General features: G+C 60.1%; 56 protein-coding genes, 2 tRNA genes, 2 pseudogenes and 1 riboswitch (2 of these 61 only partly in view). Of the genes and pseudogenes, 39 read left to right on the top strand and 21 right to left on the bottom strand.

All coding sequences use genetic code 11. From position 1 onward, the window contains the following. Positions 1-1,600 carry the 5' portion of a fatty acid--CoA ligase gene (locus AB4O36_RS01405; RefSeq protein WP_460120990.1) on the bottom strand. Its footprint begins 83 nt before the window's first position, so 1,600 of the gene's 1,683 nt are visible here — the first part of the coding sequence; the start codon lies at positions 1,598-1,600; its stop codon lies off the left edge, out of view. A gap of 192 nt (positions 1,601-1,792) precedes the next feature. Further along, the gene (locus tag AB4O36_RS01400; protein WP_460120988.1) at positions 1,793-2,422 is read right to left on the bottom strand and encodes a LysE family translocator; all 630 of its coding nucleotides are present in this window, start codon (positions 2,420-2,422) and stop codon (positions 1,793-1,795) included. 219 nt (positions 2,423-2,641) lie between these two features. Between AB4O36_RS01400 and AB4O36_RS01395 the strand changes: the two genes are divergently transcribed. The 3 genes from AB4O36_RS01395 to AB4O36_RS01385 all read left to right on the top strand — a co-directional run bounded on the left by AB4O36_RS01395 (position 2,642) and on the right by AB4O36_RS01385 (position 5,486). Next, positions 2,642-3,607, top strand: a complete 966-nt coding sequence (locus AB4O36_RS01395; protein ID WP_460140919.1) for a 2-hydroxyacid dehydrogenase — start codon at positions 2,642-2,644, stop codon at positions 3,605-3,607. A gap of 32 nt (positions 3,608-3,639) precedes the next feature. Further along, the gene (locus AB4O36_RS01390; RefSeq protein WP_460140918.1) at positions 3,640-4,638 is read left to right on the top strand and encodes a methyltransferase; all 999 of its coding nucleotides are present in this window, start codon (positions 3,640-3,642) and stop codon (positions 4,636-4,638) included. Between the two features lie 50 nt (positions 4,639-4,688). Next, positions 4,689-4,813: riboswitch (yybP-ykoY riboswitch) on the top strand. An 88-nt stretch (positions 4,814-4,901) separates the two neighbouring features. Next, positions 4,902-5,486 (top strand): TMEM165/GDT1 family protein, encoded by a 585-nt coding sequence (locus AB4O36_RS01385; RefSeq protein ID WP_460120981.1) that lies wholly within the window; start codon positions 4,902-4,904, stop codon positions 5,484-5,486. 205 nt (positions 5,487-5,691) lie between these two features. Here the strand turns inward: AB4O36_RS01385 and AB4O36_RS01380 are convergent, their stop codons facing one another. Beyond that, a complete protein-coding gene (locus AB4O36_RS01380; protein ID WP_460120980.1) occupies positions 5,692-6,510 on the bottom strand; it encodes a M48 family metallopeptidase in 819 nt (272 codons plus the stop codon). Positions 6,511-6,770: 260 nt separating this feature from the next. Between AB4O36_RS01380 and AB4O36_RS01375 the strand changes: the two are divergent. Further along, positions 6,771-8,057 (top strand): annotated as a pseudogene (locus AB4O36_RS01375) (methyl-accepting chemotaxis protein); the annotation flags it as partial. Between the two features lie 12 nt (positions 8,058-8,069). Continuing rightward, positions 8,070-8,912 carry a methyl-accepting chemotaxis protein gene (locus AB4O36_RS01370; protein WP_460126552.1) on the top strand — a complete coding sequence of 281 codons (843 nt, stop codon included), beginning with the start codon at positions 8,070-8,072 and terminating at the stop codon, positions 8,910-8,912. A 125-nt stretch (positions 8,913-9,037) separates the two neighbouring features. Here the strand turns inward: AB4O36_RS01370 and AB4O36_RS01365 are convergent, their stop codons facing one another. From AB4O36_RS01365 to AB4O36_RS01355, 3 genes are read right to left on the bottom strand one after another with little or no spacing between them, the layout of a single operon-like run. Continuing rightward, positions 9,038-9,661 carry an SOS response-associated peptidase gene (locus AB4O36_RS01365; protein ID WP_460120978.1) on the bottom strand — a complete coding sequence of 208 codons (624 nt, stop codon included), beginning with the start codon at positions 9,659-9,661 and terminating at the stop codon, positions 9,038-9,040. 35 nt (positions 9,662-9,696) lie between these two features. Further along, a complete protein-coding gene (locus AB4O36_RS01360; protein ID WP_460120976.1) occupies positions 9,697-9,957 on the bottom strand; it encodes a putative signal transducing protein in 261 nt (86 codons plus the stop codon). Positions 9,958-9,968: 11 nt separating this feature from the next. Then, entirely contained in the window at positions 9,969-10,151 is a 183-nt protein-coding gene (locus AB4O36_RS01355; RefSeq protein WP_460120974.1) for a CPXCG motif-containing cysteine-rich protein, read from the bottom strand. A 142-nt stretch (positions 10,152-10,293) separates the two neighbouring features. Between AB4O36_RS01355 and AB4O36_RS01350 the strand changes: the two genes are divergently transcribed. Further along, positions 10,294-11,457, top strand: coding sequence for a 1-acyl-sn-glycerol-3-phosphate acyltransferase (locus AB4O36_RS01350; protein WP_460120972.1), 1,164 nt, complete (start codon positions 10,294-10,296; stop codon positions 11,455-11,457). Between the two features lie 66 nt (positions 11,458-11,523). On the opposite strand, the gene AB4O36_RS01345 is transcribed toward AB4O36_RS01350, so the two are convergent. Then, the gene (locus AB4O36_RS01345) at positions 11,524-11,802 is read right to left on the bottom strand and encodes a hypothetical protein (protein WP_460140917.1); all 279 of its coding nucleotides are present in this window, start codon (positions 11,800-11,802) and stop codon (positions 11,524-11,526) included. Between the two features lie 194 nt (positions 11,803-11,996). Here AB4O36_RS01345 and AB4O36_RS01340 point away from each other — a divergent pair, with 194 nt between their 5' ends. Further along, the gene (locus tag AB4O36_RS01340) at positions 11,997-12,203 is read left to right on the top strand and encodes a hypothetical protein (protein ID WP_460120968.1); all 207 of its coding nucleotides are present in this window, start codon (positions 11,997-11,999) and stop codon (positions 12,201-12,203) included. A 98-nt stretch (positions 12,204-12,301) separates the two neighbouring features. Here the strand turns inward: AB4O36_RS01340 and AB4O36_RS01335 are convergent, their stop codons facing one another. Further along, positions 12,302-12,886: a YajG family lipoprotein gene (locus AB4O36_RS01335; protein WP_460120966.1), complete on the bottom strand. Its 585-nt coding sequence runs from the start codon at positions 12,884-12,886 to the stop codon at positions 12,302-12,304. Positions 12,887-13,084: 198 nt separating this feature from the next. On the opposite strand from AB4O36_RS01335, the gene AB4O36_RS01330 reads away from it, so the two are divergent. Both AB4O36_RS01330 and mqo read left to right on the top strand, forming a co-directional pair. Then, a complete protein-coding gene (locus AB4O36_RS01330; protein ID WP_460120964.1) occupies positions 13,085-13,318 on the top strand; it encodes a hypothetical protein in 234 nt (77 codons plus the stop codon). A gap of 737 nt (positions 13,319-14,055) precedes the next feature. Beyond that, positions 14,056-15,564 carry a malate dehydrogenase (quinone) gene (gene mqo, locus AB4O36_RS01325; protein WP_460120962.1) on the top strand — a complete coding sequence of 503 codons (1,509 nt, stop codon included), beginning with the start codon at positions 14,056-14,058 and terminating at the stop codon, positions 15,562-15,564. 109 nt (positions 15,565-15,673) lie between these two features. Here the strand turns inward: mqo and AB4O36_RS01320 are convergent, their stop codons facing one another. The 4 genes from AB4O36_RS01320 to AB4O36_RS01305 form a co-directional block, all read right to left on the bottom strand. Further along, complete coding sequence (locus tag AB4O36_RS01320; protein WP_460120960.1) at positions 15,674-15,961, bottom strand: PA4642 family protein; 288 nt, start codon at positions 15,959-15,961, stop codon at positions 15,674-15,676. 63 nt (positions 15,962-16,024) lie between these two features. Next, positions 16,025-16,510, bottom strand: coding sequence for a hypothetical protein (locus AB4O36_RS01315; RefSeq protein WP_460140916.1), 486 nt, complete (start codon positions 16,508-16,510; stop codon positions 16,025-16,027). A gap of 143 nt (positions 16,511-16,653) precedes the next feature. Beyond that, positions 16,654-17,127, bottom strand: coding sequence for a WbuC family cupin fold metalloprotein (locus AB4O36_RS01310; protein ID WP_460120957.1), 474 nt, complete (start codon positions 17,125-17,127; stop codon positions 16,654-16,656). Between the two features lie 3 nt (positions 17,128-17,130). After that, a complete protein-coding gene (locus AB4O36_RS01305) occupies positions 17,131-17,688 on the bottom strand; it encodes a hypoxanthine-guanine phosphoribosyltransferase (RefSeq protein WP_046030190.1) in 558 nt (185 codons plus the stop codon). 162 nt (positions 17,689-17,850) lie between these two features. Here AB4O36_RS01305 and upp point away from each other — a divergent pair, with 162 nt between their 5' ends. Then, positions 17,851-18,489, top strand: a complete 639-nt coding sequence (gene upp / locus AB4O36_RS01300) for a uracil phosphoribosyltransferase (RefSeq protein ID WP_460120956.1) — start codon at positions 17,851-17,853, stop codon at positions 18,487-18,489. Positions 18,490-18,491: 2 nt separating this feature from the next. Next, a complete protein-coding gene (locus AB4O36_RS01295) occupies positions 18,492-19,766 on the top strand; it encodes a uracil-xanthine permease family protein (RefSeq protein WP_460120954.1) in 1,275 nt (424 codons plus the stop codon). Positions 19,767-19,855: 89 nt separating this feature from the next. On the opposite strand, the gene hemH is transcribed toward AB4O36_RS01295, so the two are convergent. Both hemH and AB4O36_RS01285 read right to left on the bottom strand, forming a co-directional pair. Beyond that, the gene (gene hemH / locus AB4O36_RS01290) at positions 19,856-20,875 is read right to left on the bottom strand and encodes a ferrochelatase (protein ID WP_460140915.1); all 1,020 of its coding nucleotides are present in this window, start codon (positions 20,873-20,875) and stop codon (positions 19,856-19,858) included. Positions 20,876-20,888: 13 nt separating this feature from the next. Next, complete coding sequence (locus AB4O36_RS01285) at positions 20,889-21,791, bottom strand: TIGR01777 family oxidoreductase (protein ID WP_460120950.1); 903 nt, start codon at positions 21,789-21,791, stop codon at positions 20,889-20,891. Positions 21,792-21,988: 197 nt separating this feature from the next. Here AB4O36_RS01285 and AB4O36_RS01280 point away from each other — a divergent pair, with 197 nt between their 5' ends. From AB4O36_RS01280 to AB4O36_RS01225, 12 genes are all read left to right on the top strand, one after another. Continuing rightward, complete coding sequence (locus AB4O36_RS01280) at positions 21,989-22,975, top strand: NAD(P)/FAD-dependent oxidoreductase (RefSeq protein WP_460120947.1); 987 nt, start codon at positions 21,989-21,991, stop codon at positions 22,973-22,975. Beyond that, on the top strand, positions 22,972-23,187 hold the full coding sequence (locus AB4O36_RS01275; RefSeq protein WP_460120945.1) for a TIGR02450 family Trp-rich protein: 216 nt from the start codon (positions 22,972-22,974) through the stop codon (positions 23,185-23,187). The genes AB4O36_RS01280 and AB4O36_RS01275 overlap by 4 nt, the downstream gene beginning before the upstream one ends. Before the next feature lie 121 nt (positions 23,188-23,308). Next, positions 23,309-24,268, top strand: coding sequence for a YbgA family protein (locus AB4O36_RS01270; RefSeq protein WP_460120943.1), 960 nt, complete (start codon positions 23,309-23,311; stop codon positions 24,266-24,268). Continuing rightward, positions 24,268-25,209 carry a MerR family transcriptional regulator gene (locus AB4O36_RS01265; protein ID WP_460120940.1) on the top strand — a complete coding sequence of 314 codons (942 nt, stop codon included), beginning with the start codon at positions 24,268-24,270 and terminating at the stop codon, positions 25,207-25,209. Before AB4O36_RS01270 ends, AB4O36_RS01265 begins: the two co-directional genes overlap by 1 nt. Before the next feature lie 19 nt (positions 25,210-25,228). Next, entirely contained in the window at positions 25,229-26,674 is a 1,446-nt protein-coding gene (gene phrB / locus AB4O36_RS01260; protein WP_460126550.1) for a deoxyribodipyrimidine photo-lyase, read from the top strand. Continuing rightward, entirely contained in the window at positions 26,667-27,089 is a 423-nt protein-coding gene (locus AB4O36_RS01255; protein WP_460120937.1) for a nuclear transport factor 2 family protein, read from the top strand. Before phrB ends, AB4O36_RS01255 begins: the two co-directional genes overlap by 8 nt. Then, positions 27,086-27,868, top strand: coding sequence for an SDR family NAD(P)-dependent oxidoreductase (locus tag AB4O36_RS01250; protein WP_460120934.1), 783 nt, complete (start codon positions 27,086-27,088; stop codon positions 27,866-27,868). Before AB4O36_RS01255 ends, AB4O36_RS01250 begins: the two co-directional genes overlap by 4 nt. Further along, on the top strand, positions 27,865-29,112 hold the full coding sequence (locus AB4O36_RS01245) for an NAD(P)/FAD-dependent oxidoreductase (protein WP_460120933.1): 1,248 nt from the start codon (positions 27,865-27,867) through the stop codon (positions 29,110-29,112). The genes AB4O36_RS01250 and AB4O36_RS01245 overlap by 4 nt, the downstream gene beginning before the upstream one ends. Next, on the top strand, positions 29,109-29,924 hold the full coding sequence (locus AB4O36_RS01240) for a DUF1365 domain-containing protein (RefSeq protein ID WP_460120932.1): 816 nt from the start codon (positions 29,109-29,111) through the stop codon (positions 29,922-29,924). The genes AB4O36_RS01245 and AB4O36_RS01240 overlap by 4 nt, the downstream gene beginning before the upstream one ends. After that, complete coding sequence (locus tag AB4O36_RS01235) at positions 29,911-31,182, top strand: class I SAM-dependent methyltransferase (RefSeq protein ID WP_460120930.1); 1,272 nt, start codon at positions 29,911-29,913, stop codon at positions 31,180-31,182. Before AB4O36_RS01240 ends, AB4O36_RS01235 begins: the two co-directional genes overlap by 14 nt. Further along, the gene (locus AB4O36_RS01230; RefSeq protein WP_460120928.1) at positions 31,175-31,681 is read left to right on the top strand and encodes a DUF2878 domain-containing protein; all 507 of its coding nucleotides are present in this window, start codon (positions 31,175-31,177) and stop codon (positions 31,679-31,681) included. Before AB4O36_RS01235 ends, AB4O36_RS01230 begins: the two co-directional genes overlap by 8 nt. A gap of 53 nt (positions 31,682-31,734) precedes the next feature. Continuing rightward, the gene (locus tag AB4O36_RS01225; protein WP_460120927.1) at positions 31,735-32,040 is read left to right on the top strand and encodes a YkgJ family cysteine cluster protein; all 306 of its coding nucleotides are present in this window, start codon (positions 31,735-31,737) and stop codon (positions 32,038-32,040) included. A gap of 150 nt (positions 32,041-32,190) precedes the next feature. Here AB4O36_RS01225 and AB4O36_RS01220 read toward each other — a convergent pair whose 3' ends face one another. The 6 genes from AB4O36_RS01220 to hemA all read right to left on the bottom strand — a co-directional run bounded on the left by AB4O36_RS01220 (position 32,191) and on the right by hemA (position 37,554). Further along, a complete protein-coding gene (locus tag AB4O36_RS01220) occupies positions 32,191-32,709 on the bottom strand; it encodes an acyloxyacyl hydrolase (RefSeq protein WP_460120925.1) in 519 nt (172 codons plus the stop codon). 119 nt (positions 32,710-32,828) lie between these two features. Continuing rightward, positions 32,829-33,620 (bottom strand): glutamate racemase, encoded by a 792-nt coding sequence (gene murI / locus AB4O36_RS01215; RefSeq protein WP_460140914.1) that lies wholly within the window; start codon positions 33,618-33,620, stop codon positions 32,829-32,831. Next, positions 33,613-34,368, bottom strand: coding sequence for a molybdopterin-synthase adenylyltransferase MoeB (locus tag AB4O36_RS01210; protein WP_460120921.1), 756 nt, complete (start codon positions 34,366-34,368; stop codon positions 33,613-33,615). Before AB4O36_RS01210 ends, murI begins: the two co-directional genes overlap by 8 nt. Further along, positions 34,362-35,192: a peptide chain release factor N(5)-glutamine methyltransferase gene (prmC, locus tag AB4O36_RS01205; protein ID WP_460140913.1), complete on the bottom strand. Its 831-nt coding sequence runs from the start codon at positions 35,190-35,192 to the stop codon at positions 34,362-34,364. Before prmC ends, AB4O36_RS01210 begins: the two co-directional genes overlap by 7 nt. Beyond that, positions 35,189-36,268: a peptide chain release factor 1 gene (prfA, locus tag AB4O36_RS01200; RefSeq protein WP_460120918.1), complete on the bottom strand. Its 1,080-nt coding sequence runs from the start codon at positions 36,266-36,268 to the stop codon at positions 35,189-35,191. The genes prmC and prfA overlap by 4 nt, the downstream gene beginning before the upstream one ends. Next, a complete protein-coding gene (gene hemA, locus AB4O36_RS01195; RefSeq protein ID WP_460120916.1) occupies positions 36,265-37,554 on the bottom strand; it encodes a glutamyl-tRNA reductase in 1,290 nt (429 codons plus the stop codon). The genes prfA and hemA overlap by 4 nt, the downstream gene beginning before the upstream one ends. A 235-nt stretch (positions 37,555-37,789) precedes the next feature. Between hemA and AB4O36_RS01190 the strand changes: the two genes are divergently transcribed. The 12 genes from AB4O36_RS01190 to AB4O36_RS01135 all read left to right on the top strand — a co-directional run bounded on the left by AB4O36_RS01190 (position 37,790) and on the right by AB4O36_RS01135 (position 49,504). Continuing rightward, complete coding sequence (locus AB4O36_RS01190; protein WP_460120914.1) at positions 37,790-39,514, top strand: tetratricopeptide repeat protein; 1,725 nt, start codon at positions 37,790-37,792, stop codon at positions 39,512-39,514. A 4-nt stretch (positions 39,515-39,518) separates the two neighbouring features. Beyond that, positions 39,519-40,136, top strand: a complete 618-nt coding sequence (gene lolB / locus AB4O36_RS01185; RefSeq protein WP_460140912.1) for a lipoprotein insertase outer membrane protein LolB — start codon at positions 39,519-39,521, stop codon at positions 40,134-40,136. A 4-nt stretch (positions 40,137-40,140) separates the two neighbouring features. Continuing rightward, positions 40,141-40,992 (top strand): 4-(cytidine 5'-diphospho)-2-C-methyl-D-erythritol kinase, encoded by an 852-nt coding sequence (gene ispE, locus AB4O36_RS01180; RefSeq protein WP_460120910.1) that lies wholly within the window; start codon positions 40,141-40,143, stop codon positions 40,990-40,992. 36 nt (positions 40,993-41,028) lie between these two features. Continuing rightward, positions 41,029-41,103: transfer RNA gene (locus AB4O36_RS01175), tRNA-Gln, on the top strand. A gap of 47 nt (positions 41,104-41,150) precedes the next feature. After that, on the top strand, positions 41,151-42,092 hold the full coding sequence (locus AB4O36_RS01170) for a ribose-phosphate pyrophosphokinase (RefSeq protein ID WP_003171603.1): 942 nt from the start codon (positions 41,151-41,153) through the stop codon (positions 42,090-42,092). 141 nt (positions 42,093-42,233) lie between these two features. Next, entirely contained in the window at positions 42,234-42,833 is a 600-nt protein-coding gene (locus tag AB4O36_RS01165) for a 50S ribosomal protein L25/general stress protein Ctc (RefSeq protein WP_460120907.1), read from the top strand. A gap of 160 nt (positions 42,834-42,993) precedes the next feature. Further along, positions 42,994-43,578 (top strand): aminoacyl-tRNA hydrolase, encoded by a 585-nt coding sequence (gene pth / locus AB4O36_RS01160; protein ID WP_008037207.1) that lies wholly within the window; start codon positions 42,994-42,996, stop codon positions 43,576-43,578. Positions 43,579-43,600: 22 nt separating this feature from the next. Then, positions 43,601-44,701 (top strand): redox-regulated ATPase YchF, encoded by a 1,101-nt coding sequence (gene ychF / locus AB4O36_RS01155; protein WP_460120904.1) that lies wholly within the window; start codon positions 43,601-43,603, stop codon positions 44,699-44,701. A 549-nt stretch (positions 44,702-45,250) separates the two neighbouring features. Next, a complete protein-coding gene (locus AB4O36_RS01150) occupies positions 45,251-46,048 on the top strand; it encodes a DUF4123 domain-containing protein (protein ID WP_460120902.1) in 798 nt (265 codons plus the stop codon). Further along, positions 46,045-46,575 (top strand): DUF3304 domain-containing protein, encoded by a 531-nt coding sequence (locus tag AB4O36_RS01145; protein ID WP_460120900.1) that lies wholly within the window; start codon positions 46,045-46,047, stop codon positions 46,573-46,575. Before AB4O36_RS01150 ends, AB4O36_RS01145 begins: the two co-directional genes overlap by 4 nt. Before the next feature lie 98 nt (positions 46,576-46,673). Next, positions 46,674-47,204: a DUF3304 domain-containing protein gene (locus tag AB4O36_RS01140; protein ID WP_460126548.1), complete on the top strand. Its 531-nt coding sequence runs from the start codon at positions 46,674-46,676 to the stop codon at positions 47,202-47,204. Next, positions 47,192-49,504: a T6SS phospholipase effector Tle1-like catalytic domain-containing protein gene (locus AB4O36_RS01135; protein ID WP_460140911.1), complete on the top strand. Its 2,313-nt coding sequence runs from the start codon at positions 47,192-47,194 to the stop codon at positions 49,502-49,504. Before AB4O36_RS01140 ends, AB4O36_RS01135 begins: the two co-directional genes overlap by 13 nt. A gap of 294 nt (positions 49,505-49,798) precedes the next feature. On the opposite strand, the gene AB4O36_RS01130 is transcribed toward AB4O36_RS01135, so the two are convergent. Then, positions 49,799-51,016, bottom strand: a complete 1,218-nt coding sequence (locus AB4O36_RS01130; RefSeq protein WP_460140910.1) for an MFS transporter — start codon at positions 51,014-51,016, stop codon at positions 49,799-49,801. 416 nt (positions 51,017-51,432) lie between these two features. On the opposite strand from AB4O36_RS01130, the gene AB4O36_RS01125 reads away from it, so the two are divergent. The 4 genes and pseudogenes from AB4O36_RS01125 to AB4O36_RS01110 all read left to right on the top strand — a co-directional run. Then, the gene (locus AB4O36_RS01125) at positions 51,433-53,490 is read left to right on the top strand and encodes a methyl-accepting chemotaxis protein (RefSeq protein WP_460140909.1); all 2,058 of its coding nucleotides are present in this window, start codon (positions 51,433-51,435) and stop codon (positions 53,488-53,490) included. Between the two features lie 114 nt (positions 53,491-53,604). Further along, positions 53,605-53,681, top strand: a tRNA-Met gene (locus tag AB4O36_RS01120). Between the two features lie 128 nt (positions 53,682-53,809). Next, positions 53,810-55,636: a gamma-glutamyltransferase gene (ggt, locus tag AB4O36_RS01115; RefSeq protein WP_460140908.1), complete on the top strand. Its 1,827-nt coding sequence runs from the start codon at positions 53,810-53,812 to the stop codon at positions 55,634-55,636. A gap of 7 nt (positions 55,637-55,643) precedes the next feature. Next, positions 55,644-55,826: pseudogene (locus AB4O36_RS01110) on the top strand (type II toxin-antitoxin system HigB family toxin); its annotated part runs 3 nt beyond the window's last position; the annotation flags it as partial.

Raw genomic sequence — 55,826 nt, 5'->3', positions numbered from 1 at the left:
CACTGGTCTTGGGAATTTCAGTAACAAGGGCGATCTGGCTCGGGATGGCCCACTTGCTCAGGTGCCCCAGCTCGACGAAGGGCTTGAGGTGTTCCTTGAGCTCTTTGGCCCCGATGGCATGGCCGTCGCGGATCACCAGCAAGGCAAACGGACGCTCACCCCACTGCGGGTCGGCGATGCCCACCACTGCTACTTCGCGTACCGCTGCGTGGCGACTGATCAAGTCTTCGAGGTCCAGGGAGGAGATCCACTCGCCACCAGTCTTGATCACGTCCTTGATCCGGTCGCGGATGTCGATCACGCCCATGCTGTCCAGCGTCGCCACGTCTCCGGTATGCAACCAGCCCCCGGACCAGAGCTCGGCGCCCTTCTGTGGCTCGTTGAAGTAGCCTTCGGTGAGCCAAGGGGCTCGCAGGACCAATTCACCCTGGGTTTCACCATCGGCGGGCAGGAAATGGCCGTCGCAATCCACGATTGCCGCCTCCACCAGGGGGCCTGGCACACCGGCCTTGATTCGATAGGTGGTGCGTTCGTCTTCGGTGCCCGCCATCAGTTCGTCATTGAGGTGTGCGCACGACACCAGCGGCCCGGTTTCCGACATGCCATACGCGGCAGTCAATTGAATGCCCCTGGCCTTCGCCGCTTCATACAGCGCGCGATTCAACGCGCTGCCGCCAATGACGATTTTCCAGCCCGCGAAATCCGTGCCCTGCGCCGCCTTGGCATTCAGAAGCATTTGCAGGATGGTGGGCACGCAGTGGGAAAAGGTGACCTTTTCCTTGCGCCACAGCTCCACCAGGTATTCAGGATCATAGCGGCCGGGATACACCTGCTTGAGGCCGAGCATCGTCGCGACATACGGCAAGCCCCAGGCATGCACATGGAACATCGGGGTGATCGGCATGTACACGTCGTTGGTACCCAGCAGGCGAACGCTGTCGATGGCGCCCATGATGGTCGACACGCCAATGGTGTGCAGCACCAGTTGCCGATGGGTGAAATACACGCCCTTGGGATTGCCGGTGGTGCCGGTGGTGTAGAAGGTGGTGGCCACCGAGTTTTCGTCGAAATCCTCGAAGTCGTAGCGCGTGCTCGCAGCCGCCAGCAACTGCTCGTACTCACCCACCAGGTTCGGCAGGTCGGCAGTCTTTTCCGGCAGGTCGGTCAGCAGGACGGTTTTCTCGACCGTGGTCAGGTGCCCGGCCACGGCATTGTAGAGCCCCACGAACTCGCTGTTGACCAGCACGAAGCGGTCCTCGGCATGGTTCATGGTGTAGAGAATCTGCTCCGGCGACAGGCGCACGTTGATGGTGTGTATGACCGCGCCGATCATCGGGATGGCGAACATGCACTCCAGGTAACGATGGCTGTCCCAGTCCATCACCGCCACGGTATCACCCGCCTTCACACCCGCCTCGGTCAGCACGTTGGCCAGGCGCGCGACACGTTCGATCAGAGTTGGATAGGTGTAGCGCAGCTGGTCGCGGTAAATGATCTCGCGGGTTTTCTCGTAGCGAGCCCCGGACATCAGCAGCCGTTTGATCAGCAATGGATACTGGTAAGCGCCTTCGGCTGGGGGGATAACGCGAGTCTGCAACATAAGAATCCCTTTTCTGACTGCACGGTCGTGGCTGAAAGCTAGCACTCTAGTGCCCTTGCACGCCGGCCAAATCAGCCAAAGGAATGATTTGCAGAGCCGCCTAAATACTAGCTTTGCGCCAGCATTCAACGACTTGAACACCCATCCTGTAGGAGCGTCGACCGGCTGCTCCTACAGGGAAGAGGCGGTGGGTCAGTGCATTTCGGTGAACGCCAGTTTTACGCCAATGGCGATCAGCACGGCGCCCATGGTGCGGTCGAACCAGTGGCCCATGCGGGCGAAACCGGCGCGCACGCGCTGCTGGCTGAACAGCATGGCCACCAGGCAGAACCAGCTCGCCGTGGCGACGGCAAGGTAAACCCCATAACCGGCCTGCACCGACAGCGGCGTGTGCGGGTTGATGACCACGGTGAACAATGACAGGAAAAACAGGGTGGCCTTCGGGTTCAGGCCGTTGGTCACGAAGCCCGAAGTAAAGGCGCCACGGGCAGTGCGCTCCCCCGCTTCCTTGTGCAGATCATCCGCCACGGGTTTGGCCGGTTGCGCCCGCAAGGCCTTGAAGCCGATGTACAGCAAGTAGGCGGCGGCCGCCCATTTCAAGGCGTTGAAGAGCACGATCGACTGGGACACGATCAGACCGATCCCGAGCAAAGAATAACCAACGTGCAGGAAAATCGCCGTACCCACGCCCAGTGCGGTCCAGGTGCCGGCGCGTCGGCCGTGGGTCACGCTTTCACGTACCACAACGGCAAAGTCCGGGCCGGGGCTGGCAACGGCCAGCAGATGGATAAGGGCGACGGTCAGGAATTCTGTCCAGTACAAGGGAATACCTCGAGGTGATCGGTCGAAAAAACTATGACCCCTGTAGGAGCGGGCTTGCCCGCGATGGCGGTGGGCCAGGCGATATTTTCGTTAACTGACACAACGCTATCGCGAGCAAGCTCGCTCCTACAAGGTAGGTCGGCAGGGAGTAACCATTTGTTTCTATCTGGTAGGCTCGGCAGATTACGCTTTCAGTTCATTGCACAAAAGGTACAGTTGATGACGAACTTTTGCCGCGCCGTTTTCCTTGACCATCCATCGCTCGACCTCGGTGACCTGGACCTCTCCCCCTTGCGCGATTGTTTCGACGAACTGGAGCTCTTCGCGCAGACCGCGCCGGAACAGGTCGCCGAACGCCTCAAGGGCGCGACCGTCGCCATCAGCAACAAGATCCTGATCGATGCCGCCGCCATTGCTGCCAGCCCCGACCTGAAGCTGATCCTGATTACCGCCACTGGCACCAACAACGTCGACCTCGCGGCCGCCCGCGCCCATGGCGTGACCGTCTGCAACTGCCAGGGCTACGGCACGCCGTCGGTGGCGCAGCACACGATCATGTTGCTGCTCAACCTGGCCACGCGCCTGGCCGACTACCAGAAGGCCGTCGGTGAAGGTCGTTGGCAACAGGCCAGGCAGTTTTGCCTGCTCGACTACCCGATCGTCGAACTGGAGGGCAAAACCCTCGGCCTGCTCGGACACGGCGAACTCGGTGGCGCCGTTGCCCGATTGGCCGAGGCGTTCGGCATGCGTGTGCTGCTCGGCCAGATTCCAGGTCGCCCTGCTCGCCCGGATCGCTTGCCGTTGGACCAACTGCTGCCGCAGGTCGATGCACTGACCTTGCACTGCCCGCTCAATGAACACACCCGCCACTTCATCGGTGCCCGCGAGCTGGCATCGATGAAGCCGGGCGCGTTCGTGGTCAATACCGCGCGCGGTGGCTTGATCGATGAACAGGCACTGGCCGACGCCTTGCGCAACGGCCACCTCGGCGGTGCGGCCACGGACGTGCTCAGCGTCGAGCCGCCAGCCGCGGGCAATCCGTTGCTGGCCGCCGATATCCCGAGGCTGATCGTCACCCCGCACAACGCCTGGGGCAGTCGCGAAGCGCGCCAGCGCATCGTTGGACAACTGACCGAAAACGCCTTGGGGTACTTCAGCGGTAAGGCACTGCGGGTCGTCAGTTGATAAACTGCCGCACTTTTTTCAGGGAGCAGAATATGGATCCGCGCAGTGAAGTACTGCTTCGTCAGGCCGAGTTATTCCAGGGTGCTGTATTGCTGGCGGGTTTGCCCGCCGACGATTTGCTCGGGCGCCTGCCCGACGCTCACGGCTGGTGCTGGCATGCCGGCGATCAGGCCACTCTGGAGGCCCGCTTCCCCGGGCGCAGCCATTTCGGCGTAAGCGCCCCGGAACGTGAGTTCGATGCTGCCGTGCTGTTTCTGCCCAAGGCCCGGGACCTGACCGACTACCTGCTCAACGCCCTCGCCTCGCGTCTGGCCGGGAAAGAGCTGTTTCTTGTGGGTGAAAAGCGCAGCGGCATCGAAGGTGCAGCCAAGCAACTGAACCCGTTCGGCAAGCCGCGCAAGCTCGACAGTGCGCGGCATTGCCAACTCTGGCAGGTCACGGTGGCGAACGCGCCTGCGGCCAAGTCCCTGGAAAGCCTGGCGCAAACCTACGAACTGCCATTGGATGAAGGCCCGCTGACCGTCGTCAGCCTGCCGGGTGTATTCAGTCACGGCCGACTGGATCGCGGCAGCGCGATGCTGCTGGAGCACCTTGATAAGTTACCGAGCGGCCATTTACTGGACTTCGGTTGCGGCGCCGGTGTGCTGGGCGCTGCGATCAAGCGTCGCTACCCGGACAACCAGGTGACCTTGCTGGACGTCGATGCATTTGCCACGGCCAGCAGTCGCCTGACCCTGGCGGCCAACGGCCTCGACGCCGAGGTGATTACCGGTGACGGTATCGATGCGGCCCCCATGGGCCTGAGTGCGATTCTGAGCAATCCACCGTTCCATGTCGGGGTGCACACCAACTATCACGCTACCGAGAACTTGCTGAGAAAAGCAGCGAAACACCTGAAATACGGCGGCGAACTCCGCTTGGTTGCCAACAGCTTCCTCAAGTACCAGCCACTGATCGAAGAGCACCTGGGCGTGTGTGCGATCAAAGCCGAAGGACAGGGTTTCCGCATCTACCGGGCCAAGCGCAGCTGACGCGTCTTTAAAAAAAGGGGCTTGCCCAATCGGATTTGCCTAGGCAGAATCCGCTCCGTCCTAGGGGAGTAGTCTCCCACGAGCGCCACGCTCGTCCGGCATGCGTCAACATACTTGGTCCTCAGACCATGGCGCATGCGACCCAAGCCTCCGCATCAGACGGAGCGCAGGGTTTGACAAGACCTATGACACGCACACCTTACCCGGGGCGGGAAGGCTGTACGTGTCATAGCCGTGTCGACCCGCCCCTTAGGAAAACCCTGATGCTGGATTCACTTCTCGTCCCCACCGCAATCGTTGCCTTGGCCGAAATCGGCGACAAGACGCAACTGCTCGCGCTGATTCTGGCTGCCCGGTTCCGTAAACCGTGGCCCATCATCGCCGGCATCGTCGCCGCTACCCTCGCCAACCACGCAGCCGCCGGTGCAGTCGGGGCCTGGTTCGGCAGCTTCTTCTCGGATGCAATGCTGCACTGGATTCTCGCCGCCAGCTTCGCCGCGACCGCGCTCTGGACCCTGGTGCCAGACAAGATGGACGACGACGAAGCCAGCACCACGCGCAAGTTCGGGCCATTCCTGACGACGCTGATTGCGTTCTTCCTGGCGGAGATCGGCGACAAGACGCAAATCGCGACGGTCATGCTCGCTGCGCAATACCCGGAATTGTGGCTGGTGATCATCGGTACCACCGTGGGCATGCTGATTGCCAACGTGCCGGTGGTATTGGCGGGTAACTTTGCTGCCGAGAAACTGCCGTTGACCCTGATCCGTCGTTTGGCGGCCTCGGCGTTCTTCATCCTGGCGGTGGTCGCGGTATATAAGGCGATGCAAAGTAGCGGGTGGGTTTGACGCGCTAGAGCGATAAATGCGCGTTACTTCGGTGACCCCATCGCGGGCAAGCCCGCTCCCACAGGGTTCACGGGCGTCTGCGCAATTCGTGTTTCACACCGCAACCTGTGGGAGCGGGCTTGCCCGCGATTGCGGTGGATCAGGCGACATTGTCGTTAATTGACACACCTCTATCGCGAGCAAGCTCCCTCCTACAGGGGATCCATCAGGACTTCGGCGCCTTCTCGTACAACGGCATCACCTTCGGAATCGCCGCCTGCAGGGACGCGATCCGGCTGCTGGAGTTCGGGTGAGTGCTCATGAACTCTGGTGGAGAGCCTTCCGAAGCCTTGCTCATCTTGTTCCACAAGGTGATCGCCGCATTCGGGTTGTAGCCGGCGCGAGCCGCCAGTTCCAGGCCGATCAGGTCCGCTTCGTTTTCATTGGCGCGGCTGTTCGGCAGCGTCATGCCGTAGTTCGCGACGGTGTCGGCCAGAGCCAGGCTGTCCTGGCCCAGACCGAGCAAGGCACCCGCGCCCTGCTTGGCCATTTCGATACCGTAAGCCTTGGACATGGCTTCACGGCCGTGCTCGCGCAGGGCGTGGGCGATTTCATGCCCCATGACCGCGGCGATTTCATCGTCGGTCAGCTTCAGGCTGTCGATCAACCCGGTGTAGAAAATGATCTTGCCGCCAGGCCCGCAGTTGGCGTTGAGCTCGTCACTCTTGATCAGGTTGACCTCCCATTTCCACTGCGCCGAATCCGGACGGAAAACCGGTGCCTGGGCAATGAGTCGATTGGCTATCGCCTGGACACGCTTGGCTTCGGCACTGGTCTTGTCCAGCACGCCCTGACTGCTCGCCTCGCCCACGGTCTTCTGGTAAGACTGGGCATACATCTGGTTGACCTCGTCCGTGGACAACATGCTGAACATGTACTGCTTGCGCTCGACACCCACGGCACCGCCGCTGGTGGTGTTGACCGACTGACACCCGGCGAGCAACAGGCCCGCACTCAGAGCACACACAACCAATGTTTTGTTCATCAACACACTCCTTGAAAACTTGCCGGCTATCCTAGGCGCCCATTTGTATTGGCGCCAGATACAACAGACACACAAGCAAACATTTCAGATGAAGCCTGTGCCGTAGGAAAAAATTCACACTCCTACCATCGCCACACCCAGCAATGATTCAAATACGACACTGATCCATCAGAAAGAGTCATTTCGTCGCTCCCCGCTTATGGCGCTTCAAGTCCAGGCCGATACATCACCGCAGACGTCCTCTTGCGGGTGGAGCCCTCATGAAATTCAAGTCGATCCAGTTTTCCGTGGCAGCGCTCGCCGGTGCCATCGTTCTCAGCGTAGTCGCCGCGCTGGTGCTGTATACGCTGTTTTCCGGTGCCCGCACCCAGGTCATGGTCCAGGAGCGAACCCAGGCGCAATTCGAGCAAGTCATCGAGCAGCGCTTGACGTCCCTCGTGCAAACCCAGGTCTCCCAGATCCAGCGTGAACTCGAGGCGCCCTTGCTGATCGCCGGCGGGCTGGTGCGAGTCAACGCCCTGATCGGCACGCCAGGCACCGACGGTCAGCCGCAACTGAGCCTGAACCGTGAGCAACTGATCAGCCTCATCAGGGAAAACGTCGCAAAAAATCCGAAAATTCTCGGCACCTACATTGCCTGGGAACAAAACGTACTGGACCGCAATGATGCGGCCTACGTCGGCACGCAGGTGGTGGGCATCGACCCCGCCAACGGTCGTTTCCTGCCATGGTGGTACCGCAACGCCGATGGCAGCCTGGGGCTGGACAAGCTGGTGGACGTGGACGACCAGAAAACCCTGTCCACAGGGGTGCGCGCCAGCGAGTACTACCTGTGCTCGAAAGAAACCAAAAAGCCCTGCGTGATTGATCCGGCCCCCTACAAGGTCGGCGACAAAATCGTCATGCTTGCGTCCTTCATTGAACCCATCATGCTCAATGGTGCCTTCCAGGGCATCGTCGGCGCCGACCTGTCGGTGAACTTCATCCAGGACATGCTCCTGGGCGCCAACCAGAAGTTGTACAACGGTTCCGGCGTAATGGCACTGATCGGCGGCAATGGCCGGATCGTTGCCTATACCAAGGACCCGAGCAAGTTCGGCGAAAAAGTCAGCGACATCCTCGACAGCCAGCAGGTGGCCAACATGGCCAATCTCAAACGCGGCGAGGTGACTTACAGTGTCGACAAGACTCAGGGCCGGATCGAGTTATACCTGCCGTTCGGCATTGGCCAGACCGATGCTCGCTGGACGCTGATGCTGCAACTGCCGCTGGACGCGGTCATGGCCGACCTGCAAAAACTGCAGGCCGACCTCAATGCTCAACGCAAATCCGGCACCTTTGGCATGGCCATGGTTGGCCTGCTGGTTGCGGGCATCGGCCTGCTGGTGATCTGGCTCGTGGGCCACGGCATTGCACGCCCACTCAAACAAATGGTGGCCATGCTCGACGACATCGCCAAGGGTGAAGGTGACCTGACCCGCCGCCTGACCAGTGATCGCGCCGATGAACTGGGCTCGATTGCCAACGGCTTCAACACGTTCCTCGCCAAATTGCAGGCGATGATCACCCAGGTCGTCAGTTCGGTGCAGAGTGTCAGCGACTCCTCGGAACACACCGCCGACATTGCCATCCGCACCAACATCGGCGTGCAGAAGCAGATGGTCGAGATCGATCAGGTGGCTACCGCGGTGCATGAAATGACCGCCACGGCCCAGGATGTGGCGCGCAACGCCACCCAGGCAGCGCAAGCCGCCAGTCATGCCGACCAGTCGGCGGCCCAGGGCAAGCAGATCGTGCAGGACACGTCGAACTCGATCGGCGTGCTGGCGGTGGAAATCGGCAAGGCGGTGAACGTTGTACAAGCGCTGGCCAAGGACAGCGAGAACATCAACGCCATCCTCACCGCCATCCGTGGCATCGCCGAACAGACCAACCTGCTGGCGTTGAATGCCGCCATCGAAGCGGCGCGAGCCGGGGAACAGGGCCGCGGCTTTGCCGTGGTAGCCGATGAGGTGCGCAATCTGGCGCAGAAAACCCAGAAGGCCACCGAAGAAATCCAGACCATGATCCAGCAACTGCAACAGGGCACGCGGGACGTGGTGCGCGTGATGGAAGACAGCCAGAGCCGCACCGACGAAAGCGTGCAACAGGCGGCCAAGGCAGCCGAAGCGCTGGATGCGATTACCCAGGCCGTGTCAGTGATCAATGACATGAACACACAGATCGCCAGCGCCGCCGAGGAACAGAGTGCGGTGGCCGATGACATCAACCGCAACGTGATCAACATCGGCCAGGTGGCCGGTGAAGTGGCGGGCGGAGCCGATGAATCGAGCGCGGCGAGTGCGGGCTTGACCAAATTGGCTGAGCAGCAGCGGCGGTTGATCAATCAGTTCAAGGTTTGATTCAAGGGCCCCATCGCGGGCAAGCCCGCTCCCACAGGTTGTGTGTCGTAGCCAAATTCTCCAGCTGATACAAAAACCCTGTGGGAGCGAGCTTGCTCGCGATGGAGGCCGGACCTGACACCCCATCAAGCCGGGGTCAGGCACTCCGGGCCATTGAGCTTCGGATCATTCACCAGGTTGGCCAGCACCCGCTCGCGCAATGGAACCGGCTCGCTGGCCAACAACCCTTGCAACACATGCAGGGGCGTCTCTGGATCCAGCCAGGCCTGCTGCCCCGCCGCATCGAGAATCAACGGACGACGCTGGCTCGCCGCCGGCTGGGTGATCACCGCCGTGCTCAACCACACCTGTTCCTGGACGGGATAGGCTTCCCAGACCGCAGCAAAAAACAGTGAAGAACCCTCCCCAGGCGTCAGCCAATACGGGCGTTTGCGAGTGCCACCGCGCCATTCGTAAAAGCCGTTGGCCGGTAACAGACAGCGGCGTTCACGCAGGGCCTGGCGAAACATCGGTTGCTCGGCCACGGTTTCAGCGCGGGCGTGGGCCGGAGTGCGCGACAGGTCGGTCAACCACGGCGGCGTCAGCCCCCAGCGCGCGCGCGCCAGCTCGCGCTGACCGTCCGCACCGGCACGCAGCATCAATACCGAATCATTGGGGGAAATGTTCCACTGGGCCTGCTGATCGGCAGGGAAGCCAGGCAGGGCCGCGAAAGCGGGATTCCAGCGGAACAGGGCATAACGTCCACACATGGGGTAACAGGACTCTTGAGAAAACGCTCGCCAGCCTAACAGACCAGCGTGCCGGGAAAACTGTCCGGTTCATCGCCGGGCAGCGGCAGGGCCGCATTGTACGCAGCGATCAACGCTCGGGCATTGTCCGCCTGATCATCCTCGACCGATAACCCCAACAGACCGAAGATCGGCAGTTCGCCGCTGCCACCGAGCAAATCCCGCCCGGCCAGATGCGCCTCGATGCCTTCACTGGCGAGCATGCTCTTGAGCAGCTCGCCCTCCATCAGGTTTTCAGGCTCATAGATTCGCCGCATGGAGCGCCCCTTCATTCGTTTTCGCTGTGAACTTCAAGCATCCATTCGTGGCCATCGGTCTGCAGCACAAAGGTGATGGGCCTGCAGCACACCGGGCAATCCTCGATGTAGGTCTGATCGCCGCCGGACAAATCCAGCACCGCTTCGGCTTCTTCTCCACAATACGGGCATTCGTAGCGTTCGGTTTCCAGCATCGCGGTCTCCAGGGTGACTTGTGCGTATAATCGCCGGTCTATTTGCAGGGCTATTGGTGTCTGACTACTTTTTCAGACCGTGCCCCGCCGGTTTTCGATCAAAACCTTTACTTACACTAGCCGTTTCCAACAAGAGAGCATGATGGGCGAATTCGATGCCATCCGACCTTACGACGATAGCGAAGTACCAGCGGTGCTGGCACGTTTGCTCAGCGACAAGGCGTTTCTAGATATCCTCACCCACTTCCGCTTTCCGCGTTTTGCCGGCGCGCTGGGCTGGATGCTCAAACCGCTTATCGCCCGCCGCCTGCGCCGTGAGTTCGCGGGCGTCAATTCGGTGGCCACCCTGCAAGACAAGGTCGAGTATTACGTCGACCACACCATCGACCGCGCCACGGATGGAGTGACCTACACCGGCGTCGAGCAGTTCAAGTCCGGCAGTGCCTACCTGTTCATTGCCAACCACCGCGACATCGTGATGGATCCGGCCTTCGTCAACTACGCCGTGTACCACGCCGGCCTGCCGACACCGCGCATTGCCATTGGCGACAACCTGTTGCAAAAACCTTTCGTCAGCGACCTGATGCGCCTGAACAAGAGCTTCATCGTGCATCGCTCGATTACCGGGCGCCGGGAAAAAATGGCGGCTTACCAATTGTTGTCCGCCTATATCAACCACTCGATCCGCAACGATTGCGCTTCGATCTGGATCGCCCAGGCCGAAGGGCGGGCCAAGGACGGCGATGACCGTACCGAGTCGGCGATCCTCAAGATGTTCCATATGAGCCGCAAAGACGAGCCGTTCGGCGAAGTCATCCGCTCGCTGAACCTGACCCCGGTGTCGATCAGCTACGAATACGACCCGTGCGACCAGGCCAAGGCCCGTGAGTTGTATATCCGCGCCACGACCGGCAGCTACACCAAGGCGCCTGGCGAGGACGATGTGAGCATCGCCAAGGGCATCACCGGCTACAAGGGCCGGGTGCACGTCAACTTCGCGGCGCCCATCACCGAGTTGTTCGAAGACACCAAGCAATTGGCAGTCGAAATGGACAAACAAATCCTCGGCGGTTATCGCCTGTTCCCGGTGCATTACCTGGCTTACGAGCAATGGCAGGACGCCGACCCGCAGTTGCAGGTGCCGAGCGCTTCCCAGGTATTTGCCGCCGATGAGCTGGCCAAGGCCCAGGCACAATGGCAAGAGCGCCTTGACGCTTGTCCCGAAGAGCACCGTCCGTTTTTGGTCCTGCAATACGCGACGCCCGTGCGCAATCAGTACCGGGTGAAAGCCGGCTTACCGTTGTAGGGGGCTGGACATGAAAAACGGCGCTCTCGGGCGCCGTTTTTCATGGGGGTTACCTGGATCAGACCATCAGACCCGCGTGCTGATCCACGACACCAGCAACGCCAAGCCCAGGCAGGCAAAACCGAAGCGATAGAAAAACCGGTTCATGCGCAAGGTCGCCCAATCCATGATTGGCTCTTCACTTGGACGGCTCTGACGCTGCGCCACCAGACTGGCCTGCGCGCGCAGTTCACGACGACGGGTGGCGTGCAGCAGCCAGCTGCCGGGGCAGGCAAACAGCAAGGCCAGAACGTTGATCAGTTTGGCGGGATGGGCGGTTAACAGCGTCATCAAGTGAAGCGACATCACGAACCTCGGACAAAACAAGCGTGGCAGGCGTCGGATCGACGGTTGCGGCGCGAATTCTACCGAAAGACGTGCGTGCTGCCGAAGTTTTACGACAAATAACGCACCATTTGGCAGATTCCTGCCCTGCGTCACGGCTTCGTCATCTGAATGCGCCAACCTTTCGCCCGACCAAAACCGACACGGACATTGTCATGTTGCACGCCGAAAATCAGGATCGTCTCTACCTCGTCGCCCAAAGTGACGAACAACAAACGCTGGTGGGCAGCCTCGCCTTCAACGTTCAGGATCGCCATTGGCTGGTGTACTGCGCACTGGGTGGGCATCAACATGCGGACTTGCCCGAGACGGACTTGCTCACTGGCGTGAGCGTGCTGGATTTTTACTGCGAGGCGGCTTGAACTGAGTGGCGGCTATAAACCGCCATCGCGGGCAACTACCCTCATGAAAAAGCCCGGGACCATCACTGGCACCGGGCTTTTTTGCATCAGGCAAGCAATTACTCGCCGAGGATCTGCCCCACGGTCGGGTCCTTGAACAGGCGCGTCAACGCATCGCTCAACACGTCGCTGACCAGCTTGGTGTTGGTTTCCTGGTTCGGCGCCATGCCAAAGCGCTGATCCAGTGAAGCGCCGTAACGACCGCTGTAGCGGCGGTTGGCGTTCTGTACGTCGGAGCGGAAGGTCGCGCCGATGGTCGCCTCGGTCACGTACATGCCTTCCTTCGGCGACTGGTACTTCAGCTCGGCCAGGGTCACGGTCAGTTGTGGGGCGTTCAGCGCGTTGGACGTCGGAGTGAAGCCCAACAGGCGCACGGCCGCTTCGGCCTGGGCCTGCAACTTCGGCAGAATCTGTGCCCCCTGCACGGTGATCGCGCTGGTTTCAGGGTACAGGCCGCCGCGGGTGCCCAGGGTCGGCGACGGACGACCGTCCACCACGCGCACCACCACTGGCTGGCCATGGCCGACCGGTGCCAGCTGAGCGGTCAGCTTCGGCTCCGGATTGAGTTGTTGCGGGCTGTGGGCGCAGCCAGCCAGCGTCAAGCTGGTTACAGTGATCAAACCGAACAACAAGCGTTGCAACATGCTCTTCTCTCCAGAATCAGGCACAAACAGGTCGGCAGTATAGCGGTGCGCCAGCGCGGCGAACCAGCGCAACAATCACGGAAAAGTCCGACAAGGCCTTCGGATTCGGCGCCTGTCACACAGATTTCACCCTTCATACACTTGCACGTCACGTTTTTTGGACAATCTCCACAGCAATCCACCTCAAGGTACATGGACATGCGTTTCCTGACTTCATTGTTCGCACGCCGCCCGCTGCCTCGCTGCTTCGCCCTGCTCGACCGCAACGGCCACTGCCAGGCGTTCAAACAGTGCAATCTGCAGCCACTGGGTGAAGGCTGGGTCGAAATCGAGGAAATCCGCCTCAATTGGTTGCACCAGCCCCTGCCCGTCAGCGCCCGCGTCAGCCAGCGCCAACCGCGTGCCCGCACGCAGCCACTGTTGGCCATCTGACCAGACGCCTAATAAAAGTCATTAAACACGCCCATTTCCCTGCGTTTCTTAGATACAATCTCCCCCCGATTATAAGGACGTCTCCTGATCGGGCCTCGCAGCATCGTCAACGCCTCCGGCATTGGCACCCCGCACCGCCCCACAGAGAGCCGCCCACACAGATCGAGTGAAGCTGGCGCGCTTGCTGTTCCCTGGCAATCCCTTCTTTTCGCGAATCTGCAGAGCTGTCATTACGCTCGGTCACTGAGCTGTTTGCCCGTTTTGTCCGTCGTGCCTGGCACGACGGCCATCCATCCGGGCGCGGTGCCAGGCTGGGACAGCCCTTTTTTGAGGTTCACGTCTTCAAAAGAGCGTGAAAAAAACGGGTTTTCACAACTTCACAAGAGTGTGGCGAGCAAATGAATAGTTTTGCGTCTGAATATGCACCATTAGCGTCTGGAACAGCCCAACGACACAGGACCGAGTACGCCTCGAACACCGGAGCCTGAAGCCTGTCCGCTACGGATTTGGTTGCACAAACGGATGTCTCGACCATAAGTCGAATTGCCAGTCGCGCGTCGAAATGAGTTCATAGACCTCATTGACCCGGCCGGTAGCGTCCGTCGAAGTTGCGATAAATTGCGAAGATTCGGACATGGCGATACTGCCATGGGTACCTTGGGGCATCATTGACACGCCCCGTCACTCCTGGCAGCCATGCCGACAATTTGGTGCTGCAGATTTTGGAGACGCGTTAAATGGCGCATAACGAAGCAGTCGACGTAGTACTTGTTGGGGCCGGCATCATGAGTGCCACCCTGGCCGTACTGCTCAAAGAGCTCGACCCCGCGATCAAGCTGGAAGTCGTCGAGCTGATGGATTCCGGTGCCGCGGAGAGCTCCAACCCGTGGAACAACGCCGGTACCGGTCACGCCGGGCTGTGTGAGCTCAACTACACGCCACAGGGCGCTGACGGCGTCGTTGACATCAAGAAAGCCGTGCACATCAACACCCAGTTCGAAGTGTCGAAGCAGTTCTGGTCCTACCTGACCAAAAAAGGCACCTTCGGCTCGTGCAAATCCTTTATCAGTCCGGTTCCGCACCTGAGCTTCGTCCAGGGCGACAGCGGCGTGTCGTTCCTCAAGGAACGCTTCAAGGTGCTGAGCAAGCATCACGCCTTCGCCGACATGGAGTACACCGAAGACAAGGCCATGATGGCCGAATGGATGCCATTGATGATGCCTGGCCGCGACAAGGACGAAGTCCTCGCCGCCACCCGCGTCATCAATGGCACCGACGTCAACTTCGGCGCACTGACCAACCAGTTGCTCAAGCACCTGACCAGCGCGCCCGATGCCCAGGTCAAGTACTGCAAGCGCGTCACCGGCCTGAAGCGCAACAATGGCGGTTGGACCGTCAGCATCAAGGACGTCAACAGCGGCAACACCCGTGAAGTCGACGCCAAATTCGTGTTCCTCGGCGCGGGCGGCGCGGCTCTGCCGCTGCTGCAGGCATCGGGCATCGAGGAAAGCAAAGGCTTCGGCGGCTTCCCGATCAGTGGCCAGTGGCTGCGTTGCGACAACCCGGAAGTGGTCAAGCACCACCAGGCCAAGGTGTACAGCCAAGCCGCCGTGGGTTCGCCGCCGATGTCCGTGCCGCACCTGGACACTCGCGTGGTCGACGGCAAGAAATCCCTGCTGTTCGGACCGTACGCCGGTTTCACCACCAAGTTCCTCAAGCACGGTTCGTTCATGGACCTGCCCATGTCGGTTCGGGCCGGCAACATCGGCCCGATGCTCGCCGTGGCGAAAAACAACATGGACCTGACCAAGTACCTGGTCAGTGAAGTGATGCAATCGATGGAGCAGCGCCTGGAATCCCTGCGTCGCTTCTACCCCGAAGCCAAAGCCGAAGACTGGCGCCTGGAAGTGGCCGGCCAACGGGTGCAGATCATCAAGAAGGACCCGAAAAAAGGCGGCATCCTGCAGTTCGGCACCGAACTGGTCGCCGCCAAAGACGGTTCCCTGGCGGCACTGCTCGGCGCTTCGCCGGGTGCTTCGGTGACGGTTTCGATCATGTTGGAACTAATTGAAAAATGCTTCCCGGGCAAGGCCTCGGGCGAGTGGGCTGCCAAACTGGCGGAAATCTTCCCGGCCCGTGAAAAAGTCCTGGAAACCGACGCTGCGCTGTATCGCAAGATCAACGCGCAGAACAACGTCGCGCTGGAACTGGTTGAAGAAAGCAGCGAAACCCCAAGCTTCGCTTGATTCAGCCCCATAAAAAACGCCCCGCTCTCGTTGAGAGCGGGGCGTTTTTTTATGCCTGAATACAATCTCCGATACCTGTAGGAGCGAGCATGCTCGCTCCTACAGGGGATCAGCCGCGGGCAGCGTTGATCAATTCGATGTACTCAGCGGCGTTACGCTGATCCTTGATCAACGCGACAAAATCATTGCCGTGCTCGTCCTTGCCATCGAAGTCCAGGCCTTCGGCCTTGAAGAACACCAGGAAACGTTCGAAGTCGTCGATGCGCAGGCCACGATAGGCCTTGATCAGTTTGTGCAGAGACGGCGAAGTGGCATCGACCGGTTCGAAATCGAGAAACAACTTGATCTGCTCGTCGCCGATCTCGTCACCAATCACTTGCTTCTTATCTTTACGCATTGCCGACTCCAGCTCGCAGACATTTCACGGGGACGGCAGTTTACCCCTCACTGGCCGCCCGGCTCAACGCGGACGCACGGCGCCGGTGTGCAAATCAGCCCACACGTGTCCATTGGCGTAGCTCAGGAACTGGCAATACACGGTTTCATTGCGCAACAGGTCGACGACCACACGGTACTGCGCCAGCGGGTAGAACAGCGTCAGGGTTTTGCTCTTGTCGTCGTAGATCGGCTTTTTCAGGCTTTTGCTTTCGCCATCGAAGTTGACCAGCACCTGGGTGATGGTCGCGCCCTTGTTCAGGGATTTGCCCTTGAGGCGAATCAACAACGGCGAGGTGACCGGAATCGGTTGCTGATTGGACTGGCGCTGGCTGCCGACCACCACCGAATACTCGATGACCTGCAACAGTTGTTGCTGTTCCGGCTCGGCGTCGCGCAAGGTCAGATCATCGGGGGGCAGGAACTGCGCGTGCATCGGCGCCGGCGCGGCCGCCAGGGGCAGGCTGAGGGTCAGCAACAGGGCGGTGCAGCAGCGGATCAAAGGGCTCATGACGGGCTCCAAAAGTAAACGCATCCCCCCTGTAGAAGCGAGCTTGCTCGCGACGGACGTCAACGGTAACGCGGGAAACCTGATGCTCCGCGGTGTTCTTGCGTCCATCGCGAGCAAGCTCGCTCCTACAGGGAAAGGGGGGATCAATCGAACTGCGTGCGCATCCAGGCCTGGTACTCCGCCACGCCCGGCTCGCCTTCTCGCGGCGCCCAAGGTGCGAGTTCGCCTTCGCCAACAGGGCGATAAGGCCCGGCCTTGCACTCGAACATCAGGCTGTCGGCTTCCAGCACCACGAGGCCGTGGAACACACCGATCGGCAAATCCACACCCACACATTCACCACCAGCCTGAAGAACCTGCTTTCGCACCACCCTACCGGACTCGTCGAAAATCAGCAGGCCAAGACGCCCTTTGAGTACCAGCAAGGTTTCGGCCTTGTTTTCCCCCAGGTGACGGTGAGGCGGAATGTAGGTGGTGGGTTGCAGGCCCACCGCCATTCGGTGACAGGCCTCATCCATCTCATGGAAATTGTGATGCTGGCGGCCACGCGGGTTGGCCCCGGCTTTCTCGGCAAGGTCGGTGAACAGGGTCTGGTCAAGAAAGCGCGGCGTTCCCATGGCTTACATCCCTTTAACGGCAAAAATCCCGTTGGCGTTGCGCCAGTAGCCCTTGTAGTCCATGCCGTAACCAAAGATGTAGCGGTCGATGCACGGCAGGCCAACGAAATCGGCTTTCAGGTCCGGGCGTGCCTTGCGGTCGTGATCCTTGTCGATCAACACGGCGGTGTGCACTTTGCGCGCGCCGGCATGTTTGCAGAAATCGATGATCGCACCCAGGGTGTGACCTTCGTCGAGGATGTCGTCGATGATCAGCACGTCACGGTCGATGAACGACACTTCCGGCTTGGCTTTCCAGAACAGCTCGCCGCCACTGGTTTCGTTGCGGTAGCGAGTGGCGTGCAGGTAGGACGCTTCCAGCGGGAATTGCAGATGGGTGAGCAGCTTGCCGGCGAAAATCAGGCCGCCGTTCATGACGCAGAACACCACCGGGTTGGTATCCGCCAGTTGTTCGTTGATGTGTGCACCGACACGGGCGATGGCCGCCTCGACCTCCGCTTCGGTGTACAGGCAGTCAGCCTCTCGCATGATTTGACGGATATGCTCGAGATCAGCGGACATGGTGCTCTCCAGGGGTGCAAGTTGGGAAAAGCGGGCAAAGGTACGCATCCGGCCCGGTCAGATCAAGCGTTTGTGGACTAACGTACTCTAATGTCTATAGGACAACACCCTCGGATAGATTAATCTAGGCCGGTTTTTTTGCCCGCCGCCGGAGCCTTTCCCATGCCCATCCTCGAGATCCGCCATCCGCTGATCCGTCATAAACTTGGCCTGATGCGCCGCGCAGACATCAGCACCAAGAATTTTCGTGAACTCGCCCAGGAAGTCGGCGCCCTGCTGACCTACGAAGCCACCAAAGACCTGCCGCTGGAAACCTACGATATCGAAGGTTGGTGCGGCACCGTGTCGGTGGAAAAAATCGCCGGCAAGAAAATCACCGTCGTGCCAATCCTGCGCGCCGGTATCGGCATGCTCGAAGGCGTGCTGAGCCTGATCCCGGGCGCCAAGGTCAGCGCCGTGGGCGTGGCCCGCAACGAAGAAACCCTTCAGGCCCACACCTACCTGGAAAAACTGGTGCCTGAGATCGACGAACGTCTGGCGATGATCATCGACCCGATGCTCGCCACCGGCAGCTCCATGGTCGCCACCATCGACCTGCTGAAAAAGGCCGGTTGCCGCGACATCCGCGCCATGGTGCTGGTTGCCGCCCCCGAAGGCATCGCCGCCGTCGAGAAGGCTCATCCGGACGTGACCATCTACACCGCGTCCATCGACCAGAAACTCAATGAACACGGTTACATCATCCCAGGCCTGGGCGATGCCGGTGACAAGATCTTCGGCACCAAGCAGAAGGACGCGTAACCATGCAGCAAGAGTTCAACGATCCGCTTTGGCGCACGGTGCTGTCCGGCGCGCAGATGCTGTTCGTGGCGTTCGGCGCGTTGGTGTTGATGCCGTTGATTACCGGCCTCGACCCTAACGTCGCGCTGTTCACTGCGGGTCTGGGCACGATCCTGTTCCAGATCGTCACCGGACGTCAGGTGCCGGTGTTTTTGGCATCGAGCTTCGCCTTCATCACCCCGATCATTCTCGCCAAGGGCCAGTTCGGCCTCGCGGCGACCATGGGCGGTGTGATGGCGGCCGGTTTCGTCTACACGTTCCTCGGCCTGGCCGTAAAGATCAAAGGCACCGGGTTCATTGATCGCCTGCTGCCGCCGGTGGTGATCGGTCCGGTGATCATCTCGATCGGCCTGGCCATGGCCCCGATCGCCGCCAACATGGCGATGGGCAAGGCCGGTGACGGCTCCGAGCTGATCCACTACCAGACCGCCATGATGATCTCGATGCCAGCGTTGCTGACCACCCTGATCGTCGCCGTGTTCGGTAAGGGCATCTTCCGCCTGGTGCCGATCATCTCCGGCGTGCTGGTGGGTTTTGCCATGTCGTTCTATTTCGGCGTGGTCGATACCGCCAAGATCGCCGCCGCTCCCTGGTTCGCGATTCCGGCCTTTACCGCGCCGGAATTCAACTGGCAGGCCATTCTGTTCATCGTTCCGGTGGCGCTGGCCCCGGCCATCGAGCACATCGGCGGTGTGATTGCCGTGGGCAGTGTGACCGGCCGTGACTACCTGAAAAAACCCGGCTTGCATCGCACGCTGTTCGGCGATGGCATTGCCACCACCGCAGCCGGGTTGTTCGGCGGTCCGCCCAACACCACCTACGCCGAAGTGACGGGCGCGGTGATGCTGACCAAGAACTACAACCCGAAAATCATGACCTGGGCGGCGATCTTCGCCATCAGCCTGGCGTTCATCGGCAAGTTCGGCGCGCTGCTGCAAAGCATCCCAGTGCCGGTCATGGGTGGGATCCTGTGCCTGCTGTTCGGCTCGATTGCCGCAGTGGGGATGAACACGCTGATTCGCCACAAGATCGACCTGGGCGAAGCGCGCAACCTGGTGATCGTCTCGGTCACGCTGGTGTTCGGGATTGGCGGCGTGCTGGTGGGCACCGGCACAGGTCCGGACGACTTTGGCCTGAAAGGCATCGCGCTGTGCGCGGTGGTGGCGATTGCGCTGAACCTGATTTTGCCGGGCAATGATGGCTGGAAGAACAAAAAGGCGGATGAGCCTTTGTTGTAAGCCTTGCCGATATGGTTGTTGGCGCGGGCAAGCCCGCTCCTACAGGAAGCAGCGCTGTACCTGTAGGAGCTGGCTTGCCCGCGATGCCTTTAAAGGGCCAACGGCGCTCTTTCACACAAGGCATTCAGCGCATGCGCCCACTGCGGGTCATCGTTGAGACAAGGCACCAGCACCAGCTCCTCCCCTCCCGCCTCGCGGAACTGCTCCTTGCCACGATCGCCGATCTCTTCAAGTGTCTCGATGCAATCGGCCACGAATGCCGGGCACATCACCAGCAACTTCTTCACGCCGCTTTTGGCCAGCTCATCCAAACGGGCTTCCGTGTAAGGTTCGATCCATTTCGCCCGGCCCAGTCGCGACTGGAACGATACGGACCACTTGCCATCAGGCAAGCCCATACGCTCGGCAAATACTGCCGCACTGCGCAGGCACTGTGCGCGGTAACACGTGGCGAGCACCTGAGGCGAGGCCTTGGCGCAGCAGTCAGCATCACCAAGGCAGTGCCCTGGGTTGAGCTTTTTCAGATGACGCTCCGGCAAGCCGTGGAAGCTGAGCAACAAGTGATCGAATTCCTGCTCCAGATGCGGCCTGGCACTGGCCACCAGGGCATCGATGTATTCCGGCTGGTCGTAGAACGGCTCGAGGATCGAGAACTGCAGGTCGAGTTTTCGCTCGCGCACAACGCGCTTGGCTTCTTCGATCACCGTGGTCGTGGTGCTGTCGGCGAACTGAGGATAAAGCGGTGCCAGGGTGACGCGTTTATGCCCCTGGGCGGCGAGCTGCACCAGTTTCGACTCAATCGACGGCTCGCCATAACGCATCGCCAACTCCACCGGACCGTGCCGCCACTGAGTGGTCATGGCCTGTTGCAGGCGACGGCTGAGCACCACCAGAGGCGAACCCTCCTCCCACCAGATCGAGGCGTAGGCATGCGCCGACTGTTCGGGGCGCTTGATCAGGATCAGCGAGACGAGCAAACGACGTAACGGCCAAGGCAGGTCGATCACATACGGGTCCATCAGAAATTGATTGAGGTAGCTGCGCACATCCGCCACCGACGTGGAGGCGGGAGAACCCAGGTTGACCAGAAGCAACGCGTGATCGGTCATGCAACATCCTATTTCAAAGGCGGCGGGACACGTCGTCCAGCGCCGCGCGCAAATCAGTGAACCGGAAGGTGTAGCCCGCTTCCAGCAAGCGAGCCGGCATAGCCTTCTGGCCGCCCAGCAACAACGATGACAATTCCCCAAGGCCAACTTTCAGGGCCAGCGCCGGCATCGGCATGAAGGCCGGTCGGTGCAGCACGCTGCCCAGCGTCTTGGCGAACTCGCGATTGCGCACCGGTTTGGGCGCGCAGGCATTATAAGGACCACTGGCGCTTTTCTGATGCAGAAGAAAATCAATCAGGGCGATTTCATCCTCGATATGAATCCATGGCATCCATTGCCGACCATTGCCCAAAGGCCCACCCAGTCCCAGTTTGAACGGCAGCAATAGCCGCGACAAAAAGCCGCCCTCGGCGGACAACACCAGCCCGGTGCGGATGAAGATAACCCGAATGCCCAGCGCCTCGGCTCGTTGCGCGGTTTCCTCCCAGGCAATGCACAGCTGACTGGCAAAGTCGTCGATGACCGGTGCCGAGTCCTCGGTCAATTCCCGCTCACCACCGTCGCCATACCAGCCAATCGCCGAACCCGAAATCAAGACCTGTGGTTTGTGCTCCCGCGTTTCCAGCCAGGACAGCAGGCTTTCAGTGAGGGTAATTCGGCTGCTCCAGAGGAGCGCCTTGCGCCGCGATGTCCAGGGGCGATCGGCAATCGGGGCACCCGCCAGATTGATAACCGCATCGACGGACTCCTGCCCAAGGTCCTCGAACGACGCGACACCGCGCACGCCTTCGCCACAGATTTCGCTGACCTTTGCAGGCGAGCGGCTCACCACGGTCAGTTGATGCCCTTGGCTCAGCCAGTGCCGGCAAAGTTGACGTCCTATCAAACCAGTACCGCCGGTCAGCAATATGTGCATGACTTCTTCCTCGCGTGGCGTTTTAGCCTGATCACTAGTCTATTTTTATAAGCAGGGAATCTTTGATATCGGACAGGCTCTGTGTTTAACAATAGGCCAAGCTGTCAGAACGAGAACACCAAAAGTTATACCAAAAAATAATTATGTACAGGTTTAATCTGCGGCGTAGTCTGTACAGAAAGGCAAACGAGGCCCCTATGACTGTACCTATCGCAATCATCGGCACCGGCATCGCCGGACTCTCAGCGGCCCAGGCCCTCACCGAGGCAGGGCATGTCGTTCAACTTTTCGATAAAAGCCGCGGCAGCGGCGGACGCATGTCGAGCAAACGCAGCGATGCGGGCGCCCTGGACATGGGCGCACAATATTTCACTGCGCGCGACCGCCGCTTCGTCACCGAGGTCCAGCGCTGGCAAACCAAGGGTTGGGTCGCCGAATGGGCGCCGCAGCTCTACACCTACCACGGCGGGCAACTGAATCTCTCGCCCGACGAGCAGACACGCTGGGTCGGCACGCCGCACATGAGTGCCATCACCCGAGGGCTGCTCGGTGACTTGCAGGTGCAGTTTGGCTGCCGCATCACCGAGGTCTATCGCGGTGAAGAGCACTGGCATCTACAGGACGCCGAAGGCTTTACCCACGGCCCGTTCAGCCACGTGATCATCGCCACGCCAGCCCCTCAGGCCACGGCGCTGCTGGCTTCTGCGCCTAAGCTCGCCGGAGCGGCAGCGGGGGTCAAAATGGAGCCGACCTGGGCGGTCGCCCTGGCCTTCGAAACGCCGCTGGACACGCCCATGGAAGGTTGCTTCGTGCAGGACAGTCCGCTCGACTGGCTAGCCCGCAACCGCAGCAAACCAGGACGAGACAACACCCTCGACACCTGGGTACTGCACGCAACCAGCGCGTGGAGCCGACAACACATCGACCTGCCCAAGGAGGCGGTGATCGAACAATTGCACGGTGCATTCGCCGAATTGCTGCACAGTAGCATGCCCGCCCCCACCTTCAGCGTGGCCCATCGCTGGCTCTATGCCCGACCTGCCAGCAGCCATGAATGGGGCACCCTGGCCGACGCCGACCTGGGCCTTTATGCCTGTGGCGACTGGTGCCTGTCAGGGCGGGTAGAAGGGGCCTGGCTCAGTGGCCAGGAAGCTGCACGGCGCTTGCACGAACACCTGCAATGAACCCGATCAATCCGAGCAAACTGCTGCTGTCGAAATGGACAGCAGTCCATCCGCAAAACCGCGAAAAACACTTTCTGGTGACCGACCTCTACCGCGATGATGCGGGCACCGTACTGGACGTTGAACTGCAGGCGGTGCTGACCAGGCGCAGTGAACGTCTCGATTGGAAGGCCCTGAGAAACGGCGAAGCCTGGATGCCGGGCTGGAAGTGACCCAGCACCGCGAGACGGCACAACTTATACAAACAGTTTGACTTGTATACCTTTGAATCTATGATGAACTCATGTTGTACAGAATTATTAGTCTGTACAGGTTTAGATTCGAGGTGCGCCAATGCCCGATACCCGCGTGAAACCGAAAATAGCCATCAGTGCCTGCCTGATGGGCGCCGAGGTGCGCTTCAACGGCGGACACAAGCAATCGGCCCTCTGCAGCCTCACCCTTGCCGAGTATTTCGATTTCATCGAGGTCTGCCCGGAAGTCGCGATCGGCCTGGGCATTCCCCGGCAACCGATTCGCCTGGTCGGCAATCCGGACCATCCCGAAGCCGTCGGCACCGTTGACGCCGAACTGAACGTCACTCGGCCATTGGCTGATTTCGGCGAGCAAATGGCCGGCGAACTGAGCGATATCTGTGGCTACATCTTCATGCAAAAGTCGCCGTCGTGCGGCCTGGAGCGGGTCAAGGTCTATCACCCCAACGGTGCGCCGGTCGATGGCGGAGGTCGTGGCGTCTACGCCCAGGCTTTTTGTGCGCAGCATCCGAACTTGCCAGTGGAAGAAGCAGGTCGGCTCAACGACCCGGTGCTGCGCGAGAACTTCCTCACCCGCGTGTTTGCCTACAGCGACTGGCAATGCGTGCTGCAAGAAGGCCTGACCCGTCGCGCGCTCACCGATTTCCACTCGCGCTACAAATACCTGCTGATGGCCCACCACCCGGTGCAGTACAAGACCCTCGGCAATTTGCTGGGCAACATGGGCGATACCGATCCTCGCGAACTGGGCCCGCGCTATTTCAGCGAACTGATGGCGGCATTGAAACAATGCGCCACGCGTCGCACCCACACCAATGTCTTGCAGCATCTGAGCGGCTACCTCAAGCGCTGCATCAGTGCCGAAGACAAACAGGAGGTGCAGCACGTTATTGGCCAATACCGACACGGAATCGTGCCGCTGGTGGTGCCGCTGACGCTGCTCAAACACCATTTTCGCCAACACCCGGATCCGTACATTGCGCAGCAGGTCTACCTGCAACCGCACCCGGAAAACCTCAGCCTGCGAAATGCGATCTGATGAAAAGCGCAATTGACAGCAGTGCCGGCGAAGACCTTGGCGCCGACTTCAAGAAGGCCCTCGATGACGGCTGGCTGCCGATCCGCGAGGTGGCTCGGCAGACCGGCGTCAACGCGATCACCCTGCGTGCCTGGGAGCGTCGCTACGGCCTGATCGTGCCGCAGCGCACGCCAAAGGGGCATCGGTTGTTCAGTGCCGAGCACGTGCAACGCATCCTGACGATCCTGACCTGGCTCAATCGCGGTGTGGCTGTCAGCCAGGTCAAGCAGCTGCTCGATACACCGCAGCCACACAGCGCCGCAGTAGAAAACGACTGGCACGTCCTGCGCAGCGCCTTGCTGCAAGCGGTCACGCTGTTGAATGAGCGCAGCCTGGATGACACCGTCAACCAGGCCATCGCGCTGTATCCGCCGCAAACCCTGTGCGAACACCTGCTGATGCCGTTGCTGGCCGAGCTCGAGCAACGCTGGCAAGGTCAGTTTGGCGCACAGATGGAGCGCGTCTTTTTCCACTCCTGGCTGCGCAGCAAGTTCGGTGCCCGCATTTACCACAACAACCGCCAATTGCGCGGCTCGCCGCTGCTGCTGATCAATCATTCGGACCGGCCACTGGAACCTTACTTGTGGCTGACCGCCTGGCTGATCAGCAGCGCCGACTGCCCGGTGGAGGTGTTCGACTGGCCACTGCCGACAGGCGAACTTGCATTGGCCATCGATCACCTGCAAGCGCGTGGCGTACTGCTCTACTCCAGCACAGCCATCAACTTGGCGCAGTTGCCAAAGCTGTTGAATGGCGTCAGTTGCCCAAAAATGATCGCTGGACCGACCGTGTGCATCCACCACGCCGAGTTGACGCTGAAAACCTCCGAGATCGCTGATTTGTCCCTGGCCGAAGATCCGTTATCGGCGCATCGGCAATGGGCTCAGCGCGGGCTTTATTAAGATGAGTGCCAATAACAGCATGCAATTGATCTGGCTGCGCAGTGACTTGCGCCTACATGACAACACCGCCCTCTCGGCTGCAGCAGCCTGCGGACCGTGTGTCGCGGTCTATCTGCTCAGTCCTGGACAATGGCAAGCGCATGATGACGCGCCCTGCAAGGTGGATTTCTGGCTGCGCAACCTCGGCGAGTTGAGCAAGGCACTGGGCGAACTGCACATTCCCTTGATGATTCGTACGGCCAACCATTGGGATGAAGCGCCCAAGGTCCTGCTCGACCTTTGCCGTCAATTGAACATTGAAGCGGTGCATGCCAACGAGGAATACGGCATCCATGAAAGTCGTCGTGACACGGCCGTGGCCGACCTGCTGAACCGGCACGACATCACTTTTCACAGTTACCTGGACCAATTGCTGTTCAAGCCCGGGACCGTGCTGACCAAAACCGGCACTTACTTCCAGGTGTTCAGCCAGTTCCGCAAGGTGTGTTACGAGCGCCTGCACCGTTCGCTGCCAAGCCGGGTGAAAGCACCGTCAGCGCAAGCGAAGCTGGACATCGCCAGCGACGAGATCCCCTCGCAGATCGAGGGCTTCGAGCCTTGCGGCGAAGCCCTGCGCAGTCTCTGGCCGGCGGGTGAAGCTGAAGCGCAACGGCGCCTCGAGTCGTTCACCGATGTGCAGATCGACTACTACCAGAGCGAGCGTGACTTCCCTGCCAAACCCGGCACCAGCCAGCTCTCGGCGTACCTCGCTGCCGGTGTCATTTCCCCGCGCCAATGCCTGCATGCGGCCTTGCAGAGCAATCAGGGCGAGTTCGAAAGCGGCAAGGTCGGCGCGGTCACCTGGATCAACGAACTGCTGTGGCGCGAGTTTTATAAACACATTCTGGTGGGTTACCCCCGGGTCTCGCGACACCGCGCCTTCCGCCCGGAAACCGAAGCCCTGGCCTGGCGCAAGGCGCCCAAGGAGCTCCAGGCCTGGCAGCAAGCACGCACCGGCCTACCAATCATCGACGCGGCGATTCGCCAACTGCTGGAAACCGGCTGGATGCATAACCGCCTGCGCATGATCGTGGCGATGTTCCTGACAAAAAACCTGCTGATCGACTGGCGCGAAGGCGAGCGGTTCTTCATGCGTCATCTGATCGACGGCGACCTTGCGGCCAACAACGGCGGCTGGCAGTGGAGCGCGTCCACCGGCACCGACTCGGCACCCTATTTCCGGATATTCAATCCGATCAGCCAGTCGGAAAAATTCGACCGCGAAGGCGTGTTCATCAAGCACTGGCTGCCGGAGCTGGCCGACCTGAACAAAAAGGATGTACACAACCCGGCCCACCTCGGTGGTCTGTTCGGGGTAGCGGATTATCCCTCGCCCATCGTCAATCTGAGCACCTCGCGTGCACGTGCATTGGCCGCGTTCAAGGACTTGCCATCACGACAACCTGCCGGAGAGGATCATGAGTGATTTCCTGCGTGGTTTTGCGCGGCAGTTTGCCAAGCTGGACAAAGACAATCTTCAGCACTTGGACGCGCTGTACACCGCCGACGTGCACTTTACCGATCCGCTGCATGACGTACAGGGACTGGAAACACTGCGTCGCTATTTCACGGCGCTCTACGCCAATGTCAGTGAGCTGCGCTTCGACTTTCATGGCTTTGACCAGATTGCCGAGGGCGAAGGCTACCTGCGCTGGGTCATGAGTTATCGCCATCCGCGCCTGGCCGGCGGTCGGCTGATTCGCGTTGACGGATGTTCGTACCTGCGCTGGCGCGACAAGGTGTATCGCCACCGGGATTACTTCGATGCTGGCGCGCTGCTTTATGAACATGTGCCCGTGCTGGGCCGGGCGATTGCCTGGTTGAAAAGGAGGATGGGATGAGTCGTACACCTGCAAGACGGTATTGGCTGACCGGCGCCAGTAGCGGCATTGGCGCCGCACTGGCCGAAGAAATATTGAAAACCGGCGCGCAACTGGCTGTCAGTGCCCGCTCGGTCGCGCCCTTGAAAATCCTCTCCAAACGCTATCCGGGGCAAGTGCTGGTGGTGGCGGGTGATCTGACCGACAGCCAGACCGTACGTGAAATCGGCGAACAAATAGCCGACTTCTGGGGCGCACTGGATACGGTGATCTTGAACGCTGGAACCTGCGAATACGTCGACGCTCGCCAGTTCGATGCCTCGATCATCGAGCACGTGGTGCGCACCAACCTGCTGGCCAGCAGTTACTGTATCGAGGCCGCCTTACCCCTGTTGCGCAAGGGTGTCGCTCCCCATCTGGTGGGCGTTGCCAGCTCCGTGACCTACCTGCCGCTGCCACGAGCCGAAGCCTATGGCGCGTCAAAAGCGGGGTTGCGGTATCTGTTCGAATCCTTGCGCCTGGACCTGGCGCCGGACGGCATTGAAGTCACCGTGGTCAGCCCGGGTTTCGTCGAGACACCCCTGACCGCAAAAAACGATTTCCCCATGCCTCTGAGTTGGCCAGTGGGCAAAGCCGCACGTCACATCTTCGCCAAACTCAAGGATCGCCCCCTGGAAATCGCATTCCCGGCGCTGTTCATGGCGGCGCTCTGGCCCCTGTCGAAAATGCCCAACGGCGTGAAGTTCGCCATCGGCAAACGCATGGTGCGCAGCAATCCACCGATCAAGGATGAGACGTGAACATCGCAATTATCGGTAGCGGCATCTCGGGGCTGACCAGCGCTTACCTGCTCAATCGCAACCACGAGATCACCCTGTTTGAAGCCGATGATCGCGTCGGTGGCCACACCCACAGCGTGGACGTGAGCGTCGAGGGTCACCGCTATGTCGTGGACACCGGCTTCATTGTGTTCAACGACTGGACCTATCCCAATTTCATTCGTCTGCTGGAGCAGATTGGCGTGAGCTTCAAGCCGACGCAGATGAGTTTCTCGGTCATGGACCCCGACAGTGGCCTGGAATATAACGGCAACAACCTCAACAGCCTCTTCGCTCAGCGCCGCAATCTGCTGTCGCCCGGGTTCTGGGGAATGCTGCGAGACATTCTGCGTTTCAACAAACAAGCACCACGCGACCTCGCCGAGGGCCGCATCGCCGCCGATACCAAGCTCGGGGATTACCTGGCGGCGAACGGCTACGGCGAGCGCTTCACCCTGCATTACATCGTGCCGATGGGCGCCGCCATCTGGTCCATGTCCATGGCCGACATGCTCGGTTTTCCATTGCAGTTCTTCGTCCGCTTTTTCAAGAACCACGGCTTGCTGTCGGTGCGCAATCGACCTCAATGGTGTGTGATCGAGGGCGGATCAAGTGCCTATGTCGAACCGCTGACCGCGTCGTTCAAACATCGGATACGCCTTGGGTGCCCGGTGACACGGGTCGAGCGCACGACCGAAGGCGTGGTTATCCACAGCGCCGCCGGCAGTCAACGCTTCGACAAAGTGGTGTTTGCCTGCCACAGCGTCGAAGCGCTGAACCTGTTGGCCGACCCCAGTGCCGCCGAACAGTCGATCCTCGGTGCCCTGCCCTACGCCAACAACGAAGTGGTGCTGCACACCGACACACGGCTGCTGCCCACCCGTAAATCGGCCTGGGCCAGCTGGAATTACCGCCTCGGTGGCAGCGGCCACACCCGAGCCGCCGTGACGTACAACATGAACATTTTGCAGGGTATTGAGAGCGACACCACGTTCTGCGTCAGCCTCAACCAGAGCGCCGGCATCAGCCCATCGAAAGTGCTCGGCAAATTTACCTACGCCCATCCGCAATACAGCGTGACGGCGATAGCGGCACAGCAACGTTGGGAAGAACTGAACGGCGCGCAGCACACCTTCTATTGCGGCGCCTACTGGGCCAACGGTTTTCATGAAGATGGCGTGGTCAGCGCATTGCGCGTGGCCCGGTCATTTGGGCTCACACTGTGAACAGCGCCCTCTACAGCGGCTGGATACGCCACCGCCGATTTTCCCCAAAGCAGCATGAGTTCCGTTACCGGATCGGCCTGCTGTACCTCGATCTGGATGAGCAGGACGCCGTACTGGGCTTGTCGCCGCTGTCGGGCAATCAGCGTTTCTCGGCTTTTTCGTTTCGTGAAAGCGATTACCTCAAGGCCTATACCGGCAACGGCATGCGCTTGAGCGATGCGGTGCGCGAACACGTCGGCCAGGCGATTGGTCATGTGCCGCAAGGCTCGATCTGCTTGCTGACCCAGCCGCGCAGCTGGGGGTTGTCGTTCAACCCGGTGAGCTTTTTCTACTGCTACGAACTTGACGGTCAATTAGCGGCGATTCTCGCCGAGGTCACCAACACGCCCTGGCGCGAGCGCTATCACTATGTATTGCCGGCCAGGACGCCCGATGACCTGCACGACTTTCATCAGCATTTTCGCGTGGCCAAGGCCTTCCATGTGTCGCCCTTCCTGCCGCGCGATCTTGAGCACCGCATGAGCTTCAGCCCCGCCGCTACGAGGCTGGGGATACACATGGCCGATTGGCAGGGCAATCGCAAGCTGTTCGATGCCACGCTCAACCTCGAACGCGAAGCGCTGGATCGCACCAGCCTTCATCGTTACTTGCGGCGTTTCCCGTGGATGACCGCAAAAACCTGCCTGGGAATTTACTGGCAAGCCCTGCGCCTGCTGCTCAAACGCCTGCCGATCTTTGCCCATCAGGCGGCCGATGGCAGCTCCCGAACCGCGACCATTGCGCCCAAGGACCACCGTCATGAAATCCATTAGCGTCTCGGGCAGAACCCACCTGCTTGCCATCAACGGCCTCAGCGGATCGCTGCTGCGCCGTGGCGTCCTCAGGCAACTGGCACGCCTCAAAAAGGGCCAACTGGTGATTATCGAAGAGGGCGAGCGCCTGGTATTCGGCAGCGCCGGCAGCGCTTTGCAAGCGGAGATCCAGGTCCTCGATGCTGCCGCGTGGGGATTGGTGGCGAGCAATGGTTCAATCGGAGCCGGCGAAGCCTTTATCCATGGCTACTGGAGTTCGCCGGATTTGACCGCCGTGGTCCGGGTGTTTGTCAGCAACCTTGAGGTGCTGGACGCAATGGAAGGCGGCCTGGCCAAACTGGGCCGGCCAGTCGTTCAAGCGCTCCACTGGCTTAACCGTAATACGCGCAAAGGCTCACGCCAAAACATTGCCGCTCATTACGACCTGGGCAATGACCTGTTCGAACAATTTCTCGATCCGACCATGATGTACTCCGCCGCCCAGTTCCGCAGCCCCGACGACAGCCTGGAACAGGCGCAGTTGAACAAGCTGGAGCGCATCTGCCGCAAACTCGACCTGAAACCGAGCGATCACCTGCTGGAAATCGGCACCGGCTGGGGCAGCATGGCGCTGTACGCAGCACAAAACTATGGTTGCACGGTGACCACCACCACGCTGTCCAGGGAACAGTACGCCTTCACCGCACGGCGCATCGAAGCCCTGGGGCTGCAAGAACGGGTGACGTTGCTGCTCACGGACTATCGCGATCTCACCGGGCAATACGACAAATTGGTGTCGATCGAGATGATCGAAGCGGTGGGGCACCGCTTTCTGCCCACTTACTTCAAGCAATGTGCACACCTGCTCAAGAGCAACGGCTTGATGCTGTTGCAAGCGATCACCATCCGCGAACAGCGTTACGAACAGGCCAGGAACAGTGTCGACTTCATTCAGCGCTATATCTTTCCCGGTGGCGCCCTGCCCTGCGTGCAGAAGATGCTGGAAATCGTCAGCCGCGACACCGACATGAACTTGCTGCACATGGAAGATTTTGGTTTGCACTACGCGCGAACCCTGCGCCTGTGGCATGAGAATTTTCGCCGTGCCCAGGGACGCTTGAGCGAGCTGGGCTACGACGAGTGCTTCCTGCGGCTGTGGGAGTTCTACCTGTGTTATTGCGAGGGGGGCTTTCTGGAGCGCACCATCGGCACTGCACAATTGCTGCTGGCCAAGCCTGCGGCGATGCCGGCGCCGTTGCTTGGCCAATTCGATGCCTGAACGGCTGATCAACGCGCTGTTGTTTCAGATCGGATGGCTGGCTTGCGTAATGGGTGGCAACAGCCTGTGGTTGTTGGTGGCCATGGGAGTGCTGGTGTTCCATCTGCTGTGGATAAGTCGCTGGGCGGACGAAGGCCGATTGATCCTCAGCGTGGTCCTGCTGGGCACCACTGTCGACAGTTCATTGCGCTGGCTGGGGGTGTTCGACTTCAACGATATCGCACCGCTGATTCCTCTGTGGCTGATGCTGATGTGGGCACTGCTGGCCACAACGTTGCGCCATAGCCTGCAATGGACGGCCAGCCCCTGGTGGCTGGCAAGCCTGCTTGGGGCCGTGGCGGGCCCATTGTCGTATTACGCCGGAGGACAACTGGCCGGGGTGCAATTTCCCTACGGCCAGTGGCCAACCCTGATCGGCCTCGGCGTACTCTGGTCGCTAGTGTTACCGACGCTGCATTTCATGGCCAGGCGGCTGGCGAACTGCGACCCTCGACCCTAAGCGTCCGTCAGACCTTTCACACAGCGGCGATCAGCTGACTTACACTGCGCGCCATGAAAACCATCGCCCACACGCAAATCGTCGAGCCTGCAGTCACTTGCTCGACTTGCGCAGCCTGCTGCTGTCAGCTCGAAGTCATGTTGATCACCGACACGGGTGTGCCCGAGCGGTTTATCGACACGGATGATTGGGGCGGCGAAGTCATGCTGCGCCTGGACGATGGTTGGTGTGCCGCGCTGGATCGCAACACCATGATGTGCACGATCTATGAGAAGCGTCCGCTGATTTGCCGGGAGTTCGAGATGGGCGCACCGGAGTGCATCGAGGAGCGTCGGGGGATTGCTACGGCGTATCGGTAATGGCGTGTTGGGCTGACGCCATCGCGGGCAAGCCCGCTCCTACAAGAGCGCTGAACCTGCTCGCGATGGGTGTACCAGTCGATAGTGATGTTGACTGATGCACCGCATCGCGAGCGGGCTTGCTCCCACAGTTCATTTAAACAACAGGAATTACAACGGCATCGTGTAGTGCAATGCGTAACTTTCTACACCGTCGTTCGGGCTGCTGATCCCGGCGTTGGAGTAATGCGTTGCGCGAATGCCGACTTCATGCCCGCCCGCAAAACGCAGGCCGAATCCCAGACGGTCTTCGAACTGGAAGGAGCCGCCCAACTTGTTGTCTTCAAGCTCGGTGTTGGAAAACAACGCCACGCCGACCCCAAGTTCAACGTAGGGCTTCACGTTTTGACCGGCAAATTCATAAACGAACACCGGCGAGAACGACAGGCTGTTGTTGCTGGAAGTCTTGTCGCCTTCCCAGTAAGTATAGGCGCCGCTCCAGTAACCGGTCAGGCGACCAACGTCACTTTGGAGCCAGCTTTTGTCCCAATCGAAATTCATCCCCAATCGATAGGTCATGGTCGAATCGCTGGTCTGGCCGACCGCGAACTCCACGCCTGCCGCTTGGGCGGTAAAACTATTCCCCATCAACGCAGCCGCAATCGCGGCCAAACAAAACAGTCGTTTCATCAGAAACATCCTTTTGCGAACCATCACGTAAGATTTTTTCGTTATTGAGCAGAACCAGCCTATAGAAATCGGCGTTTAATCAGAAGTTCATTCTGATTAGCCATCCCCCCATAAATTGTTTATCGGTCCAAACGACTTACAACACCAGAAGACTTCCACAGTATCGGCAGAATGTGACTGAAGTGAACCGGATCGGCACTTGTCCAAAACTGTGCTTCACGCGCCGGGCCATCAGCGAGCAGATTGCGCTGCGACAAAAGCCGCTGCAATTGACGCGCCACCGCCGCGCCGGTGTCGATCAGGCTGATGTCCTCGGGGATCATCTGCCGCAGCAGCGGCTTGAGGAAAGGGTAATGGGTGCAGCCCAGGATGATGGTGTCGCAACCGGCCGCGAGCAACGGCCCAACGTAGCTGGCCAGTAGCGTGCGCAAGGCCGGACTGTGCAGGTTACCGTTTTCAATCAGTTCCACCAGGCCTGGGCAGGGCTGGGTGATCACTTGTACGTCGGTGGCGAAGCGGTCGAGCAAGGCGGCGAACTTGGCGCTTTGCAAGGTGCCGGTGGTCGCGAGGACACCGACCACGCCGCTGCGCGTCGCTGCTGCGGCGGGTTTGACCGCCGGCTCCATGCCCACGATGGGCCACTGGGGATAATCACGACGCAGGTCGGCCACCCCGGCGACTGTCGCCGTGTTGCAGGCGAGCACCAGGGCCTTGGCGCCTTGCGCCTGGAAAAAGTCGGCCATCACGCTGCATCGCAGGCGAATGAACTCCGGGGTTTTCTCGCCGTAGGGGATGTTCCCGCAGTCTGCCACGTACAGCAGCGTTTCATTGGGCAACAACCGCTGGATCTCAGCTAGCACCGACAGCCCACCGACGCCGGAATCGAACACGCCGATGGGCGCTTCACGCATGTGTTGGCCCACAAACGCGACAGCCTGGGTCACGCTTGACCCTCAGCTCACGAAAGCGTGAACCCAGAGCGTCGATCAACAAAAGGCGCCCCACCAGTGGCTCGCCGAAACCGGCCAGCATTTTCAAGGCTTCCAGCGCTTGCAGGCTGCCGACCAGGCCCACCAGCGGCCCGATCACCCCCGCTTCGCTGCAGGTCAGGTCGGCTTCGCTGCCGTGCCCGTATAAACAGTGGTAGCACGGACTGTCCGCCCGCCGGGGGTCGAACACCGACAATTGCCCTTCAAGGCGAATCGCCGCCCCGCTGACCAAAGGTTTGCCGGCGGCGACACACGCGACATTGACCGCTTCGCGGGTGGAAAAGTTATCGGAGCAATCCAGCACCAGGTCCACTGCCGCCACTGCGGCGGCCAGGGAATCCTCATCCAGCGCCGTGCGATGGGCGATCAGTTGGACCTCGGGGTTGATCGCGCTCAGTCGGCGCATCGCCGAGTCGACCTTGGTCTGGCCAACGCTGTCGGTATCGTGAATGATCTGGCGTTGCAGGTTGGTCAGGTCGACGGTGTCGAAATCCGCCAGGTGCAACTCGCCCACACCGGCTGCCGCCAGGTACAGCGCGACGGGTGATCCAAGGCCACCCAGGCCGACGATCAATACGCGGCTCTGTTTCAGGCGCGCCTGACCGTCGATGTCGACGTGTTGCAGCAAAATCTGCCGACTGTAGCGCAACAATTCCTGATCATTCAGCACGGCAGGCACCCCAGGCTGATCCGTTGGTGGCCGCCCAGATCGGTGCGGCTGTGAACCTCGGCAAACCCGTGAGTCTGCAACAGATCACGCACGGCCTCTGCCTGATCATAACCGTGTTCGAGCATCAGCCAGCCCCCCGATTCCAGGTGCTGCGGTGCCTGCGCGACGATCAGGCGCAGATCGTCCAGCCCGTCCACACCGGCAACCAACGCACTGGCCGGCTCGAAACGCACATCGCCTTTTGCCAGATGCGGATCAGTTGCTGCGATGTAAGGCGGGTTGCTGATGATCAATTGAAAACGTTGGCCGGCCAAGGCGCTGAACCAATGACTGTTCAGCACCGTGGCGTTGTCCAGTTGCAGACGCTGGCGGTTACGTTCGGCCAGGGCCACGGCTTCGATCACGCGATCCACCGCCGTGACTTTCCACGCCGGGCGCTCGCTGGCCAGGGCCAGGGCGATGGCGCCGCTACCGGTGCCCAGATCGAGCACGGTGGCCGGAGTCGCGGGCAACAGCTCCAGCGCCGCTTCCACCAGCAACTCGGTGTCAGGACGCGGTATCAGTGTGTGCGGCGCAACCTCAAGGTCAAGCTTCCAGAAACCTTGCTGACCCAGAATGTAGGCCACCGGCTCACCGCCACGACGGCGTTGCAGGTACTCGGCAAACTGCAACGCGGCTTCGCCCGGGACGATGCGCTCCGGCCAGGTGTGCAGGAAACTGCGGGACTTGCCCAATGCCGCCGCCAGCAACATCTCGGCATCCAGACGCGCCGTGGGCGAGTCGGGCAGATCGGCAGCGCGCAACAGACTGGCGATGATCGTCATTCGATGGCCGCCAGTTGATCAGCCTGGTACTCGGCCAGCAAAGGCTCGATGACCGCATCGACGCCACCGGCGAGGATTTCGTCAAGCGAATACAGGGTCAGGTTGATGCGGTGATCAGTCACCCGACCCTGGGCATAGTTATAGGTGCGGATGCGCTCGGAACGATCCCCCGAACCCACCAGCAGTTTACGCTCGCTGGCGATGGCGTTCGCTGCAGCGCTGGTCTGCTGGTCGTTGAGTTTGGCGGACAGCCAGGCCATCGCACGGGCACGGTTCTTGTGCTGGGAACGTTCTTCCTGGCACTCCACGACAATGCCCGACGGCAAGTGAGTGATGCGGATTGCCGAGTCGGTCTTGTTGACGTGCTGACCGCCCGCGCCGGAAGAACGGTACGTGTCGACACGCAGGTCCGCCGGGTTGATCTCGATCGCTTCCTGTTCGTCCGGCTCGGGCAGCACCGCCACGGTGCACGCCGATGTATGGATGCGGCCCTGGGATTCGGTGGCCGGAACCCGTTGCACACGATGCGCGCCGGATTCGAATTTCAGCTTGCCGTAAACATTCTCGCCTTCGACCCGGGCAATGACTTCTTTATAGCCGCCGTGTTCGCCTTCGTTCTCGGAGAGGATTTCCACTCGCCAGCCACGCCGCTCGGCGTAACGCGAGTACATGCGGAATAAGTCACCGGAGAAAATCGCCGCCTCGTCGCCGCCGGTGCCAGCACGGATTTCAAGGAACACGTTGCGGCCATCGTTCGGATCCTTGGGCAGCAACTGGCGCTGCAAGAGGGCTTCGATCTCGACCAGTTGCTCCTTGGCTTCACGGACTTCTTCCACGGCCATCTCGCGCATGTCGGCGTCACTGTCCTTGAGCAAAGCCTGGGCACCTTCGAGGTCGGCCTGGACCTTGAGCAGCTGCTTATAAGTCGCCACGATCGGCTCGACTTCCGCGTACTCCTTGGAATAGGCGCGGAATTTGGTCTGGTCGCTGATGACTTCGCCGTCGCCAAGCAAGGCGGTCAGTTCTTCAAAACGATCCTGGAGCACGTCCAGCTTGTTGAGCAGTGACGCTTTCATTGCGGTTTTTTATCCGAAAAGCTGTTCGATGAGCCCTCACCGAGGGCAAAGAGTTCCTGGGCCATGGCCAGCGCATCGAGGCGACCTTCGGCAGAGAGCTTTTTCAATTGAACGCTTGGCGCGTGCAAGAGTTTATTGGTCAGGCCGCGCGCCAGTTGCACCAGCACCTCTTCGGCGCTGCCACCGTTGGCCAGCAACCGCTGGGCTTTTTGCAGTTCTTCGTCGCGCAGGCGCTCGCTCTGTTGACGATAGGCCTTGAGCACATCCACCGCCGCCAGCTCGCGCAGGCGCACCATGAAATCCTCGGCGCCCACCGAGACCATTTCCTCGGCCGCTTGTGCAGCGCCCTGGCGACTTTTGAGGTTTTCGGCGACCACTTCATGGAGATCGTCGACGCTATAAAGGTAAACATCGTCCAACTCGCCGACTTCCGGCTCGATGTCCCGTGGAACGGCGATGTCCACCATGAAGATCGGCTTGTGCTTGCGCAGCTTCAGGGCACTTTCCACCGCGCCTTTGCCAAGGATCGGCAACTGGCTGGCCGTGGAACTGATGACGATGTCGCTGCGTACCAGCTCTGCCGGAATATCCGAGAGCAGCACGGCATGGGCGCCGAACTGCTCGGCCAGAATGCTCGCGCGCTCCAGCGTCCGATTGGCGACGACGATGCGCTTGACCCCGAGGTCATGCAGATGGCGGGCGACCAGGGTGATGGTCTCGCCCGCTCCGATCAGCAGGGCCTGGCTGCGTTGCAAGTCGCTGAAAATCTGCTTGGCCAGGCTGACGGCGGCAAAGGCCACAGACACCGGGTTTTCACCAATGGCGGTGTCGGTGCGCACTTGTTTGGCGGCGTTGAACGTGGCCTGGAACAGACGACCGAGCAGCGGACCGACAGTACCGGCCTCCCTCGCGACCGCATAGGCCGATTTCATCTGGCCCAGAATCTGCGGTTCACCCAGCACCAGCGAATCGAGCCCGGAGGCGACCCGCATCATGTGACGAACTGCCGCATCATCTTCATGCACATAACTGCTGGCGCGCAGCTCGTCGAGGCTCAGATGGTGATAATCCGCCAGCCAGCGCAGCACGATGTCAGCCGAAAGCTGATCCTGTTCTATATAGAGTTCACTGCGATTGCAGGTGGAGAGGATCGCAGCTTCGCGACTGTCGGTGAGTCGGCAGAGCTGCTGCAAGGCCTCAACCAGTTGCTCAGGGGTAAAGGCCACGCGCTCGCGGACGTCTACTGAAGCAGTCTTGTGGTTAATACCGAGTGCAAGGAAGGCCATTCAAAGTCGCTGATGGTGACGTGAAGCCGGCAATTGTCCTACTTCGACACACCGAGAACAACTACCCGATTTCTATTGACCCGGTAGGCGCGACCCCGGCTTGCGAGCGCTTCTCGTTTACACCTCATTCTCACCCGCCATGACGAGGGCAAACGGGAAAATGGTCGGGCGGTTATGTTTGCAAGATGGCTTGTGTCATGATGGCCCGACCGCAGGTTAGTCGTCCTCTTCCTATATGAATAGATCTTCCGCGTTGCTCCTAGCTTTTGTCTTCCTCAGCGGCTGCCAGGCCATGGCACCCGTTTCGTCGGACGGTACGCCGCCGGTCGAAGACAGCACTCCGGCCCCTGAAAAACCCAAGGTCTACAGCTCATTCAGCGAAGAAACCGTCTTCAGCCTGCTGAGCGCCGAACTGGCTGGCCAGCGCAATCGTTTCGACATTGCCCTGGACAACTATGTGACCCAGGCCATCAATACCCAGGACCCGGGCATCTCCGAGCGTGCCTTTCGCATCGCCGAGTACCTGGGCGCCGACCAGGCAGCTCTGGACACCGCTTTGATCTGGGCGAAAAACGCGCCGGACGATCTTGAGGCCCAACGGGCTGCCGCCGTGCAACTGGCGCGCGCAGGACGCTATGACGACTCCATGGTCTATATGGAGAAAGTCCTGCAAGGCAAGGGCGATACGCATTTCGACTTCCTTGCCCTGTCTGCGGCGGATACCGATCAGGAAACCCGCAACGGCCTGATGAAAAGTTTCGACCGATTGTTGCAGCGTCATCCGAACAACAGCCAACTGATTTTTGGCAAGGCACTGCTGATGCAGCAGGACGGCGACAATAAGGGTGCATTGACCCTGCTGGAAGATAACCCGCCGGAAGAAGGTGAGATCGCGCCGATCCTCTTGCGCGCACGCTTGTTGCAAGTCCTCGGGCGCGGTGATGAAGCGCTGCCCCTGCTCAGAAAAAGCATCAAGCAGTACCCGGACGACAAACGCCTGCGCCTGACTTATGCGCGCATGCTGGTCGAACAGGATCGCATGGACGACGCCAAGGTCGAGTTCTCGAGCCTGGTCCAGCAATACCCGGAAGACGACGAACTGCGTTACTCCCTTGCGCTGGTCTGCCTGGAAGCCAAGGCATGGGACGAGGCCAAGGGTTACCTGGAAGACCTGATTGCCCGGGAAAGCCACGTCGACTCGGCGCACCTGAACCTTGGCCGTATCGCTGAAGAGCGTAACGACCCCCAGGGCGCACTGATCGAGTACGCCCAGGTTGGCCCGGGCAACGATTACCTGCCGGCGCAACTGCGTCAGGCCGACATCATGATGAACAACGGCAAGACCGCCGAAGCGCAAAGACGGCTGGCGGCCGAACGAGATGAACAGCCGGATTACGCGATCCAGCTTTACCTGATCGAAGCCGAGACCCTGTCCGCCAATAAACAGGAAGACAAGGCCTGGGGTGTGCTGGCCAAGGCGTTGCAGCAATACCCGGACGATCCGAACTTGCTGTACACCCGCGCCATGCAGGCGGAAAAACGCAATGACCTGGCGCAGATGGAGAAAGACCTGCGCCTGATCATCAAGCGCGACCCGGACAACGCGATGGCACTGAACGCCCTCGGCTACACCTTGTCCGATCGTACGACACGTTATGTCGAAGCCAAGGCGCTGATCGAGCAGGCACACCAGATCAATCCGGAAGACCCGGCGGTACTCGACAGCCTCGGCTGGGTGAATTTCCGCATGGGCAACCTCGACGAAGCCGAAGCCTTGTTGCGCAAGGCGCTGGAGCGCTTCCCCGACCAGGAAGTCGCCGCTCACCTGGGTGAAGTCCTGTGGGCCAACGGCAAGCAGCGAGAAGCCCGGCAAATCTGGAGCAAGTTCCTTACCGAACAACCCGACAGCCCCATCCTGCGCGACACCATCAAGCGCCTGACCGGATCAGAGACTCTTTAAGATTATGTTTTTGCGCCACCTCATCGTATTCAGCTTCATCGCCCTGCTCGCCGGTTGCGCGGGCTTCGGCGCCCGTGAATCGGTCCAGGGCCAGGGCAACCAGGCCCAATGGCGCGAGCACAAGGCGCAATTGGCCGGCATCGATGGCTGGCAGATCAACGGCAAGATCGGCATTCGCGCGCCGAAGGATTCGGGTAGCGGCACGTTGTTCTGGCTGCAACGCCAGGATTACTACGACATCCGCCTGTCCGGCCCACTGGGTCGCGGCGCCGCGCGCTTGACTGGCTCGCCGGGCAAGGTTTCGCTGGAGGTCGCCAACCAGGGGCGCTATGAAGCGCCGACCCCGGAAGTGCTGCTCGAAGAACAACTGGGTTGGAACCTGCCGGTGTCACACTTGAACTGGTGGGTACGTGGGCTTCCGGCACCGGACAGCAAGAGTCGCCTGACGCTGGACACCGACAGCCGCCTGGCCAAGCTGGATCAGGATGGCTGGCAGGTCGAATACCTTAGCTATAGCGAACAGAACGGCTACTGGCTGCCCGAGCGGATCAAACTGCACGGCGCCGACCTTGATGTCACATTGGTGATCAAGGAATGGCAACCTCGCAAGCTGGGACAGTGAAATCATGACGGTCCCACGCCTGACCCTGCCCTCCCCGGCCAAGCTCAACCTGATGTTGCATATCCTCGGCCGTCGTGAAGACGGCTATCACGAGTTGCAGACGATTTTTCAGTTTCTCGATTACGGCGATGAAATCACTTTTGCCGTACGCGACGACGGCGTGATTCAACTGCACACCGAATTCGAAGGCGTACCTCACGACAGCAACCTGATCGTTCGGGCGGCGAAAAAACTCCAGGAGCAATCCGGTTGCACTCTGGGGATCGACATCTGGATCGAAAAAATCCTGCCCATGGGCGGCGGTATTGGTGGCGGCAGTTCAAACGCCGCGACGACTTTGCTGGGTCTCAATCACCTCTGGCAACTGGGGTGGGATGAAGATCGCCTGGCCGCACTGGGCCTGTCGCTGGGGGCTGACGTCCCGGTTTTCGTGCGTGGCCACGCGGCTTTCGCCGAGGGCGTGGGCGAGAAACTCACCCCGGTAGACCCCGAGGAACCGTGGTATCTCGTGCTTGTGCCGCAAGTATCTGTAAGTACAGCAGAAATTTTTTCAGATCCACTGTTGACACGTAACTCTCCTCCCATTAAAGTGCGCCCCGTTCCCAAGGGAAACAGTCGAAATGACTGCTTACCGGTGGTAGCAAGGCGTTATCCAGATGTTCGTAACGCATTGAATTTGTTAGGTAAATTTACCGAAGCAAAACTCACCGGAACTGGAAGTTGTGTGTTTGGGGGCTTCCCAAGCAAAGCTGAAGCTGATAAAGTCTCGGCCCTTCTTACAGAGACCCTTACAGGGTTTGTAGCAAAAGGAAGCAACGTTTCGATGTTGCATCGCAAGCTGCAAAGTCTGCTCTAAAGGAACCGAGTACTGGGTACTCGTTGCAACAGATACAGGGGCGTCGCCAAGCGGTAAGGCAGCAGGTTTTGATCCTGCCATGCGTTGGTTCGAATCCAGCCGCCCCTGCCATTTTCCTATACTCATCCAGGTATACCCTCAGCCTTCAGGTACTGCGCGTGTCCAAGATGATGGTCTTTACGGGGAACGCTAACCCCGATCTGGCTCGGCGTGTCGTACGTCAGCTGCATATCCCTCTCGGTGACATCTCTGTCGGTAAGTTTTCCGACGGTGAAATTACTGCCGAGATCAATGAAAATGTCCGCGGTAAAGACGTCTTCATTATTCAGCCGACCTGCGCTCCGACCAACGATAACCTGATGGAACTGGTCGTGATGGCTGATGCCTTCCGCCGCTCCTCGGCTACTCGTATCACTGCTGTTATTCCTTACTTTGGTTATGCCCGTCAGGATCGCCGTCCGCGTTCCGCACGTGTGGCTATCAGCGCGAAAGTCGTGGCTGACATGCTGACCGTCGTTGGCATCGACCGTGTTCTCACGGTTGACCTGCACGCTGACCAGATCCAGGGTTTCTTCGATATTCCGGTAGATAACATCTACGGCTCCCCGGTACTGGTGGATGACATTGAAGATCAGCGCTTCGAAAACCTGATGATCGTGTCCCCGGACATTGGTGGCGTCGTGCGTGCACGTGCCGTTGCCAAATCCCTGGGCGTGGATCTCGGGATCATCGACAAACGCCGTGAGAAAGCCAATCACTCCGAAGTGATGCATATCATCGGTGATGTCGAAGGGCGTACCTGCATCCTGGTCGATGACATGGTCGACACCGCCGGCACCCTGTGCCACGCGGCCAAGGCTTTGAAAGAGCATGGCGCGGCCAAGGTTTTCGCCTATTGCACGCACCCTGTGCTGTCGGGTCGGGCGATCGAGAACATTGAAAATTCCGTGCTGGACGAACTGGTGGTGACCAACACCATCCCGTTGTCCGCAGCTGCACAAGCCTGTGCGCGTATCCGCCAACTGGATATCGCACCGGTTGTTGCCGAAGCGGTCCGCCGCATCAGCAATGAAGAATCGATCAGCGCGATGTTCCGCTAAGGGCCCTGCCCTTCTCGAACACCCTGTTGACGAAAAGCGCCCCGCCCCGGCATCACCTGCCGGGGCGGGGCTTTTTTGCCCATACCGTGTCTGGCGCTGGTCGCAAACGCCAACCGGTGATGGCTATTTTGGAGATACAAAATGACTGACTTTACTCTGAACGCTCAAGCGCGTACTGACCTGGGGAAAGGTGCGAGCCGCCGCCTGCGTCACGCTCTGAACATCCCGGCCGTTGTATACGGTGGTGACAAGCCTGCTGAATCCCTGACCATCGTGGCCAAGGAAATGGCCAAGCTGTTCGAAAACGAAGCGGCCTACAGCCACGTTATCGAGCTGAACGTTGACGGCAAAAAGCAAAACGTCATCGTTAAAGCCATGCAACGTCATCCAGCCAAGCAATTCATCATGCACGCTGACTTCGTGCGCGTTGTTGCTGGCCAGAAACTGACTGCAAAAGTACCGGTTCACTTCATCAACGAAGAAGCTCCGGTCAAGAAAGGCGGCGAAATCTCTCACGTTCTGAACGAGATCGAAGTTTCCTGCGAAGCCAAGGACCTGCCTGAATTCATCGAAGTCGACCTGGCTAAGGCCGAAGTCGGTTCGATCATTCACCTGTCCGACCTCAAAGCCCCTAAAGGCGTTGAGTTCGTTGCTCTGGCACACGGCGATGACAAGGCTGTTGCCAACGTCCACGCTCCACGTGTTGCTCCAGAAGCTACCGAAGAAGGCGCTGCAGAGTAATTTCACTCTGTACGCCGGAGTGACGGAAACATCGCGGACTGGAACGTAGCGAGAAAGCGGGCGGGAACGCGGAGTTTACATTCATGGTAAATGAGCATTTTTCGTCCGCCACTTGCACCGGCGGCGATGTTATCCACCACTTCAAGGAAGGGCCCCTATCGTGACTGCCATCAAACTGATCGTTGGCCTGGGAAATCCAGGCGCTGAATACGAACAGACCCGGCATAACGCAGGGGCCCTTTTTGTTGAGCGCATCGCGAACGCACAAGGTGTCAACCTTGTCGCCGATCGCAAATATTTCGGCCTGACCGGGCGCTATTCGCACCAGGGTCAGGATGTTCGTCTGCTGATTCCCACCACCTACATGAACCGCAGCGGCCAGGCCGTGGCGGCACTCGCCGGTTTCTTCCGCATCAAGCCCGAAGAAATCCTGGTGGCGCATGACGAACTCGACCTGCCTCCGGGCGTTGCCAAGCTTAAACAGGGCGGCGGTCACGGCGGTCACAACGGGTTGCGCGACATCATTGCGCAATTGGGTAATCAGAATACCTTCTACCGCTTGCGGCTTGGCATTGGCCACCCGGGCGTAGCCAGTATGGTTTCAAATTTCGTCCTGGGTCGCGCGCCTCGCGCCGAACAGGAAAAACTCGATGCCAGCATCGACTTTGCCCTCGGCGTGCTGCCGGATATCCTCGCCGGTGAATGGAACCGCGCGATGAAAAACCTGCACAGCCAGAAGGCCTGACTCTAATCCGAGGGGAAACACCATGGGATTCAATTGCGGCATCGTCGGCCTGCCTAACGTCGGCAAGTCCACCCTGTTCAACGCGCTGACCAAATCCGGGATCGCGGCCGAGAACTTCCCCTTCTGCACCATCGAACCGAACAGCGGTATCGTGCCGATGCCGGATCCGCGTCTGGACGCCCTGGCCGCCATCGTCAACCCAAAACGCATCCTGCCGACCACCATGGAATTCGTCGACATTGCAGGCCTGGTGGCCGGCGCGTCGAAAGGTGAAGGCCTGGGCAACAAGTTCCTGGCCAACATCCGTGAAACCGATGCCATCGCCCACGTGGTCCGCTGCTTCGAAGACGAGAACGTGATTCACGTCTCCAACAGCGTCGACCCGAAACGCGACATCGAGATCATCGACCTGGAACTGATCTTCGCCGACCTCGACAGCTGCGAGAAGCAACTGCAGAAAGTCGCGCGCAATGCCAAGGGTGGCGACAAGGACGCCGTGGTCCAGAAAGGTCTGCTGGAGCAATTGATCGCTCACTTCACCGAAGGCAAGCCGGCGCGCAGCCTGATGAAGAACATGGGCAGCGACGAGAAGCTGGTGATCAAGGGCTTCCACCTGCTGACCACCAAGCCGGTGATGTACATCGCCAACGTTGCTGAAGACGGCTTCGAAAACAACCCGCACCTGGACGTGGTCAAGGCCATTGCCGAAGAAGAAGGCGCCGTGGTTGTTCCGGTCTGCAACAAGATCGAAGCGGAAATCGCCGAGCTCGACGACGGCGAAGAGAAAGACATGTTCCTCGAAGCCCTGGGCCTTGAAGAACCGGGCCTGAACCGCGTGATCCGCGCCGGCTACGAAATGCTCCACCTGCAGACTTACTTCACCGCCGGTGTCGAAGAAGTCCGCGCCTGGACCGTGCGCGTTGGTGCCACCGCACCACAAGCCGCTGGCGTGATCCACACCGACTTCGAAAAAGGCTTCATCCGTGCCGAAGTGATCGCCTACAACGACTTCATCCAGTTCAAGGGTGAAGCCGGTGCCAAGGAAGCCGGCAAATGGCGCCTGGAAGGCAAGGATTACATCGTGAAGGACGGCGACGTGATGCACTTCCGTTTCAACGTGTAAGTCGCTTTCTTACACGGCGGACAGACAAAACCCCCTGGGACTCAACCTCCCAGGGGGTTTTTCTTTGGCCCGCAATTGGTGTGCAGGTGTCGACCCACCACGATGGTTGTGGACGATGACGCTCCGCAACCCTGTAGGAGCGAGCACGTCGAGGCGTCGAACCGTCGCGATGGTCGTCAACGATACGCTGGACACCTGATGCCCCGCGGTGTTCTTGCGTCCATCGCGAGCAAGCTCGCTCCTACAGAAAAGGTCGCGTTTTCAGATACTCGTATGGATCTGGAAACTTCCTACGGATCTCACGCTGTAACATTTGGACGCTTCCTACACGACCATCAGAAGCATCCTATTTCAACTATTTTCCATCCCTTGAACACTGTCCCGCATCCACCGCGGGTAGATAAACAACCTCCCGCGCCAACCAGGCCAGGGAGGCTTGAGCATGAACGCACCCCCGATCTTCTTCGACCACAGCCGCCATAACCGCTGGGCGCGCGACCGTAAGCCGATCCCTGTTGCGCGCCTAATTGCGTACAGGGAGGCCCAGGCATGACGTCGAGCATCAGTGATACCTGGCTCGAACAACTGAAATCGTCCTGCGCCGAGGCCTCCATCACCTGCCTGGACATCATCATCGACCAGGCGGGCGGTGCACCGATGTTGTCCAGTGTCCTCAGCGTCGAGCCCGCGCTGCCTTGGCAATCGTTGTTCACTGGGCTGCCCGAGGCGAGTGCCGAGGATCTGGCGCCTTTGTTGGTGCGGGTCGATCTTGCGCAGCCGCTTCAGCGGCAATGGCTGAAGGGACTGATCCAATTCCTGAACAATCGATCGCAATTGTTGGTGCTGGCGTCCTGCTGGCCGTTTGAAGTGCTGGCCGAAAATCTGGGTCAATGCCTGGAAGCCCGCCATGCGGGGCGATTGGGGCTGTTGCGCTACTACGATCCGCGGATATTTCCATTGCTGTTCAGCCATGTGCTGCAAGTCGACCAGCAGCAAGTGTTGTTACGCCCGGCGTTGTTCTGGAGCTGGCTGGATATCGATGGTGAACCTCGGTGGTTGATGGGCAACCCTGACAGGCCGCCGAGCCCACACAACTTCACTCACATCGAACTCAGTGACGTGCAGTTGCAAGCGTTTGCTTGTATCTGCGACGCCCTGCAAGCGACGGAAGATCTTCATGAAGCGCTGCCGAGCGACTGGAGTGCCCAGCAGCGATTTGACGCGTGCTGCCTGGCCTTGTTCGAAGCACTCCAGAACGGACTGTCGCTCACTTCGGAACGTGATAGTTACCTCCTCGGCAGGTTGCTGGGTGCTGGCGTTAGCTCCTCCAGCGACATGAGGAAATGAACCCCATGCCGACATTTTCAAGCGGCGGTTATCGCGCCGTCCTATTCGGTGCTCTGGTGTCAATTGTAACTCCTCCAAAAGCCTCGGCGGGAACCCTCGAAGCGATCAATCACACCCATTGGGCGATCAATCAATTCGCGGTCAATGGTCGATCGGGGTTGGACATTATTGGTCCGTATCAGGGTGGCGGTGGAGGGTGTTGTTACATCGCCCCTTCTCAGTGGAAGCCGGGTATGACGGTGCGTATTGAGTGGGAGACTGGAGTTGGCAGTTCGAAAGGTTTCCCCGGTTTCGGTGACGAAGCTAAATACGATGCCTGGCTTGACAGCATTGATGCCCAAAAACGCCAACACAGCAAATACGTTCCCATCCCCGACTACTCCGGCCAAAAAGTCTGCGGACTCACCGTGCACTTCCTGCCCTGCGATGAACTTCAAGTCACCACCTCCTGCGACGCCTACGGCAGCCCCGAATATCCAATCAAAACCCCGTTGAACCTGCCGGAGCCGCAATCATGTCCGCAGTGAATCATCCCAGCGTTTGGTATCCACCTGCCTTTCCCGTGCAGGTCCGTCTGCCGCGTCGAGAGGGACACGCCCGTCAAAACCTTGCGCGTCATGAGGGAATGAACTCTAAGGCGATATTTTCAAGCGGCAGTTGTCGCGCCGTTCTGTTCGGGGCTCTGGTGTCGGTTTTAACCGCCCAAAACACCTCGGCGGGAACCCTCGAAGCGATCAACCACACTCACTGGGCGATCAATCAATTCGCGGTCAATGGTCGCTCGGGGTTGGACATTATTGGTCCCTATCAGGGGGGCGGTGGAGGGTGTTGTTACATCGCGTCTTCGCGGTGGAAGCCGGGGATGACGGTGCGTGTTGAGTGGGAAACCGGAGTTGCATACTCCGACGATTTCCCAGGTTTTGGTGACTGGCCAAAGTATCTTGAATGGGTAGAGCGGATCGACGCACAAAAACGTCGGCACAGCCAAGTGGTACCTGTTCCCGACTATTCTGGCCAAAAAGTCTGCGGACTCACCGTGCACTTCCTGCCCTGCGATGAACTTCAAGTCACCACCTCCTGCTACGGCTATGGCAGCCCCGAATATCCCATCAAAACCCCGTTGAACCTGCCGGAGCCACAATCATGTCCGCAGTAAACCATGTCAGCGTTTGGTATCCCTCACCCTATCCCGTGCAAGGCCGTCTGCCCCGCCGAGAGGGGCAAGTTCGCCAGAACCTGCGGCGCCAGGCCGAATGGGAAGTTGGTCACCATGATGCTCTCAGCGTAGCGGCTGGCCACAGGGTCTTGCCACCCTGCTGCAAGACGCTGCACATCAGTCTGTGCTTCGACGGCACTGGCAACAACCTCAACAACGATCTCTACCTGTCGACGCCTCCGAACCCGACCAATATCGCCAGGATGTTCCGCGCCAGCATTGGCACCGGCCACGCGGGCGGCACCGGGCACGCCAGCAGCAAGGCGAGGGGACTGATTGATTTCACAAGCGCGGGCAACAACCAGTATTTCAAATACTACATGCCCGGTGTCGGCACACCTTTTGCCGAAGTGGGTGACCTGGATTACACCCAACTGGGCATGGCTACCGGGTGGTATGGCGAGGAACGCATCAACTGGGCGTTGTTGATGATCATCGATGCGCTCAGGCGCAGCCTGGATTTACCCCGAATGGATAACGCTGCGCTGCTCGGCTCCGTCAAAGCCATGGGTACGTTGGTGGGGATGGAGTCCGGCGGGGAGACCAATCGAGCTAACGTGTTTGATAAACAGCTGGCAGCCCTTGAACAGCCCCTACGCACAGCGCTGGAAGACAATTTGCCGGCGCGCCCGAAACTGTTGGGCATCAAGCTCTATGTGTATGGATTTTCCCGCGGTGCGGCAGCGGCCAGAGCCTTCGTCAACTGGCTCAACCAGTTGCTGGACAGCAGTGCCACGACGCCCTCGCTGAATTTCAAGGACTTGACCCTCCCCGTCAGCGTCGAGTACCTGGGGTTGCTGGACACCGTGGCGTCGGTGGGTCTCGCCGATATTGCGTTTGGGGCAGACGGGCATATGGGCTGGGCCGATAGCAGCCAGGAAATACCAGACCGGTTGGTCAAGCGCTGCCTGCATCTGGTGGCCAGTCATGAGCAGCGGTTGTGTTTTCCATCGGAGTCGATTCGCCGGGCGGGTGGTGGCTATCCGGTCAACTCCATGGAAGTGATTTATCCGGGGGTGCATTCGGATGTGGGTGGAGGGTACCCGCCGGGAGATCAGGGGAAAGCTTTGAGTTCTGTTTCCTGGGAGGGAGATGGATTGCTGCTTTCGCAGATCGCGCTAAATGATTTGTACGCTGACGCTTTCGCACATGGTGCGCCACTGAAAGTACCAAAGCACTCTTTACCCGTCGGATTGTCAACCGAGCACTGGCGCGCAATGGAGGACGACTTGGTAAAGGCTTTTGGTGTTTCGCCAGTGCTGGCTGAACGCTTCAACGCTTGGCGCGAAATAACTCTGAATTTGCTCCCAGTTCGCCAGCCATTAAGCCCCGAGCAAACGGACTACTACGAACCCCTCTCAGCCTCCACCATTTTGGAAGAGGCCATGCGCAACCAACTGGGCTGGATCACTGCCTGGCGCATCGACCGTTACGGTTTTTCCAGCCTCCGACAAACAGCGTTTTACCAACAAGCAAGCGACACGCAAGTCGATCCTTATGTGCAGCAAAAAGCCGAGGCAGCGCGAGAAGCAAAACAGAACGCCATCAAAAACATCCGAAAAGAACAGCTGATCAACGAACGTGTCCCGGGCACCGAAAAGAAACCCATGGAGCCCGGCGTCAAGGACTTCGACGCTGACATGGCGCAGACCCAACTGCGCGAGGCCGCTCAGGAGTTCAGCCTGGACTACCGCAACATCGACAACATTGAAACCATAGTGCTCTGGTTGGCAGCCCTGACGCTCCTCCCGGCAATCATGCTCAATCAAATGACTGTGAAAGTGCGAGCCGAGCGCGCGGCGATCAAGGCCCTGGGCATGAAGCGCGTCAGCCAGCTGTTCCCACCGCCCAAATTCGAGCGCAACCACGTCGATGAAAAAACGCGCCACAACGTGGATGAAAGCCGTAATGCGCAAGAAGCCACCGGATTACTGCGTGCCTTGTTCGACGATCAGGTTCACGACTCGCGCGCCTGGTTCCTCTACGCCAAAGGCCGTGAGCGTGGGGGCACCTATTTCAGTGAGCGGATGGTGTTCTTCGGCGAAGCCAACCGACGGGAGTTGGTGCTGCTCAAGGAGGTCAACGGCGTGATGGTGGCCGACAGCCGTCACTCCCAACCGCGACCGACGCCGACTTCGATCTTTGATGCCGAAACTCTCGCTGATATGCAAAGAAGGCTCAGCGCACGCTGGGAAACTTTCGAGGCGCAAGCCAAGGAGGCCCGCGATGGTGTGGTTTGATCAAGCGGCCTGAGCATCGCGCAAACCATCGCCAGGGCCCATGGCGATCACCTGTCGCTGTACAACCGCGAGCAGGGTGGGCTGGATGCGACGATCAGGCTCAAGGCGGATGGTTGAACTGACCACAATCTGAAACTGTGGAAGCAATCCCTGTGGGAGCGGCGGTGCGACGATTCGACTTGCCCGCGATGGCGGAGTGTCAGTCTCATCTTCGCTCGATGACACACCCTAATCGCGGGCAAGCCCGCTCCCACAGGTCCTGTTCCCACAGGGATTTTTCACAGGCCGGATTTATCAGGCCTTCCTGGTCCTCGGCAGGAAAATCGCCAGCACCCCGAACAACGGCAGGAACGAGCACAGGAAGTACACATACTCGATACCGTGGATGTCCGCCAGGTGCCCCAGCAAGGCCGCGCCGATCCCGCCGAAGCCGAACATCAGGCCGAAGAACACTCCAGCGATCATACCGACGTTACCCGGCACCAGCTCCTGCGCGTACACCACGATGGCCGAGAATGCCGAGGCGAGGATGAAGCCGATCACCACGCTGAGCACGCTGGTCCAGAACAGGTCGACGTGCGGCATGATCAGGGTGAACGGTGCCACGCCGAGGATCGAGAACCAGATCACCGCCTTGCGGCCGATCTTGTCGCCGATCGGCCCACCGAAGAAGGTGCCCGCCGCCACTGCGCCGAGGAACAGGAACAGGTGCAGTTGCGAGCTGGCCACCGACAGGTCGAACTTCTCGATCAGGTAGAAGGTGAAATAGCTGGTGAGGCTGGCCATGTAGAAATACTTGGAGAACACCAGCAGGCCCAGCACCACCAGGGCACTGATCACCCTGTTCTTCGACAGGCCGTGGGTGGCCGCATGGCCCTGCTTGAGCTTGAACAGGCTCAGGTGGTTGGCGTACCAACGACTGATGCGGTAGAGCACGAACAGCGCAAACACCGCGAACAGGCCGAACCACGCCACATGGCCCTGGCCGAACGGAATGATGATCGCAGCCGCCAGCAGCGGGCCGAACGCGGAACCTGCGTTACCGCCGACCTGGAAGGTCGACTGCGCCAGGCCGAAGCGTCCGCCCGAAGCCAGGCGCGCGATGCGCGAGGCTTCCGGGTGGAAGGTCGACGAACCGATACCGATCAACCCGGCCGCCAGCAGGATCAGCGGGAAGCTGCCAACCACCGACATCATCAGGATGCCGATCAGCGTGCACACCGTGCCGGCCGGCAACAGCCAGGGCTTGGGATGGCGATCGGTGTGGTAACCGACCCAGGGCTGCAACAGCGAGGCGGTCAACTGGAAGGTCAAGGTAATCAGGCCGACCTGGGTGAAGGTCAGGCCGTAATTGTCCTTGAGCATCGGGTAGATCGACGGCAACACTGACTGGATCAGGTCGTTGATCAAATGCGCCAGCGCCACGGCGCCGATGATGGACATGACCAGGGGACTGCTTTGTGGGGTCGCGGACGCCGGCGTCGTGCCGGTCTGGGCATTGCTGATAGCCATGGGAATTTCCGTACAACAGATGGGTGCACACGGGCAGGTGCGTCAATGTGCCATTTTTCGGTGCAGATGCGCCATCCCCTTAGGCAGCTAACGAACGGAACATGTTGACCTGTAGGAGCGAGCTTGCTCGCGATGACGGTGTGTCTGGCAATTCATTTGCGTATGACACACCGCAATCGCGAGCAAGCCCGCTCCCACAAGGTAATAGCCCATCGCCATGGTCTGAATCTTGCCTTGTTATTGGCTTCAACGCGGCGTTCTTACAAAGGACGTCGAGAATGGGAAGTTTCGCTACAGAATCGGCCTACAGAGCTGACCAGGGTGAACTTCCGAGGCCTTTAAAAGGGGCACGAGTCGCGGTCGCAATGACTTCGACGCACGCCAATGGTGCGTGGTGCCCACAGGAGTCGTGGGGCATGCAGGCTTTTTTATCGCCGGGTATTTCGTTGTTGGGTCGTTTTGGCTTTGCCCGCAAATTTCAGTTGTTGTTCCTGCTGTTTATCCTGCCGCTGGCGGGCAGCCTGCTGATGATTGGCCAGGACTACCGGGCCAAGTTAAGCCTGATCTCCGGCGAACGGGCCGGCGTGCGGCAACTGCTGGCACTCGACGCACTGGATAACCTGCTGTCCGCCCAGCGTGACCGCGCCGCCCGCTGGCGCGCCACCGAGACCAATCGCCAGCCGACACCTGCGACCCTCGCCGCCGTGTCGGCATTCGACGCCGTGCAGCCCGCTCTCACCCAGGCCACCACCGACCTGGCTGGTACGCTACAAACCGAAGGTGCCGACACCCAGACCCTGGGCCGCTTTCAGGCCCTGCAAACCGCGCTCGACGGCCTCGATTCAAAAAGCCTGAGCAGCGTGGGCTGGTGGCCCGACGGTTATGATCGATTCACGAACGCCTTGAGTGCCCTGCAAGCGCTGCGCGAACAGATCGCCATGGACAATCGCCTGACCCTGGCGCCATGGCTGGAAACCTACCTGCTGACTCAAATTTCCACCCAGCACGCGCCTGACCTGATCGAGCGCGTCGGCCGGCTGGCGAGTGTCGGTCAGGCCTCGGTGGTCTCCGGGCAATTCACCCTGCAGAGCCGCCTGCAACTACGCGACCTGCGCAGCCGCATCGGCGATGCCCGCGAACAGCTTGTAAAAACTGCGAGCTTGCTGGAGGCGCGTCTGCCCAGCAACCTGCAAAGTTGGGCCGGGCACTACCACGACAGCCTGAAAAACCTCGACGCCGAACTGAAAGTGCTGGACGACGGCGTGTTCGGCGGCAGCATCCAGCTCAAGCCCGAGGAATTCGAGCGCGGTCTCGACGCCCTGCTCGGTGACCTCGCCACATTGCGTCAGCAGTCGTTGGTGTCGCTGGATCAGCGCCTGGATGATTACCAGGGTTCGGCAATCCGCCAGTTCATTGTGGTGGCGGCTGTCTTTGGCTGCCTGTTGTTGGCAGCGCTGTACCTGTTCATCTGTTTGCAGGCCTCGATCCGCCGCAGCGCCAGCGGCATTACGCTGCTGGCCGAAGCCCTGCGCGACGGCAACCTGAGCCTGCAAGTCGCGGTTGAGGGGCGCGATGAATTGGCGGCAATCAGCACGGCGCTCAATGTTGCCGTGGTGCAACTGCGCACGAGCCTGCTGGGAGTCGATCACGAGACCCTGCAATTGAGTCATGCGGTGCGCACGCTCAATCAGCATTCCAGCGGCGCCCTGAATGAAGTCGAAGCGCAGCAATTGCAGATCAGCCAGATCGCCGCCGCCGCCACGCAATTGGCTGCCACCTCGCAAGGCGTGGCCCAGAGCTGTGAACAGGCCTCCGGCAGCGCCCAGCACACCCAGCGCATCGCCGCTGATAGCAGCCGCGACAGCCAACGCACCACCGCGAGCATCCAGCAGCTCAACCAGCGCTTGAATGAAACGGCGGCGGCGCTTGGGCGCGTCAGTGAACAAGGCCAGCAGATTCAACTGGTGGTCGACACCATTCGCGGCGTCGCCGAACAGACCAATCTGCTGGCGCTCAACGCCGCCATCGAAGCCGCCCGTGCCGGTGAACAGGGCCGTGGTTTCGCCGTGGTCGCCGATGAGGTGCGCAGCCTGTCACAACGCACCCAGACTTCCACGGCGCAGATCGCCGGCACCGTCGACAGCCTGCGCAATACCGTCGATGAAGCCGTGAGCCTGATGGAGGCCGCGTGTGGTCAAGCGCAGTCAGACGCCCAAGCCGTCACCGGCCTGGGCGAGCGCCTGGGGGAAATCGCCAGCGCCGTGCAAAGCGTTACCGACACCCTGACGCAGATCGCCACGGCGGTCGACGAGCAAGCCAGCACCGCCGATGAAGTCAGCAGCAACATCCAGCAGGTCGATCAGGCGGCGGTGCGCTTGCTCGAAGGCGCACGGGCGGTGAACCTGGCGGCGGACACGTTGAGCCACGGCAGCAAGGCATTGAGTACTAATACCGGGAGATTTCAGCTCGGATGATCGCGGCAGGAAGGGGTTTTTCACCCTTTGCGGATAAGCGGTTGAAACTGTGGAGAAATATTTTGTTTTTACGCTTGACGCTTCTGCATTAGCGGTGAATAATGCGCGCCACTTGGCTACATAGCTCAGTTGGTTAGAGCATAGCATTCATAATGCTGGGGTCCGGGGTTCAAGTCCCTGTGTAGCCACCAAGTACTAAAAACGGCTTACCGCAAGGTAGGCCGTTTTTTTATGCCTGAAGAAAATGCCTGCAGGTTTGCGTCACTTACCGTCCGCCGATAAAGTCCACTGACCTTTCCCACGGACGGAGTGCCCTCGCGTGATCTCAGCCCTTGCCCTGAATCGTTTCCGCCTGTCAGCCCTGTCGCTGGTCGTTGTCGCCCTCACCGCATGCCATGCTCCGCCCGCCTCGACGTTGCCCACCGCGCCGGAGGCCGCGTCGGGCTTTCGTACCGACCTGCAAACGCGCCACGCCTCCCGGCACATGGCTGCCGCCGCAAACCCGCTCGCAGCCGAAGCAGGGCGCGCGATGCTGCGCCAGGGTGGCTCGGCGATTGATGCGGCCATTGCCATGCAGGCGGTGCTGACACTGGTTGAACCGCAGTCATCGGGCATCGGTGGCGGCGCCTTCATCGTGTTCTGGGATGGCAAACAGGTGCGCACGTTCGACGGTCGCGAAACCGCGCCGGCCGGCGCCACCGAGAAGCTGTTCCTGCAAGCCGATGGGCAACCGATGGGGTTCACCCAGGCGCAGATTGGCGGTCGTTCCGTGGGCACGCCAGGTGTGCTGCGGGCGCTGGAGATGGCTCATCGACAATACGGGCGCCTGCCGTGGACGCAACTGTTCGAGCCTGCGATCAAGCTTGCCGACCACGGCTTCCCCATCTCGCCACGCCTGCATCAGTTGATCGCGGCCGACTCGTCGATGGCGCGCTCGCCCGAGATGATGGCGTACTTTCGCAACACCGACGGTAGCCCGAAAGCGACCGGCACACTGTTGAAAAACCCGCCGCTCGCCGCAGTATTCAAGCGCATCGCCAAAGAAGGCGCCGACGCGCTCTACACCGGCGCCATCGCCGAGGAAATCGTTGCCAAGGTGCAGGGCCACGCTAATCCAGGCAGTCTGTCGCTGAGCGATCTCAAAGGTTATTCCGCCAAGGAACGCGCGCCGCTGTGCACCGATTACAAACGCTGGCAGGTCTGCGGCATGGCGCCACCGTCGTCGGGCGGTATCGCCGTGGCGCAGACACTCGGCACCCTGCAAGCGCTGGAAGCCCGTGACTCGCGCTACGCCCTGGCGCCACTGAAACCGATAAAGAGTGTACAACCCGCCCGCCTTGAACCCCCTCCGCAAGCCGTGCACCTTATTGCCGAAGCCGAACGCCTGGCCTACGCCGACCGTGCGCAGTATGTCGCCGACAGTGATTTCGTACCGGTCCCGGTCAAAGGCCTGGTCGACCCCGTCTATCTGGCCAGCCGCGCCGCCCTGATCGGCGAACGCAGTATGGGCACCGCCAAACCCGGAAACCCGCCCGGCACTCAGGTGGCCTACGCCCCCGACCGGTCGCCCCTGCGCATTTCCACCTCGCAAGTGGTGGCGGTAGATGACCAGGGCGGTGCGGTGTCGATGACCACCACGGTAGAGTCCGCATTCGGCTCTCACTTGATGGTCCAGGGCTTCATGCTCAACAACCAGATGACTGACTTCTCGTTCATCCCCGAAGAAAACGGGAAAAAAGTTGCCAACCGCGTAGAACCCGGCAAGCGTCCCCGCTCCTCCATGGCGCCGACCCTGATCTTCGATCGACAAAGCGGCGAGTTCCTCGCCACCCTCGGCTCCCCCGGCGGTTCACAAATCATCGAATACGTCACCAAATCCACCATCGGCCTGCTCGACTGGCAGCTCGACGCACAAACTGCCATCAACCTCCCCAACTTCGGCAGCCGCAACGGCCCGACCGAACTGGAACAGGGGCAGTTCAGCGCTGGCTTGATTCAGGCATTGAAAGACAAGGGCCACAGCGTGACCGAGATCGACATGACCAGCGGCACCCAGGCGATTGTTCGGGTCAGGGATGCACAGGGTAATGCAGCATTGGCTGGTGGCGCGGATCCACGGCGGGAGGGAGAGGCGTTGGGGGATTGAGTTTTACATTCTCAAAAGCCGCAGAGTCGTGTTCAACATCAAGGGAAATGACTTGCGGTGGGTCGTCGCTGTTGCCTATCGCTTCGGGGCCGTTTACATAAAATTTGTCGGCACTCACGAGCAGTACGACGCAATCGACGCCAACACCGTCGAGATGGACTCACAAGCACCCTGCGTTAACCCTCGTAGC

This window comes from Pseudomonas sp. S2_E01, assembly GCF_054668365.1.
The sequence above is the reverse complement of the archived record's forward strand: the minus strand, read 5'-3'. Positions and strand labels throughout refer to the sequence as shown.

Excerpts from the sequence above, each read along its gene's own strand:
- AB4O36_RS01265 (WP_460120940.1), top strand. The coding sequence starts at position 24,268 with ATGAAAAGCGCAATTGACAGCAGTGCCGGCGAAGACCTTGGCGCCGAC.
- AB4O36_RS01270 (WP_460120943.1), top strand. The coding sequence starts at position 23,309 with ATGCCCGATACCCGCGTGAAACCGAAAATAGCCATCAGTGCCTGCCTG.
- AB4O36_RS01335 (WP_460120966.1), bottom strand. The coding sequence starts at position 12,886 with ATGTTGCAACGCTTGTTGTTCGGTTTGATCACTGTAACCAGCTTGACG.
- AB4O36_RS01125 (WP_460140909.1), top strand. The coding sequence starts at position 51,433 with ATGCAGGCTTTTTTATCGCCGGGTATTTCGTTGTTGGGTCGTTTTGGC.
- AB4O36_RS01385 (WP_460120981.1), top strand. The coding sequence starts at position 4,902 with ATGCTGGATTCACTTCTCGTCCCCACCGCAATCGTTGCCTTGGCCGAA.
- AB4O36_RS01320 (WP_460120960.1), bottom strand. The coding sequence starts at position 15,961 with ATGCGTAAAGATAAGAAGCAAGTGATTGGTGACGAGATCGGCGACGAG.
- AB4O36_RS01225 (WP_460120927.1), top strand. The coding sequence starts at position 31,735 with ATGAAAACCATCGCCCACACGCAAATCGTCGAGCCTGCAGTCACTTGC.
- AB4O36_RS01350 (WP_460120972.1), top strand. The coding sequence starts at position 10,294 with ATGGGCGAATTCGATGCCATCCGACCTTACGACGATAGCGAAGTACCA.
- AB4O36_RS01345 (WP_460140917.1), bottom strand. The coding sequence starts at position 11,802 with ATGTCGCTTCACTTGATGACGCTGTTAACCGCCCATCCCGCCAAACTG.
- AB4O36_RS01380 (WP_460120980.1), bottom strand. The coding sequence starts at position 6,510 with ATGAACAAAACATTGGTTGTGTGTGCTCTGAGTGCGGGCCTGTTGCTC.
- AB4O36_RS01310 (WP_460120957.1), bottom strand. The coding sequence starts at position 17,127 with ATGGGAACGCCGCGCTTTCTTGACCAGACCCTGTTCACCGACCTTGCC.
- AB4O36_RS01285 (WP_460120950.1), bottom strand. The coding sequence starts at position 21,791 with ATGCACATATTGCTGACCGGCGGTACTGGTTTGATAGGACGTCAACTT.
- hemH (WP_460140915.1), bottom strand. The coding sequence starts at position 20,875 with ATGACCGATCACGCGTTGCTTCTGGTCAACCTGGGTTCTCCCGCCTCC.
- AB4O36_RS01140 (WP_460126548.1), top strand. The coding sequence starts at position 46,674 with ATGAACTCTAAGGCGATATTTTCAAGCGGCAGTTGTCGCGCCGTTCTG.
- AB4O36_RS01165 (WP_460120907.1), top strand. The coding sequence starts at position 42,234 with ATGACTGACTTTACTCTGAACGCTCAAGCGCGTACTGACCTGGGGAAA.
- AB4O36_RS01220 (WP_460120925.1), bottom strand. The coding sequence starts at position 32,709 with ATGAAACGACTGTTTTGTTTGGCCGCGATTGCGGCTGCGTTGATGGGG.
- AB4O36_RS01360 (WP_460120976.1), bottom strand. The coding sequence starts at position 9,957 with ATGCGGCGAATCTATGAGCCTGAAAACCTGATGGAGGGCGAGCTGCTC.
- AB4O36_RS01330 (WP_460120964.1), top strand. The coding sequence starts at position 13,085 with ATGCGTTTCCTGACTTCATTGTTCGCACGCCGCCCGCTGCCTCGCTGC.
- AB4O36_RS01190 (WP_460120914.1), top strand. The coding sequence starts at position 37,790 with ATGAATAGATCTTCCGCGTTGCTCCTAGCTTTTGTCTTCCTCAGCGGC.
- AB4O36_RS01365 (WP_460120978.1), bottom strand. The coding sequence starts at position 9,661 with ATGTGTGGACGTTATGCCCTGTTCCGCTGGAATCCCGCTTTCGCGGCC.
- AB4O36_RS01255 (WP_460120937.1), top strand. The coding sequence starts at position 26,667 with ATGAGTGATTTCCTGCGTGGTTTTGCGCGGCAGTTTGCCAAGCTGGAC.
- AB4O36_RS01275 (WP_460120945.1), top strand. The coding sequence starts at position 22,972 with ATGAACCCGATCAATCCGAGCAAACTGCTGCTGTCGAAATGGACAGCA.
- AB4O36_RS01135 (WP_460140911.1), top strand. The coding sequence starts at position 47,192 with ATGTCCGCAGTAAACCATGTCAGCGTTTGGTATCCCTCACCCTATCCC.
- AB4O36_RS01235 (WP_460120930.1), top strand. The coding sequence starts at position 29,911 with ATGAAATCCATTAGCGTCTCGGGCAGAACCCACCTGCTTGCCATCAAC.
- prmC (WP_460140913.1), bottom strand. The coding sequence starts at position 35,192 with ATGACGATCATCGCCAGTCTGTTGCGCGCTGCCGATCTGCCCGACTCG.
- AB4O36_RS01355 (WP_460120974.1), bottom strand. The coding sequence starts at position 10,151 with ATGCTGGAAACCGAACGCTACGAATGCCCGTATTGTGGAGAAGAAGCC.
- AB4O36_RS01295 (WP_460120954.1), top strand. The coding sequence starts at position 18,492 with ATGCAGCAAGAGTTCAACGATCCGCTTTGGCGCACGGTGCTGTCCGGC.
- phrB (WP_460126550.1), top strand. The coding sequence starts at position 25,229 with ATGCAATTGATCTGGCTGCGCAGTGACTTGCGCCTACATGACAACACC.
- hemA (WP_460120916.1), bottom strand. The coding sequence starts at position 37,554 with ATGGCCTTCCTTGCACTCGGTATTAACCACAAGACTGCTTCAGTAGAC.
- AB4O36_RS01340 (WP_460120968.1), top strand. The coding sequence starts at position 11,997 with ATGTTGCACGCCGAAAATCAGGATCGTCTCTACCTCGTCGCCCAAAGT.
- AB4O36_RS01390 (WP_460140918.1), top strand. The coding sequence starts at position 3,640 with ATGGATCCGCGCAGTGAAGTACTGCTTCGTCAGGCCGAGTTATTCCAG.
- AB4O36_RS01150 (WP_460120902.1), top strand. The coding sequence starts at position 45,251 with ATGACGTCGAGCATCAGTGATACCTGGCTCGAACAACTGAAATCGTCC.
- murI (WP_460140914.1), bottom strand. The coding sequence starts at position 33,620 with ATGCGTGAAGCGCCCATCGGCGTGTTCGATTCCGGCGTCGGTGGGCTG.
- AB4O36_RS01315 (WP_460140916.1), bottom strand. The coding sequence starts at position 16,510 with ATGAGCCCTTTGATCCGCTGCTGCACCGCCCTGTTGCTGACCCTCAGC.
- AB4O36_RS01370 (WP_460126552.1), top strand. The coding sequence starts at position 8,070 with ATGATCACCCAGGTCGTCAGTTCGGTGCAGAGTGTCAGCGACTCCTCG.
- AB4O36_RS01130 (WP_460140910.1), bottom strand. The coding sequence starts at position 51,016 with ATGGCTATCAGCAATGCCCAGACCGGCACGACGCCGGCGTCCGCGACC.
- AB4O36_RS01305 (WP_046030190.1), bottom strand. The coding sequence starts at position 17,688 with ATGTCCGCTGATCTCGAGCATATCCGTCAAATCATGCGAGAGGCTGAC.
- upp (WP_460120956.1), top strand. The coding sequence starts at position 17,851 with ATGCCCATCCTCGAGATCCGCCATCCGCTGATCCGTCATAAACTTGGC.
- lolB (WP_460140912.1), top strand. The coding sequence starts at position 39,519 with ATGTTTTTGCGCCACCTCATCGTATTCAGCTTCATCGCCCTGCTCGCC.
- ispE (WP_460120910.1), top strand. The coding sequence starts at position 40,141 with ATGACGGTCCCACGCCTGACCCTGCCCTCCCCGGCCAAGCTCAACCTG.
- AB4O36_RS01145 (WP_460120900.1), top strand. The coding sequence starts at position 46,045 with ATGAACCCCATGCCGACATTTTCAAGCGGCGGTTATCGCGCCGTCCTA.
- prfA (WP_460120918.1), bottom strand. The coding sequence starts at position 36,268 with ATGAAAGCGTCACTGCTCAACAAGCTGGACGTGCTCCAGGATCGTTTT.
- AB4O36_RS01395 (WP_460140919.1), top strand. The coding sequence starts at position 2,642 with ATGACGAACTTTTGCCGCGCCGTTTTCCTTGACCATCCATCGCTCGAC.
- ychF (WP_460120904.1), top strand. The coding sequence starts at position 43,601 with ATGGGATTCAATTGCGGCATCGTCGGCCTGCCTAACGTCGGCAAGTCC.
- AB4O36_RS01230 (WP_460120928.1), top strand. The coding sequence starts at position 31,175 with ATGCCTGAACGGCTGATCAACGCGCTGTTGTTTCAGATCGGATGGCTG.
- mqo (WP_460120962.1), top strand. The coding sequence starts at position 14,056 with ATGGCGCATAACGAAGCAGTCGACGTAGTACTTGTTGGGGCCGGCATC.
- AB4O36_RS01280 (WP_460120947.1), top strand. The coding sequence starts at position 21,989 with ATGACTGTACCTATCGCAATCATCGGCACCGGCATCGCCGGACTCTCA.
- AB4O36_RS01250 (WP_460120934.1), top strand. The coding sequence starts at position 27,086 with ATGAGTCGTACACCTGCAAGACGGTATTGGCTGACCGGCGCCAGTAGC.